Source organism: Cupriavidus yeoncheonensis, assembly GCF_905397275.1.
Classification (GTDB): domain Bacteria; phylum Pseudomonadota; class Gammaproteobacteria; order Burkholderiales; family Burkholderiaceae; genus Cupriavidus; species Cupriavidus yeoncheonensis.
Genome location: NZ_CAJPUY010000029.1, coordinates 1 through 57,208, shown reverse-complemented (window position 1 = coordinate 57,208; position 57,208 = coordinate 1). Strand labels below are relative to the sequence as shown.

The 57,208-nt window shown below is 66.1% G+C and carries 55 protein-coding genes (1 of these 55 cut by a window edge); 46 read left to right on the top strand and 9 right to left on the bottom strand.

Annotation, left to right across the window (positions count from 1 at the left end; genetic code table 11):
- From KHO22_RS28655 to KHO22_RS28630, 6 genes are all read left to right on the top strand, one after another.
- Positions 1-1,996, top strand: the 3' portion of a protein-coding gene (locus KHO22_RS28655; protein ID WP_211950562.1) for an AAA family ATPase. 1,067 nt of this gene lie to the left of the window's left edge; only the last 1,996 of its 3,063 coding nucleotides appear in the window; the start codon falls outside the window, past its left edge; the stop codon is at positions 1,994-1,996.
- Positions 1,997-2,768: 772 nt separating this feature from the next.
- Complete coding sequence (locus tag KHO22_RS28650) at positions 2,769-3,428, top strand: 3-oxoacid CoA-transferase subunit A (RefSeq protein ID WP_211950561.1); 660 nt, start codon at positions 2,769-2,771, stop codon at positions 3,426-3,428.
- An 18-nt stretch (positions 3,429-3,446) separates the two neighbouring features.
- Positions 3,447-4,085, top strand: coding sequence for a 3-oxoacid CoA-transferase subunit B (locus tag KHO22_RS28645; protein ID WP_211950560.1), 639 nt, complete (start codon positions 3,447-3,449; stop codon positions 4,083-4,085).
- A 28-nt stretch (positions 4,086-4,113) separates the two neighbouring features.
- On the top strand, positions 4,114-5,316 hold the full coding sequence (gene pcaF / locus KHO22_RS28640; RefSeq protein ID WP_211950559.1) for a 3-oxoadipyl-CoA thiolase: 1,203 nt from the start codon (positions 4,114-4,116) through the stop codon (positions 5,314-5,316).
- A gap of 142 nt (positions 5,317-5,458) precedes the next feature.
- Entirely contained in the window at positions 5,459-6,190 is a 732-nt protein-coding gene (locus tag KHO22_RS28635) for an SDR family NAD(P)-dependent oxidoreductase (RefSeq protein WP_211950558.1), read from the top strand.
- Positions 6,191-6,387: 197 nt separating this feature from the next.
- A complete protein-coding gene (locus KHO22_RS28630; RefSeq protein WP_211950557.1) occupies positions 6,388-7,395 on the top strand; it encodes a Bug family tripartite tricarboxylate transporter substrate binding protein in 1,008 nt (335 codons plus the stop codon).
- Positions 7,396-7,579: 184 nt separating this feature from the next.
- On the opposite strand, the gene KHO22_RS28625 is transcribed toward KHO22_RS28630, so the two are convergent.
- Complete coding sequence (locus tag KHO22_RS28625; protein ID WP_211950556.1) at positions 7,580-7,804, bottom strand: hypothetical protein; 225 nt, start codon at positions 7,802-7,804, stop codon at positions 7,580-7,582.
- 305 nt (positions 7,805-8,109) lie between these two features.
- Between KHO22_RS28625 and KHO22_RS28620 the strand changes: the two genes are divergently transcribed.
- Positions 8,110-8,700: a PadR family transcriptional regulator gene (locus tag KHO22_RS28620; RefSeq protein ID WP_211950555.1), complete on the top strand. Its 591-nt coding sequence runs from the start codon at positions 8,110-8,112 to the stop codon at positions 8,698-8,700.
- A 31-nt stretch (positions 8,701-8,731) separates the two neighbouring features.
- On the opposite strand, the gene KHO22_RS28615 is transcribed toward KHO22_RS28620, so the two are convergent.
- A complete protein-coding gene (locus KHO22_RS28615) occupies positions 8,732-9,730 on the bottom strand; it encodes an NAD(P)H-dependent flavin oxidoreductase (protein ID WP_211950554.1) in 999 nt (332 codons plus the stop codon).
- A 65-nt stretch (positions 9,731-9,795) separates the two neighbouring features.
- Positions 9,796-10,230 carry a nuclear transport factor 2 family protein gene (locus KHO22_RS28610; RefSeq protein WP_211950553.1) on the bottom strand — a complete coding sequence of 145 codons (435 nt, stop codon included), beginning with the start codon at positions 10,228-10,230 and terminating at the stop codon, positions 9,796-9,798.
- 199 nt (positions 10,231-10,429) lie between these two features.
- On the opposite strand from KHO22_RS28610, the gene KHO22_RS28605 reads away from it, so the two are divergent.
- Positions 10,430-11,452, top strand: a complete 1,023-nt coding sequence (locus KHO22_RS28605) for a tyrosine-type recombinase/integrase (RefSeq protein ID WP_211950552.1) — start codon at positions 10,430-10,432, stop codon at positions 11,450-11,452.
- Positions 11,453-11,588: 136 nt separating this feature from the next.
- Positions 11,589-12,608 (top strand): UDP-glucose 4-epimerase GalE, encoded by a 1,020-nt coding sequence (galE, locus tag KHO22_RS28600; RefSeq protein WP_211950551.1) that lies wholly within the window; start codon positions 11,589-11,591, stop codon positions 12,606-12,608.
- Positions 12,609-12,719: 111 nt separating this feature from the next.
- On the opposite strand, the gene KHO22_RS28595 is transcribed toward galE, so the two are convergent.
- Positions 12,720-13,028, bottom strand: a complete 309-nt coding sequence (locus KHO22_RS28595) for an H-NS histone family protein (protein ID WP_211950550.1) — start codon at positions 13,026-13,028, stop codon at positions 12,720-12,722.
- Positions 13,029-13,137: 109 nt separating this feature from the next.
- Positions 13,138-13,269 (bottom strand): hypothetical protein, encoded by a 132-nt coding sequence (locus tag KHO22_RS32755; protein ID WP_268914548.1) that lies wholly within the window; start codon positions 13,267-13,269, stop codon positions 13,138-13,140.
- Between the two features lie 284 nt (positions 13,270-13,553).
- Here KHO22_RS32755 and KHO22_RS28590 point away from each other — a divergent pair, with 284 nt between their 5' ends.
- The 25 genes from KHO22_RS28590 (at position 13,554) to KHO22_RS28470 (ending at position 42,357) form a co-directional block, all read left to right on the top strand.
- Positions 13,554-15,254: a methyl-accepting chemotaxis protein gene (locus tag KHO22_RS28590; protein WP_211950549.1), complete on the top strand. Its 1,701-nt coding sequence runs from the start codon at positions 13,554-13,556 to the stop codon at positions 15,252-15,254.
- A gap of 110 nt (positions 15,255-15,364) precedes the next feature.
- Positions 15,365-17,347: a putative bifunctional diguanylate cyclase/phosphodiesterase gene (locus KHO22_RS28585; protein ID WP_211950548.1), complete on the top strand. Its 1,983-nt coding sequence runs from the start codon at positions 15,365-15,367 to the stop codon at positions 17,345-17,347.
- 216 nt (positions 17,348-17,563) lie between these two features.
- Positions 17,564-17,932 (top strand): response regulator, encoded by a 369-nt coding sequence (locus tag KHO22_RS28580; RefSeq protein ID WP_211950547.1) that lies wholly within the window; start codon positions 17,564-17,566, stop codon positions 17,930-17,932.
- Positions 17,933-18,099: 167 nt separating this feature from the next.
- Complete coding sequence (locus KHO22_RS28575; protein WP_211950546.1) at positions 18,100-18,576, top strand: chemotaxis protein CheW; 477 nt, start codon at positions 18,100-18,102, stop codon at positions 18,574-18,576.
- Positions 18,577-18,731: 155 nt separating this feature from the next.
- Entirely contained in the window at positions 18,732-20,378 is a 1,647-nt protein-coding gene (locus KHO22_RS28570) for a methyl-accepting chemotaxis protein (protein ID WP_211950576.1), read from the top strand.
- A gap of 48 nt (positions 20,379-20,426) precedes the next feature.
- Positions 20,427-22,244, top strand: a complete 1,818-nt coding sequence (locus KHO22_RS28565) for a methyl-accepting chemotaxis protein (protein ID WP_211950545.1) — start codon at positions 20,427-20,429, stop codon at positions 22,242-22,244.
- A 59-nt stretch (positions 22,245-22,303) separates the two neighbouring features.
- Positions 22,304-23,071: a DUF4088 family protein gene (locus tag KHO22_RS28560; protein WP_211950544.1), complete on the top strand. Its 768-nt coding sequence runs from the start codon at positions 22,304-22,306 to the stop codon at positions 23,069-23,071.
- Between the two features lie 370 nt (positions 23,072-23,441).
- Positions 23,442-23,759, top strand: a complete 318-nt coding sequence (gene flhD, locus KHO22_RS28555) for a flagellar transcriptional regulator FlhD (RefSeq protein WP_211950543.1) — start codon at positions 23,442-23,444, stop codon at positions 23,757-23,759.
- Positions 23,756-24,361 carry a flagellar transcriptional regulator FlhC gene (flhC, locus tag KHO22_RS28550; RefSeq protein ID WP_211950542.1) on the top strand — a complete coding sequence of 202 codons (606 nt, stop codon included), beginning with the start codon at positions 23,756-23,758 and terminating at the stop codon, positions 24,359-24,361. Before flhD ends, flhC begins: the two co-directional genes overlap by 4 nt.
- A gap of 121 nt (positions 24,362-24,482) precedes the next feature.
- Positions 24,483-25,346 (top strand): flagellar motor stator protein MotA, encoded by an 864-nt coding sequence (gene motA / locus KHO22_RS28545; protein ID WP_211950541.1) that lies wholly within the window; start codon positions 24,483-24,485, stop codon positions 25,344-25,346.
- 18 nt (positions 25,347-25,364) lie between these two features.
- Complete coding sequence (motB, locus tag KHO22_RS28540; RefSeq protein WP_211950540.1) at positions 25,365-26,324, top strand: flagellar motor protein MotB; 960 nt, start codon at positions 25,365-25,367, stop codon at positions 26,322-26,324.
- A gap of 61 nt (positions 26,325-26,385) precedes the next feature.
- Positions 26,386-28,410 carry a chemotaxis protein CheA gene (cheA, locus tag KHO22_RS28535; RefSeq protein ID WP_211950539.1) on the top strand — a complete coding sequence of 675 codons (2,025 nt, stop codon included), beginning with the start codon at positions 26,386-26,388 and terminating at the stop codon, positions 28,408-28,410.
- 28 nt (positions 28,411-28,438) lie between these two features.
- Positions 28,439-28,933 carry a chemotaxis protein CheW gene (locus KHO22_RS28530; RefSeq protein WP_211950538.1) on the top strand — a complete coding sequence of 165 codons (495 nt, stop codon included), beginning with the start codon at positions 28,439-28,441 and terminating at the stop codon, positions 28,931-28,933.
- Between the two features lie 72 nt (positions 28,934-29,005).
- Positions 29,006-29,914 (top strand): CheR family methyltransferase, encoded by a 909-nt coding sequence (locus KHO22_RS28525; protein ID WP_211950537.1) that lies wholly within the window; start codon positions 29,006-29,008, stop codon positions 29,912-29,914.
- The gene (gene cheD / locus KHO22_RS28520; protein ID WP_211950536.1) at positions 29,914-30,567 is read left to right on the top strand and encodes a chemoreceptor glutamine deamidase CheD; all 654 of its coding nucleotides are present in this window, start codon (positions 29,914-29,916) and stop codon (positions 30,565-30,567) included. Before KHO22_RS28525 ends, cheD begins: the two co-directional genes overlap by 1 nt.
- Before the next feature lie 22 nt (positions 30,568-30,589).
- Positions 30,590-31,663 (top strand): protein-glutamate methylesterase/protein-glutamine glutaminase, encoded by a 1,074-nt coding sequence (locus tag KHO22_RS28515; protein ID WP_211950535.1) that lies wholly within the window; start codon positions 30,590-30,592, stop codon positions 31,661-31,663.
- A gap of 70 nt (positions 31,664-31,733) precedes the next feature.
- Positions 31,734-32,120 (top strand): chemotaxis response regulator CheY, encoded by a 387-nt coding sequence (gene cheY, locus KHO22_RS28510; RefSeq protein ID WP_211950534.1) that lies wholly within the window; start codon positions 31,734-31,736, stop codon positions 32,118-32,120.
- 16 nt (positions 32,121-32,136) lie between these two features.
- Positions 32,137-32,769, top strand: coding sequence for a protein phosphatase CheZ (gene cheZ / locus KHO22_RS28505; protein ID WP_211950533.1), 633 nt, complete (start codon positions 32,137-32,139; stop codon positions 32,767-32,769).
- A gap of 317 nt (positions 32,770-33,086) precedes the next feature.
- Positions 33,087-34,229: a flagellar biosynthesis protein FlhB gene (flhB, locus tag KHO22_RS28500; RefSeq protein WP_211950532.1), complete on the top strand. Its 1,143-nt coding sequence runs from the start codon at positions 33,087-33,089 to the stop codon at positions 34,227-34,229.
- Positions 34,226-36,307, top strand: a complete 2,082-nt coding sequence (flhA, locus tag KHO22_RS28495; protein ID WP_211950531.1) for a flagellar biosynthesis protein FlhA — start codon at positions 34,226-34,228, stop codon at positions 36,305-36,307. Before flhB ends, flhA begins: the two co-directional genes overlap by 4 nt.
- 10 nt (positions 36,308-36,317) lie before the next feature.
- Positions 36,318-38,753 carry a flagellar biosynthesis GTPase FlhF gene (gene flhF, locus KHO22_RS28490; RefSeq protein ID WP_211950530.1) on the top strand — a complete coding sequence of 812 codons (2,436 nt, stop codon included), beginning with the start codon at positions 36,318-36,320 and terminating at the stop codon, positions 38,751-38,753.
- A complete protein-coding gene (locus tag KHO22_RS28485) occupies positions 38,750-39,559 on the top strand; it encodes a MinD/ParA family ATP-binding protein (RefSeq protein ID WP_230427075.1) in 810 nt (269 codons plus the stop codon). Before flhF ends, KHO22_RS28485 begins: the two co-directional genes overlap by 4 nt.
- Before the next feature lie 91 nt (positions 39,560-39,650).
- Complete coding sequence (locus tag KHO22_RS28480; RefSeq protein WP_211950529.1) at positions 39,651-40,367, top strand: RNA polymerase sigma factor FliA; 717 nt, start codon at positions 39,651-39,653, stop codon at positions 40,365-40,367.
- Positions 40,368-40,408: 41 nt separating this feature from the next.
- Positions 40,409-40,816, top strand: a complete 408-nt coding sequence (locus tag KHO22_RS28475) for a flagellar protein FlhE (protein WP_211950528.1) — start codon at positions 40,409-40,411, stop codon at positions 40,814-40,816.
- Positions 40,817-41,127: 311 nt separating this feature from the next.
- The gene (locus tag KHO22_RS28470) at positions 41,128-42,357 is read left to right on the top strand and encodes an NAD(P)/FAD-dependent oxidoreductase (RefSeq protein ID WP_211950527.1); all 1,230 of its coding nucleotides are present in this window, start codon (positions 41,128-41,130) and stop codon (positions 42,355-42,357) included.
- 11 nt (positions 42,358-42,368) lie between these two features.
- Here the strand turns inward: KHO22_RS28470 and KHO22_RS28465 are convergent, their stop codons facing one another.
- The 3 genes from KHO22_RS28465 to flgA all read right to left on the bottom strand — a co-directional run bounded on the left by KHO22_RS28465 (position 42,369) and on the right by flgA (position 44,058).
- Positions 42,369-42,830, bottom strand: a complete 462-nt coding sequence (locus tag KHO22_RS28465; RefSeq protein WP_211950526.1) for a flagella synthesis protein FlgN — start codon at positions 42,828-42,830, stop codon at positions 42,369-42,371.
- 12 nt (positions 42,831-42,842) lie between these two features.
- Positions 42,843-43,151, bottom strand: a complete 309-nt coding sequence (gene flgM / locus KHO22_RS28460; RefSeq protein ID WP_211950525.1) for a flagellar biosynthesis anti-sigma factor FlgM — start codon at positions 43,149-43,151, stop codon at positions 42,843-42,845.
- Positions 43,152-43,296: 145 nt separating this feature from the next.
- Entirely contained in the window at positions 43,297-44,058 is a 762-nt protein-coding gene (gene flgA, locus KHO22_RS28455) for a flagellar basal body P-ring formation chaperone FlgA (RefSeq protein WP_211950524.1), read from the bottom strand.
- 240 nt (positions 44,059-44,298) lie between these two features.
- Between flgA and flgB the strand changes: the two genes are divergently transcribed.
- The 11 genes from flgB to flgL all read left to right on the top strand — a co-directional run bounded on the left by flgB (position 44,299) and on the right by flgL (position 54,987).
- Positions 44,299-44,706 (top strand): flagellar basal body rod protein FlgB, encoded by a 408-nt coding sequence (gene flgB, locus KHO22_RS28450; RefSeq protein WP_211950523.1) that lies wholly within the window; start codon positions 44,299-44,301, stop codon positions 44,704-44,706.
- Between the two features lie 15 nt (positions 44,707-44,721).
- Positions 44,722-45,129 (top strand): flagellar basal body rod protein FlgC, encoded by a 408-nt coding sequence (flgC, locus tag KHO22_RS28445; protein ID WP_211950522.1) that lies wholly within the window; start codon positions 44,722-44,724, stop codon positions 45,127-45,129.
- Positions 45,130-45,154: 25 nt separating this feature from the next.
- Positions 45,155-45,826: a flagellar hook assembly protein FlgD gene (gene flgD, locus KHO22_RS28440; RefSeq protein ID WP_211950521.1), complete on the top strand. Its 672-nt coding sequence runs from the start codon at positions 45,155-45,157 to the stop codon at positions 45,824-45,826.
- A 64-nt stretch (positions 45,827-45,890) separates the two neighbouring features.
- Entirely contained in the window at positions 45,891-47,156 is a 1,266-nt protein-coding gene (gene flgE / locus KHO22_RS28435) for a flagellar hook protein FlgE (RefSeq protein WP_211950520.1), read from the top strand.
- A gap of 28 nt (positions 47,157-47,184) precedes the next feature.
- A complete protein-coding gene (gene flgF, locus KHO22_RS28430; RefSeq protein WP_211950519.1) occupies positions 47,185-47,928 on the top strand; it encodes a flagellar basal-body rod protein FlgF in 744 nt (247 codons plus the stop codon).
- Between the two features lie 75 nt (positions 47,929-48,003).
- Positions 48,004-48,789 (top strand): flagellar basal-body rod protein FlgG, encoded by a 786-nt coding sequence (gene flgG, locus KHO22_RS28425; protein ID WP_211950518.1) that lies wholly within the window; start codon positions 48,004-48,006, stop codon positions 48,787-48,789.
- Positions 48,790-48,799: 10 nt separating this feature from the next.
- Entirely contained in the window at positions 48,800-49,498 is a 699-nt protein-coding gene (gene flgH / locus KHO22_RS28420) for a flagellar basal body L-ring protein FlgH (protein ID WP_211950517.1), read from the top strand.
- A complete protein-coding gene (locus KHO22_RS28415; protein WP_230427074.1) occupies positions 49,482-50,651 on the top strand; it encodes a flagellar basal body P-ring protein FlgI in 1,170 nt (389 codons plus the stop codon). The genes flgH and KHO22_RS28415 overlap by 17 nt, the downstream gene beginning before the upstream one ends.
- Positions 50,651-51,694, top strand: coding sequence for a flagellar assembly peptidoglycan hydrolase FlgJ (gene flgJ, locus KHO22_RS28410; RefSeq protein ID WP_211950516.1), 1,044 nt, complete (start codon positions 50,651-50,653; stop codon positions 51,692-51,694). Before KHO22_RS28415 ends, flgJ begins: the two co-directional genes overlap by 1 nt.
- 147 nt (positions 51,695-51,841) lie before the next feature.
- Positions 51,842-53,737, top strand: a complete 1,896-nt coding sequence (gene flgK, locus KHO22_RS28405; protein WP_211950515.1) for a flagellar hook-associated protein FlgK — start codon at positions 51,842-51,844, stop codon at positions 53,735-53,737.
- 35 nt (positions 53,738-53,772) lie between these two features.
- Entirely contained in the window at positions 53,773-54,987 is a 1,215-nt protein-coding gene (flgL, locus tag KHO22_RS28400) for a flagellar hook-associated protein FlgL (RefSeq protein ID WP_211950514.1), read from the top strand.
- A 548-nt stretch (positions 54,988-55,535) separates the two neighbouring features.
- Here the strand turns inward: flgL and KHO22_RS28395 are convergent.
- Complete coding sequence (locus KHO22_RS28395; protein WP_230427073.1) at positions 55,536-56,324, bottom strand: LysR family transcriptional regulator; 789 nt, start codon at positions 56,322-56,324, stop codon at positions 55,536-55,538.
- 236 nt (positions 56,325-56,560) lie between these two features.
- On the opposite strand from KHO22_RS28395, the gene KHO22_RS28390 reads away from it, so the two are divergent.
- Positions 56,561-57,130 (top strand): hypothetical protein, encoded by a 570-nt coding sequence (locus KHO22_RS28390; RefSeq protein WP_211950512.1) that lies wholly within the window; start codon positions 56,561-56,563, stop codon positions 57,128-57,130.
- Positions 57,131-57,208 lie beyond the last annotated feature (78 nt).

The following is a 57,208-nucleotide window of genomic DNA, read 5'->3' as shown; positions in this document are numbered from 1 at the left end:
GGCGGCGCAACGCCGCGTGATGGAGTTCGAGGCGCTGCTGCCCCGCGCGCGTCAGCTTGGCAACCTGCGCCAGTCGCTGGAGGCGGCCGTGCGACAACAGGCCGACGCCGTCGCCGCGCGCGATCGGGCCGCACAAGTGCTGGCACAGAGGCAGGTGGAACTGGCCACTGCGGAAGCCGACCAGCGCCAGGCACAGGTGCTGGCCGCACAGCTTCAGACCCTCGGCCTGCAGCTGCAGGCGGCCCAGACGCGGGCGAAGCAGATTGCGCGGTACCGGCAGACCGGACAGGCTGCGGCGACGGCGCGCGACGCACTGGCGCGCTGCGACGCGGCCGCTGCCCGTGCGGCCACGCACCGGGACACGCAGCGCGCGGCTCTGTCCATGACGGAGTCGGCCTGGCGGGCAGGGCAGGCCGCGCGCCTTGCCGCCGTGCTGGCGACGGGCGAGGCGTGTCCGGTCTGCGGCGGCACCGATCATCCGGCGCCGGCGCAACACAGCGCGGAACTCGTCTTGGACGATGCGCTCGAGCAGGCGCGTGCCGCCTCGCGCGAGGCCGATGACGCCGCGCTGCGCGCCGCCAACGCCCGGCATGCCGCGCATGCGGAAGTGCAGCGGCTGGCCGCACAGCTTGCGGAGGTCGCAGCGGATATCGGCGACGCCGCGCCGCAGGCGGTGGATGTCACGGCACAGCAACTGACCGTAGAGACCGCTGCGCTGGAGCGGGAGCTTGCTGCCGCGCAGGCATCGGCTGCCCGGCTGGAGCGCATGCCGGCAGCCATTGACAAGCGGCGGGCCGTGCTCGCGGCCGCCGATGATGCCCACCGCAAGGCGTGCGCCTCGGTGGAATCCACGGCCCAATCGCTTGCGCAGTTGCAGGGGGAATGGCGCGCGGCATGCGCGCAACTGCCCGACGACGCGCGCGATCCCGCAGCCATCGAGGCGGGCCTGCACCAGGCGCGCGCGCAGTTCACCGCGCTCGGCGGCGCGCTGGAGGTGGCGCAAGCGGCCGACAAGCAGGCTGGCGCAGCGCTGGCCGGGGCCGAAGCGGCCAGCCAGTCGGCACTGGCCGTGCTGGCCCGCGCAGGCGAGCGCCTGCTGGAAGCCCGGAACGCGGCGGACGCGATGCTGGCCGCTTCGGGCTTTGCGGATATGGCGGCCTTCGGCACGGCCCGGCTGGACGCCGCGGCCATCGACGCGCTGGATGATGCGGTCCGTACGTACGATGAGGCCCTCGCGGTGTCCGCGCACGGCCTGTCGCGCGCCATCGTGGCTGCCGAGGGACTGGCGGCGCCGGATCTGGATGGCCTGCGCGTGGCGGCGTCGGCCGCCGCCACTGCCGTGGAAGGCATGGTCCGGCAGCAGGCCGACCGCGCACGCATGCGCGACAGCCTGCTGCAATGCCAAAGGCAGCTCGATGCACTGGCTGCGGCAAACAGCGAGATCGAAGCGCGCTACGCCATCCTCGGACGGCTCGCGGAAGTCGCGAACGGGAATAATCCGCGCCGCATGACCTTCCAGCGCTTCGTGCTCGCCACGCTGCTGGACGAGGTGCTGGAAGCCGCCTCTGTGCGCCTGCTGGCAATGAGCCGTGGCCGCTACACCCTGCAGCGCGTGCGCGAGCAGGCCGACCAGCGCTCGGCGGGCGGACTCGACCTGGAGGTGTTTGACTATGACACCGGCGCGGCGCGCCCGGCCAATACGCTGTCAGGCGGCGAAGGGTTCCTGGCCTCGCTGTCGCTGGCGCTAGGGCTGGCCGATGTGGTCCAGTCGCGCGCAGGCGGCATCCAGCTCGACACGTTGTTCGTCGACGAGGGCTTCGGCACGCTCGATCCGGAAAGCCTGGACTTTGCCATCCGCACCTTGCTGGACTTGCAGCAGGCGGGACGGCTGGTGGGGATCATCTCGCATGTCGCGGAACTGCGCGAACGCATCGACGTGCGGCTGGAAATCCGGCCTGGCACGGCGGGCAGCCGCGCGGTGCTGCAACTGCCCTGAGCGGGAGCCGGTTCAGCCGCGAGCACCTCAGGCCGCGAACACCTGCTGGCAGCGGATGGCCATGATCTGCGCCTCGAAGGCCCGGCTGCAAGGCACGGCAGGCGCACGCGCGGGCGTGCGGGAGGCGCTTGCAGGGCCGGCCCGGAAGGCAGAATATCCAGCATCCAGTCTTGCCGCGTGGTGCGCAGGATCCGGTCGAGTGCGACCTGATAATCCTTGTGAGTCCGGGAAGGGTTGGGGCTGGCGAAGGCGCGTGCCATGATGTCCGACTCCTCTTTTGTTCTGGTCCGGCCGCGTTGGGCCGGACTGGTTCTGGTGCAGACTTGCCGTGGCGTGCCGGGTGGTCCGGTGGCGGTCGTCTTGTGGCTGGTCTTGATGGAAGCATAGGCTGGAGCGCGCGGCGGCCGTATCGCCACCGGGCCGATTGTGACGTCGGCTCAGTCCTACAGAGAGGTCGTGGACAGGAGAGGGAGTCCCGCCGCGTGCGACTCACGGCATGCTGCGACATGGGCGGCCGATTACCGGACAAGCTCTTTGCAGTCGCCTTGACCCGTGTTTGCCGCGGGGTGTACTCTGTTCAGAGTGCGAATTCAAGTTCGTAATAAGAACAAATTCAAACACTTCTGTTGGAACCCGTCATGGCTAGCGCGCTGTCATCGGTGCTTGCGCCAGACGCCTGTCCGGCAGGGATTGCCCGGAGACAGTTTTTGCGCGCCGCGCCTTGCGGCCGGTCCCGGCACCTGCCAGACCCTCATCCCGGACTGGAACGCAAGTGATCAACAAGATATACGACTCGGTGGAAGCGGCAGTGGCCGGCATCCACGACGGCGCCACCATCCTCATCGGCGGCTTCGGCATGGCTGGCATGCCGGCGGAACTGATCGACGCGTTGATCGCCCAGGGCGCGCGCGACCTCACCATCGTCAACAACAACGCCGGCAACGGCGACACCGGCCTGGCGGCGCTGCTCAAGACCAAGCGCGTGCGCAAGATCATCTGCTCGTTCCCGCGCCAGACGGACTCCTATGTGTTCGATGCGCTGTACCACGCCGGCGAGATCGAACTGGAACTGGTGCCGCAGGGCAACCTGGCCGAGCGCATCCGCGCCGCCGGTGCCGGCATCGGCGGTTTCTTCACGCGCACGGCCTACGGCACGCCGCTGGCCGAAGGCAAGGAAACCCGCATCATCGATGGCCAGGGCTATGTGTTCGAAAAGCCCATCCACGCCGACTTTGCCCTGATCAAGGCCGACACGGCCGACCGCTGGGGCAACCTGACCTACCGCAAGACCGCTCGCAACTTCGGCCCGATCATGGCCATGGCTGCCAAGTGCCCCATCGTGCAGGTGAGCCACCTGGCGGAGCTGGGCGAGTTGGATCCGGAGCACATCGTGACGCCGGGCCTGTTCGTCAAGCGCGTGGTGAAGGTCTGAGCGAGAAGGAGAGCGAACATGCAAAAACTGACCCGCGACCAGATGGCCGCACGTGTGGCCAAGGACATCCCGGAAGGTGCCGTGGTGAACCTCGGCATCGGCCTGCCCACGCTGGTGGGCAACCACCTGCCGGCAGACAAGGAAATCCTGCTGCACAGTGAAAACGGCCTGCTCGGCATGGGCCCCGCGCCCGCACCGGGCGAGGAAGACGGCGACCTGATCAATGCCGGCAAGCAGCCCGTGACGGTCAAGGCCGGCGGCTCGTACTTCCACCATGCCGACTCGTTCGCCATGATGCGCGGCGGCCACCTCGACTTCTGCGTGCTGGGCGCGTTCCAGGTTTCCGAGAAGGGCGACCTGGCCAACTGGCACACCGGCGCACCGGGCGCCATCCCCGCCGTGGGCGGTGCGATGGACCTCGCCATCGGCGCCAAGCAGGTGTTCGTGATGATGGAGCACCTCACCAAGCAGGGCGAAAGCAAGATCGTGCCGCAGTGCACCTATCCGCTGACCGGCATCGGTTGCGTGACGCGCATCTACACTGATCTGGCCACCATCGACGTGACCGCCGACGGGCTGGTCGCGCGCGACCTGGTGGAGGGGCTGGGCTTTGACGAGCTGCAGCGCCTGACCGGCGTTACCCTGATCCAGGGCTGACCACTGACATCAAGACCGAGAGAGAGACATGACCGAAGCCTTTATCTGCGACGCCATCCGTACCCCCATCGGCCGCTACGGCGGCAGCCTGTCCGCCGTGCGCGCGGACGACCTGGGCGCGGTGCCCCTCAAGGCGCTGATGGCGCGCAACCCGAACCTGGACTGGTCCGCCATCGATGACGTGATCTACGGCAACGCCAACCAGGCCGGTGAAGACAACCGCAACGTGGCACGCATGTCGGCGCTGCTGGCGGGCCTGCCGCAGGACGTGCCGGGCGCGACGCTGAACCGCCTGTGCGGTTCGGGCATGGACGCCACCGGTACCGCCGCGCGCGCCATCAAGGCCGGCGAAGCCACGCTGATGATCGCCGGCGGCGTGGAAAGCATGAGCCGCGCCCCGTTCGTGATGGGCAAGGCCAGCAGCGCGTTCTCGCGCGATGCGCAGATCTTCGATACCACCATCGGCTGGCGCTTCATCAACCCGGCGATGCGCGCGGCGTACGGCGTGGACTCGATGCCCGAGACCGCCGAGAACGTCGCCACCGATTACAAGATCGGCCGCGAAGACCAGGACCTGATGGCGCTGCGCAGCCAGGAAAAGGCCTCGCGCGCGCAGGCCGACGGCACGCTGGCGCAGGAAATCACGCCGGTCACCATCGCGCAGAAGAAGGGCGACCCGATCGTGGTCGAACGCGACGAGCACCCGCGCGCCACCAGCATGGAAGCGCTGGGCAAGCTGCGCGGCGTGGTCCGTCCTGACGGCACCGTGACCGCCGGCAATGCCTCGGGCGTGAACGATGGCGCCTGCGCACTGCTGCTGGCGAGCGAAGCCGGCCTCAAGCAACACGGCCTGACCCCGCGTGCGCGCATCGTCGGCATGGCAACCGCCGGCGTGGCACCGCGCGTGATGGGCATCGGCCCGGCACCGGCCACGCAGAAGCTGATGAAGCAGCTGGGCATGACGCTGGACCAGATCGACGTGATCGAACTGAACGAAGCGTTCGCCGCGCAAGGCCTGGCCGTGCTGCGTGAACTGGGCATCGCCGACGACGACAAGCGCGTCAACCCGAACGGCGGTGCGATCGCACTGGGCCACCCGCTCGGCATGAGCGGCGCGCGCCTGGTGACCACCGCGATGTACCAGCTGCACCGCACGGGCGGGCGCTTCGCGCTGTGCACGATGTGCATCGGCGTGGGGCAGGGCATCGCCATGGTGATCGAACGCGTCTGACGCGTCGGTGTCGCGCATGCGCCGCGGCCCGGTACCGGTCGCGGCGCATCGTCGTCTCCCTCCCGGGGAAGGCGGCATGCGATGAGTGAAGCAGCGGTTGTTAGCAAGACCCGGTCCGCGAGCGGCCGGAGCGGAGTTGAAGATGTCTCTTCCGAACGCCACGATCGTCACCGGCGCCAGTTCCGGTATCGGGCGCGCCATCAGCGAAATGCTGCTGGCAGACGGCACCACCCGGGTGGTCAATATCGACTACACGGAGCCGGGCTGGTCCCACCCCAACCTGTCGTTTTTCCAGGCTGACCTGACCAACGCCGAGGCGACAAGCGCCGTGGCGCGGCAGGTCACCTCGCAGTTCGCGGTCACGCGGCTGGTGAACAATGCGGGCGCGACGCGCCCCGGCACCGCCGACACGGCCACCGTGGCAGACCTCGACTATGTCGTCGGCCTGCACCTGCAGGCGGCGATGCTGCTCACGCAGGCCTGCCTGCCGGCCATGCGCGCCGCCGGGTTTGGCCGTGTGGTCAACATGGCTTCGCGCGCGGCGCTGGGCAAGCCCGAGCGCGTGGTCTACTCGGCCACCAAGGCCGGGCTGATCGGCATGACGCGCACGCTGGCCATGGAGCTCGGCGGCGACGGCATTACCGTGAATGCGGTGGCGCCGGGCCCGATCGCCACCGAGCTGTTCCGCAAGAGCAACCCCGAGGGCAGCGAGCAGACCCGCCGCATCCTGGCGAGCATCGCCGTGAAGCGCATGGGTACGCCGGAAGATGTGGCGCGTGCCGCGCTGTTCTTCCTGTCGCCCGACAATGGCTTTGTCACGGGCCAGGTCCTCTATGTGTGCGGCGGGACCACGCTTGGCGTGGCGCCGGTCTGATCCCCGGGGCTTCAGGCATTCACAAGAAAAGACGTTAATAAAACGTCATATCAGGATGTGATCCTTCCGGTCACAGCCTGCACGAAGGCAGCGCCACCGCGCTGCCTTCTTCCAGGGCAGCAATCACGCTATCCAGCATAAGCCCGCGACCGGCGCCATGCGCGCGCACGGGCAACAAGGACAACCGGAGCAAACCGATGAGACCCGATTCCCAGACCTCCACGACCCGCCGCCGCCTGCTGGCCGCAGGCATTGCGCTGGCCACCACCATTGCCGGCTTTGCCGGCGCCGCGCATGCGCAGGGCGGCTACCCGGCCAAGCCGATCACGATGATCGTGCCGTTCTCGGCCGGGGGCACCACCGACATCCTGGCCCGCATCGTCGGTCTGCAGCTGGGCAAGGCGCTCGGCCAGCCCGTGGTGATCGACAACCGTCCGGGCGCGGGCGGCAATATCGGCGCTTCGCTGGCCGCCAAGGCACCGGGCGACGGCTATACGCTGTTCATGGGCACCATCGGCACCCACGCCATCAACCAGTCGCTGTACTCCAAGCTGCCGTATGACCCGGTCAAGGACTTCGCGCCGATCAGCCGCGTGGCGATGGTGCCGAACCTGGTGGTGGTGAACCCCAAGGTGCCGGTGAACAACATCAAGGAACTGATTGCCTATGTGAAGGCCAATCCGGACAAGCTGTCCTACGGTTCGTCGGGCAGCGGCTCGTCGATGCACCTGTCGGGCGAGCTGTTCAACTCGATGACCGGCCTGCACATCCAGCACATCCCGTACAAGGGCAGCGCGCCTGCCGTGAACGACCTGCTGGGCAACCAGATCGGCCTGATGTTCGACAACATGCCGTCGTCGTATCCGCACGTGAAGGCGGGCAAGCTGCGCGCCATCGCCGTGACCTCGGCCAAGCGCTCGCCGGCGCTGCCGAACGTGCCGACCGTGGCGGAATCGGGCGTGCCCGGCTATGAAGCCACGTCGTGGTTCGCGCTGTATGCCACCGCCGGCACGCCGCAAGCCATCGTCGACCGCCTGAACGCCGAAGTGGTGAAGATCCTCGCCATGCCGGAAGTGAAGAAGCAGATGGCCGACCAGGGCGCCGAGCCGTTCCCGGAAAAGCCGGCCCAGCTCGCCGCGTTCATGAAGACCGAGACCGCGAAGTGGGCGAAGGTGGTGAAGTCCTCGGGCGCGACCGTGGACTGATCCTGGCGATGGTCATGCCTTGAAGAGAGCCGGCCCTGGGCCGGCTCTTTGCTTTGGTGCCGCGGAACCGCTTCATGGCGCGTCAGGTGGGCAGGCAAAAAAAACCCGCGGAATCGGCGGGTTCAATCCGTGCCCACTGGAGGGCCGGAGGAGACAACCGGCGGTTATCCCGGAGCAGGCTTGGCTATCCCAGGCAGTACTTCACCACCTGCTCTTCGACGCCCACGAAGCGCACGAGCTGGCGCAGGCCGCTGGCGTATTCCTTGATGTGGTGGCCGTCGGGCGTATCCGGCAGCCGGTAGTAGACCGGTGCGCGGGCCGGCAGCACCGCGATTTCGCTCGCCGGCTCCTGCCTGGCATCTGCCTCCCAGGCGACGTCACGGTCTTCTGCAAGATCGTGTCCTCTCATTTGAATTGGCTCCGGTGACAAGGCGCGAGCAGGGTGGGGGCGATGCCAGCTTCGCGCAGACGGGTGGCAATGTTCGCAATGTATGCCATGCTTCGCAAAAATGCCATTTAGCATTTTTTAATTCTCTGAGGCATGTGTTTTCAGAATTGTCAGTCTTGTCGGTTCTCTGGCCATTGTCGTCTTGCGATACATCGGCGCCCGGCTATCACGCAAAGCCTTGCGCTACCATAGCGCGGTTCCCCGAGGAGGCTGCGCTCGCATGCTTTCCGGCCTTCAATCGCCAGCATGGCTACCTTTCCAGCCGAATGTCGACCCAGCACGCCCTGTTGATTTCCCTGATCGAGAAACCGTCGTCCGGTTATGACCTGGCGCGCCGGTTCGATCGTTCCATCGGCTATTTCTGGCACGCCACGCACCAGCAGATCTATCGCGAACTTGGACGCATGGCCGAGCACGGCTGGATTGCCGCCGAGGAGACCGACCAGGGCGGCGACGCCAACGGCAATGCCGCGCCCAATGGCGAAGAGAAGAAGAACCGCAAGAAGGTGTATCACGTGCTGCCAGCCGGGCGCGACGAACTGGTGCGGTGGGTGCTGGAGCCCGGCGCGGGGCTGGACCAGCGCGAGGAGATCCTGGTCAAGCTGCGCGCGGATGCGGCGATCGGCCCGCTGGGCCTGGCCGATGAAATGCGCCGGCTGATCGCGCTGCACCAGGCCCGGCTGGAAACCTACCAGGCCATCGAGCGCCGGGACTTTTCCGATGCGCGCCAGGACCGCGGGCAGCAACTGCGCTTCGCGCTGCTGCGCCGGGGCATTCGTTTCGAACAGGACTGGGTGGCCTGGGGCAACGAGTTGATGCCGCTGCTGGCGATGCCTGCGGGCGATCGCCAGGACTGAGTCCGGTTTCCCTGAGGCCGGTTCCGCTTGGTCAGGCGACGTCCGCGGTTTGCGCCTGCGACGCGCCGGCGCCATCGGGCAAGCCGAGGCGGCGGCGGGCCAGTGCATACTCTTCGGCGAAGCGGCGCACCAGTTCGGCGGCCGGCACCACGCGCTTGATGGCGCCCACACCCTGGCCGGCACCCCAGATGTCCTTCCATGCCTTGGCGCTGGCCGAGCCGAAATTCATCTTCGACGGATCCGATTGCGGCAGGGCCGCCGGGTCCAGCCCCGCACGCTCGATGCTGCCGCGCAGGTAGTTGCCGTGCACGCCGGTGAACAGGTTCGAATAGACGATGTCGTTCGCGCTGCTGTCCACGATCATCTGCTTGTAGCCGTCCTGGGCGTTGGCTTCCTGCGTGGCGATGAAGGCCGAGCCAATATAGGCCAGGTCCGCGCCCGCGGCCTGCGCTGCCAGGATGGCGTCGCCGCTGGCAATGGCGCCTGACAGCAGCAGCGGGCCGTCGAACCACTCGCGGATTTCATGCAGCAGTGCAAAGGGTGACAGCGTGCCGGCATGGCCGCCCGCCCCTGCCGCCACGGCCACCAGCCCGTCGGCACCCTTCTCGATCGCCTTGCGCGCAAAGGCGTTGTTGATGACGTCGTGCAGGACGATGCCGCCGTACGAATGCACCGCCTCATTGACCTCGGCGCGCGCGCCCAGCGAGGTGATGACGATGGGCACCTTGTAGCGCACGCACAGCTCCAGGTCATGCTCGAGCCGGTCGTTGGACTTGTGCACGATCTGGTTGACGGCGAACGGCGCGGCCGGGCGGTCCGGGTTCCTGGCGTCGTGTTCCGCCAGTTCGGTCGTGATGCGGTCCAGCCATTCTTCGAGCTTCGGCGCCGGCCGCGCGTTGAGCGCGGGGAAGGAGCCGACCACGCCGGCCTTGCACTGGGCAATGACAAGGTCCGGGTTGGAGATGATGAACAGCGGCGAGCACACGACCGGCAGCGAAAGCCGGTTCTTCAACTGGGCGGGAAGGGACATGCGGAAAGCTCCTCGGTGGAATCGGGCGGGTAGGGCGGCGAGGGGGCGGCGCGGGCGCGGCGGCTTCAGGCCGCCCCGGTAAGTACTTGCTTCTGGCTGGCCAGGCGTGCGCCCATGGCGGCGCCGAGTGCCTGCAGGCCGCTCAGCGGACGGATCATGACTTCGAATTCGGCGATCTTGCCGGCGGCGTCGAAACGGATCATGTCGATGCCCTTGAGCTGCTTGCCGTCCACGTTGGCGCTGAATTCGAGCACCACGCTGTGTCCGTCTTCGCTGACGAAGCTGCGGTGGTAGCGGAAGTCCTGGAAGACCTGGTTGACGGTGATCAGCACCAGCACGATGGCGGCGCGGCCCGGGTACGGCGTGTGGGCCACGGGCGAACGGAACACCACGTCGTCGGCCATGATGTCTCCGAGCCGTTCGAAGGCATGCGTGGCAAGCATCTCGTGCCAGGCGGCCAATGTGGTACGGGCGTTCGGAATCAGCGCAGCGGCATTCATGGGTGGTGGTCTCCTCGTTCTACGTGGTCAGCAGGCAACTGAGAATTGGCACTATGCAACCAGTTGCATTGATGAGCAAAAGGTAGCACGAGGAGGACGCTCCCGCAAGCTCGGCCTGCATGGCGATCGGTCCGACCGCCCGGCCAGTGACGCCTTGTCTACAATAAGCGCGTTACCGTTACCTTTTGCCGGAGAGTCAGTGACCACTCAGCGCAGCGAGTTCAGCGCGGACGGACCGCAGGCAGCCCTGTTCGATGCCGACCTGGCAAGCTGGCGCAGCCATCCCGAGCGCGCCTTCGATGGCTGGCTGGCGCGCAACGGCTTCCGCCACGGCACCAGCGTGGTCTATCGCGCCATGTGGGGAAAGCTGTTGCGCTGGTCCGCGGAACGCGGCCTGGCGCCGCTGTCCTGGTCGGCCGGCCAGATCGGCGAATTCCTGGACGAGCAGGATCTCCACAAGTCGCACCGCTATCGCTATACCCGGCTGATCGAGCGGATCTATAACTATCTCGCCCGTCTTGAGGAAGGTCTGCACAACCCGGCCAGCCAGGCGGTGCGCGCGCATCTGGCCGAAGGCGAGAACGATCCGACCGCATTCCTGCTGCCCGGCGAGCGCGACCTGTTGATCGCGCGTGTGCTGGGGCCGGCCGGCGAAGCTGCGCCGGATGGGGCCGGGGCTTCGCCTACGGCATGGAAGCGTGCGCGCGATGCCGCGATGGTGGCAGTACTGCTGGGTGCGGGGCTGAAGGTGGGGGAAATCCGCGGATTGCGCACCAGGGCCATCGATACCGGCCATGCCGGACGCGTGGTGCTGCGCATGGCCAAGCCCGAGACCGGCCGCACCTATGAAGCGCCGCTGTTTGCCTTCGCCCACCGGGCGTTGGCCGCATGGCTGTCGCTGCGCGCGGCGTCCGGCACGCTGGGCGAACTGGTGTTCCCGGCCATGCCGAGCGGGCGCCCGATGCATGCCGCATCCGTTTACCGACGCGTAGAGTTGCTGCTCGACCAGGCCGGCGTGCTGTCGGCGCGCAGCGAACGGGCATCTCCACAGACGCTGCGCAATACCTGCGGCGCCATGCATTTCGAAGCCGGCGCATCGCCGGCTTCGGTAGCGCAGTGGCTCGGCATGCGCGACTTCGAATCCGGCTGGAGGCTGCGCGCCGCACATGAGGCGTGGGTTGCCCGGGCGGGGATGCTTCCGGTTGGTGGCGCGGACGACTGAACCTGGCGCCAGCCAGAGTCCCGGGTAGGCGATAATGGTCGTTGTTCCGGCCTATGCGTCGCATCTTGCACCGGCTTGGGTGTGCCCGCCGTGGCCGATGTTCGCCCATCTTTTCTCGATGAGTTACCGAATCCCCATGTCCCAGACTTTGCTTCTTACCGGCGCCACTGGCTATATCGCTTCACATACCTGGGTGGCATTGCTCAATGCCGGCTACAAAGTGATCGGCCTCGATAATCTGTGCAATAGCAGCCGTGTGGTGGTGGACCGGATCGCAACGATTACCGGGCAGACACCAAATTTTGTCGAAGGCGATGTCCGCGACCGCGCGCTGCTGGAGCGCCTGTTCGCGGAGCATCGTATCTCCGGTGCCATCCATTTCGCGGCACTCAAGGCGGTCGGCGAATCCGTCGGCCAGCCGCTCGAGTATTACAGCAACAACCTGGACGGCCTGGTTACGCTGTGTGCCGCCATGCGCGATGCCGGGGTAAAGCAACTGGTGTTCAGTTCGTCGGCCACGGTGTATGGCAATCCCCATACCGTGCCGATTCTCGAGGATTTCCCGCTTTCGGCGACCAATCCCTATGGGCAGACCAAGCTGATGGGCGAGCAAATCCTGCGTGACCTGGAAAAATCAGATCCGGAGTGGCGCATTGCCTACCTGCGGTATTTCAACCCGGTCGGGGCGCATGAAAGCGGCCTGATCGGGGAAGATCCGCGCGGCATCCCGAATAACCTCATGCCCTATGTCGCCCAGGTGGCCGGCGGCCGGCGGGAAAAGCTCATGGTATTCGGTGGCGACTATCCGACGCCGGATGGCACCGGCGTACGCGATTACATCCACGTCTGCGATCTCGCGGACGGACACCTGGCCGCACTGATCTGCCTGCGTGATCGCGGCCAGAGCATGACGGTCAACCTGGGCACGGGCCGCGGCTACAGCGTGCTCGAGGTTGCGGCCGCCTACGAGCGGGCCAGCGGGCGCCCCGTGCCCCACGAGATCGTGGCACGCCGGCCGGGCGATATTGCATCGTGCTATGCCGACCCGACGCTGGCGCACCAGTTGCTGGGCTGGCAGGCGCGCCATGATCTCGATCGCATGTGCGAGGATTCGTGGCGCTGGCAGTCCACCAATCCCAACGGGTTTGACGCCTGAGAATCTTGCGCGTACCCGTTTCTGCGTTGCCGCGATGAGCGGCAGCCGCCGCAAGCAAAAACGCCACGGAGTTTTCCGTGGCGTTTTTGTTGCGACTACAGCGGTCGAATCTCAGCGGATGAGGAAATCGTCCACCGATTTGCCGGCTGCCAGAGCCTGGGTCAACCAGCCCGGGCGCTTGCCGCGGCCAGTCCAGGTGTTGCCGGCGCTGTCACGATAACGCACGGGCACCTTGCGGTTGACGGCCTTCTTGCCGGCTACAGCCTTCACGCCAAAACCGAGATCTTCCGCCGTCAAGCCATATTGGTCGATTTTTTCGCGAATATCGGCAATCACTGCAGCCTGCTCACGGGCCTTGATTTCTTCGGCCTGCTTTTGCAGTTCGTTGATTTTCTGAACGATTTCCTGATAAGTCGCCATTTGGTCCTCGGGTATCGGGTGGGTGCGGAATGTCGAAAGGCATTATATCGGGCTAACGCGCGGCTGCAAATCTTTCATGCGCGATTGACCAGCAAGATTAGGAAGATTCTCAAGCAATATTGCCCTGAACTTTTGCCATCGCACCTTGTCGCGCTGCGGTTAGCGGCGCGCCAGTGCTGACACAGGTTGCCAGCCGTGCGCCGAAATCTGCCAAATCGGTCATTTGTTTTTCATCACGCATGGCGGGGCGTGCCGATGGACTTTGCCGGTGCGAAAAAACACATAATCCTTAACTGGCAGGAAGAATTGGCGGAAATGCTATTTTTTCGGAGTGTCCCGATGACACGAAATGATGAGTCACGTGGCGCATGTCCGACATTTTGGATGTTGCACTGCAAATATTGGAGCTGGCTCAAGAACCGAGTGGGCAGGCCGTTATCCGGGCAGGGCGGATCGTCGGGTGTGTCGGTTCGCCGTACCGGGACGTGGGGGGTGTCCCGTGGATTGCCTACCGTCGCATTCATCATGTCATTCGAAAATAACATTCAGATCAAGACCCTGGTCAGGGGCGCCATGGCCGCGCTGTCGCTGCTGCTGATTCTTATGGGCGGCGTCGGGCTGCACGGGATTTCGCAAAGCAATGACGCGCTGAAGGAGACCTACTCAAACCAGCTCGCTTCGACGGTGGCGCTGAGCGACGCCATGCTGGCCACCACGCGCATGCGCCTGGCGCTCGACCGCAATGTGATACAGGGCGAGCTGGATGACCCGAAAGTCAACGTCGACCGCTCCAAGGTGTTTGTCGAGGCGGGGGCTTCCGCGTGGAAGCGGTATATGAGCCTGCCGCAGGACGAGCAGGAAAAGGCGCTCGCCGGCGAACTCGAACGCAAGCGCGCCGACTTTATGACAAAGGGGATCGAACCGATGCAGCAGGCGGCCCTGGCCGGAAACAGGGAAGAGGCGGCGCGTCTGGCCAGCAAGGTCATGCCCGAACTGCAGCGCACCATGTCCGCGGCGCACGAGACCCTGCAAAAGTTCCAGATGACGGTCGGCCAGGCCAATTTCGAAGACTCGCAGGCGCGCTTCGCGCGCATCCGCACGCTTTCGATCGTAGTGATCGTCGTCGGACTCGTGCTTGCGGGGCTGTGCACGGCAACGCTGAACCGCGCCATCGTCCGCCCGGTGGAGGAGGCGCTGAAGGTGATGGAGCGGATCGCGCGCGGTGACCTGACCTCCCGCATCACCGCGGTGTCCCGCAACGAGATCGGCCGCATGATGCAAGCGCTGGCCGCCATGCAGGACAGCCTGCACAAGATCGTGTCCGACGTGCGCGTGGGCGCGGATTCCATGGCCTCGGCAACCGAGCAGATCTCCAGCGGCAACCTGGATTTGTCCCAGCGCACCGAGGAACAGGCGTCGTCGCTCGAACAGACCGCGGCGAGCATGGAGGAACTGACCACGGTGGTGCGCCAGAATGCCGACAATGCCCGTCAGGCCGGGGTGCTGGCCGGCGAGGCTTCGCAGATTGCCCTCAAGGGCGGCGATGTGGTGGGCCGCGTGGTCGACACCATGAACGAGATCAATGGGGCGTCACGCAAGGTGGTCGAGATCATCAGCGTGATCGAGGGCATTGCGTTCCAGACGAACATCCTCGCGCTCAATGCCGCCGTCGAAGCGGCCCGCGCGGGCGAGCAGGGCCGAGGGTTCGCGGTGGTGGCCGGCGAGGTGCGCAGCCTGGCGCAGCGCTCGGCGTCGGCAGCCAAGGAGATCGAGGCGCTGATCAGCGAATCCGGCCAGCGCGTCGAAAGCGGTACGCGGCTGGTGGCCGAGGCGGGCCAGACCATGGGCGAGATCGTGCAGGCCGTGCGCCGGGTCACTGACATCATGAACGAGATCGGCGCAGCCTCGCAGGAGCAGACCAGCGGCATCGAGCAGGTGAACCAGGCCGTTACGCAGATGGACCAGGTGACGCAGCAGAATGCCGCGCTGGTGGAAGAGGCCGCGGCGGCGGCCGGCTCGCTCGATGAGCAGGCGCGCAAGCTGAAAAGCGTGGTCTCGGTCTTCAATCTGGGCGGCGCAGCCGGTACAGTCTCGCATCCCGCCGCGCGCGCGCTGCCGGCAGTCCCGCCCAGGCCACGTGCGGCGGCGGCCGTGGCACGGCCGGCCCGGGTGGCCCCTGCGGTTGCCGCAGCGCGTGGATCGGACGACGACTGGAGCGCTTTCTAGCAAGGATGCCGTATCGCCTTGTTCACATCGCGACCGCAAAGTGCCATGATGCGGGGTTTGCCCCGCATCGTCCCGACGTTCGCGCATTCTTCTAATCACAGCGCAATCGCATGATCGCCTTGAGTACCGCCCTTTTGCTGCTGGCCGCCCTGCTCGGCGTGGCCGCCGTTCTCGGCGGTCGCCAGGCACGGCCAGAGGCCGGCGGCGACCGCCGCGTGCGCGCGCTGTCCTGGTCCGCCACGTTGTTGTCGCAGCTGACGGTGGGCTTGCCTTTCGTGGTGGTGCTCAGCTCTGGCGGCGTGCCGGCAGCCAACGAGACGGCGCGGATGGCGGGAGCTTTCGCCGTCGCGGCGGCGGCTACGTCGGCAGGCAAGTTGCTGTTCGGTTGGCTCAGGCAGGGCGCCCGGCTCTGGCGCGGCGCGGCGATCGCCTCGGCGCTGGCAGGCGCGGGGCTGGTGGCCGTAGCCGGCACGCGGCTTGGCAGGGTCTGCGGCGCGGGCTCCATGACCGCGCGGGCCTGCATCGATGCGGCGGGGCTGCCGCATCCGGCCTGGCTGGCAGGTGGGCTGACCGCGCTGTGCCTGTTGATCTTTGTCTTCCATCAGGCGCAGTCACGCGGCTGGATGGCCGGGCCCAGGCGCAATGGGGCCGGCGTTGCCGATGACCTGTCGGACGATGCGGCAGGCGCGCTGCGCGTGGTCGAGTCGCGACAGATCCGGTGTAGCGGCCGCATACCCGGGCGCCTTGTCGTGCGGCCGGGCGCGCGCGGCCAGGGCACCGTGGCCGAGTACAGCGTTGCCACCGCCATGCCGGACCGCGTTGCCTTCGGCCGCTGGCTGGACCAGGCTGTCGCGCAGGCGCGGCTGGCCGAAAGCAGCTGCGCTGTCCTGCTGATCCATGTTGCGGACTTCCGCGAAGTCGATGAAGTCTTCGAAGTGCGCGCCGACGATATCCTGGCGCAGGACGCCGGCGCACTCGCACAGGCCGCGCTGGAGCCGCACGATTTCCTGGCGAGGCTGGCGCGGGACGAATTCGCGGTCGGCGTGCCCGAAATGGTCCACCACGGCCGCGCCCAGGAACTGGGCTCGCGCGTCCTTGGCTCGCTGGCCGAGTTCGTGGCGGCACGCGGCCTGCAGATGCAGATCGGGGTGAACATCGGCATCGCCGTCTATCCGCGCGACGCGCAGACTTCCGAGTCCCTGATGCAGGCGGCCCGCGTGAGCCTGACCGAGGCCAGAGAAAGCGGCTCCAACCAGGTACGGCTGTTCAACAGCGCGGCCGGCGAGCGGGCACGCCGCACCCGCGTGATCCGGCGCGACCTCTGGACAGCGATCCAGGACGACGCGCTGTCGCTGCAGTTCCAGCCCAAGTTCGACGCGCGGCGGCGCATCCTGGTCGGTGCCGAGGCGCTTTGCCGCTGGCGCCACCCGGCGCTTGGCCAGGTCAGCCCGGCCGAGTTCATTGCCGTGGCCGAGCAGTCGAGCCAGATCGACAAGCTGGATGACTGGGTCATCTCGAGCGTATGCCGGCATGTGCGGCAGTGGCAGGACGCCGGGCTGCCGCTGGTGCCGGTGGCCATCAACGTATCGGGCCTGCGCTTCGCCAGCCGCAATTTCCCGCAATACCTGCTCGAGCAGATCCACCAGCACGACATTCCTCCCTCGGCCATCACGCTCGAAATTACCGAGACCGCGGCCATGAAGGACATCGGCAAGTCGCTCGAAACGCTGGCCGAGCTGCAGTCGCTCGGCATCCAGGTGGCGCTGGACGACTTCGGCAGTGGCTATTCCAGCCTCGGCTACCTGAAGCGGCTGCGTGTGGGCACGCTGAAGATCGACCGGACGCTGATCGGCGGCCTCGATGCCGACGCGCAGGGTCGGGCCATTGTCGGCTCCATGGTGGCGCTGGCCCACGAGCTGCGCATGAAGGTAGTGGCCGAAGGCGTGGAATCCTCGTCTCAGCTCGAGATCCTCAACGAGATGGGCTGCGATGAAGTGCAGGGCTTCCTGTTGTCGCTGCCGCTGGACGCGGCGGGATTTGCCGAGGCGCTCGGGCAAAAGGCCGCCGCCAGGGAAGTGCAGGCAGTGCGCTGAGGCGCGGCAGCGCACCGGCCATCCGTGCGGGACACTGCCTTCCTCGTTCTGAAATGGGTTCTAAAGCCCCCGCATCAGCCTGCCGATAATCACTTCGGCAGGCTGCCGGCGCCGAGATGGCGATCCACGCAGTCCGCGCCGGCCTGTCCGCCGCCGGTAGCGCCATGCCCCTGTCGGATCCAGCCGCCATGCGCTTTCGGAGCCCCAATGCCTCCCATGTCAGTCCCCAGCATCCTCGTCGTCGACGATTCGCCGTCCCTGCGCCGCATGATTGCCGCGTGCCTGCGGGCCGGCGGCTACGCGGTGACCGAGGCCGCCGATGGCGACCAGGCGCGCGCGCTGGCCATGGAGACCAGCTTCGACATGCTGCTGACGGACCAGGTCATGCCAGGCATGGACGGATTGACGCTGATCCGCAACCTGCGCGCCACCGAGCGCTATGCGGGCATTCCCATCCTGATGCTGACCACCGAAGCCGACGAGCGCATCCGCGAGCAGGCGCGCGAGGCCGGGGCTTCCGGCTTCCTGCCCAAGCCGTTCGACCCTGACCAACTGATGGCTGCGGTGGCCGCGCTGGGCAACTGAAAGGAAATCCCCCTCTAAGGAAGGGGGTGGATTATCGCGAGTCGCCCTTCAGGCACTCGCCGCACTGCCGTAAATATCAGGGGACAAAGTGAAAGTCCCCGTGCCGCTGCCGCCTGCATGCTGCCGGCGGGCACCAGTAATCAGAAGCCAACCGGGGGCAAGCAACGATGAAGCATATCGACAAGGTGGAAGGCGCCGGCGAAGAATTCCTGACCTTTACGCTCGGCCGCGAGGAATACGGCGTTGACATCCTGAAGGTCCAGGAGATCCGCGGCTACGAGTCCGTGACGCAGCTTGCCAATGCGCCGGACTACATCAAGGGCGTGATCAACCTGCGCGGCAAGATCGTCCCGATCATCGACCTGCGCATCAAGTTCCGCCAGGACAAAGTCAGCTACGACCAGTACACCGTCGTGATCATCGTCGACCTGAGCGACCGCACCACCGGCATCGTCGTCGATGGCGTGTCCGACGTGCTGACGCTCGCGCCCGGCCAGATCAGGCCCACGCCGCATTTCACCAGCGAGCTTGCGACCGACTATATCCGTGGTCTGGGCTCGGTCGACACGCGCATGCTGATCCTGGTGAACATCGAGAAGCTCCTCAACACCGAAGAGCTCGCCGCGCTCGAAGCGCTGTCCTGAGCCCGCCGAGGCCCTGATTACTGCGGCCGCGGGCCCCAAGCCCGCCCGGCCCGGCCAGTGCAACCGGCACGTACCACGTGCCGACGCCCCCAAACCGCTTTGAGTTGTGCCGCTGTCGTAGCCGCAGTGCCCGAAGCAAGCCGTCAATGTCATACATGCGAAACAACCAACCGGTCACGCAAAACGAATACACGCTTTCTCCTGACGACTATCTGATCTCGCGCACGGACCTGAAGGGCCGCATCACCTTTGCCAACCGCACATTCGTCGAGGCGAGTGGCTTCAGCGCGCAGGAATTGCTGGGCGCGCCGCACAATCTCGTGCGTCATCCCGATATGCCGCCGGAGGCGTTTGCCGACCTCTGGCAGAACATCGAGGCCGGGCGCTCGTGGGCGGGCGTGGTCAAGAACCGGCGCAAGAATGGCGACTACTACTGGGTCAGCGCGACGGTCACGCCGACCCATATCGATGGCCGGCTGGCGGGCTACACCTCGGTGCGTTCGATGGCGACGCGCGAGCAGATCGAGGCCGCCAGCGCCGCCTATGCACGCTTTCGCGAAGGGCGCGCGAACGGCCTTGCCATTCGAGAAGGCGCCGTGGTGCGCACCGGCCTGGCCGGTTTCATCGGCCGCGCCACGCGCCTGAACCTGCGGCGGCGCATCCTGTGGTCGCAAGCCGGCGGCCTGGTCTGGTTCCTGGCCGCGTTGCTGGCCGCCGAAACCTTCGGCGGCGCCGTCGTCGCCTCCGTACGCCCGTGGTTGTGGGGTGGCTTCGCGCTGGCCGTGGCTACTGCCTTTGTCACCGGCACGATGCTGCTGTCGCGCGTGCATCGTCCGGTGAGCGAGATGCTCGACTTTGCGTTGCGCATGGGCGCGGGCGATCTCACGACCAGTTTCGAACACCGCGCGGGCGATGAAGTCGGCGCGCTCGCGCAGGCCATGCAGACCATGCAGCGCAGCCTGCTGTCGGTCGTGCATGAGATCCAGGACGGCATGGCCAGCATTTCGTCGGCAACGCATCAGGTGGCCGCGGGCAACAACGACCTGTCGCAGCGCACGGAGCAGCAGGCGGCGTCGCTGGAAGAGACGGCATCGAGCATGGAGGAACTGACCAGCACGGTGCGCCAGAACGCGGACAACGCGCGGCAGGCGAGCGGCCTGGCGGCGAATGCGTCGGAGACCGCGGTGCGCGGCGGCGAGGTGGTCGGGCGCGTGGTGAACACGATGGAAGAGATCAACGAAGCGTCGCGCAAGATCGTCGACATCATCGGCGTGATCGAAGGCATTGCGTTCCAGACCAATATCCTGGCGCTGAACGCGGCGGTGGAAGCCGCGCGAGCCGGCGAGCAGGGCCGTGGCTTCGCGGTGGTGGCGGGCGAGGTGCGCAGCCTGGCGCAGCGCAGCGCGAACGCGGCCAAGGAGATCAAGGGCCTGATCGGCGACACGGTGGCGCGCGTGGACAACGGCACGGCGCTGGTGGGCCAGGCGGGCACGACGATGGACGAGATCGTGCAGGCAGTCAGGCGCGTGACCGACATCATGGGCGAGATCAGCGCGGCGTCGGCGGAACAGAGTTCGGGCATCGAGCAGGTGAACCAGGCCGTGGCGCAGATGGACGAGGTGACGCAGCAGAACGCGGCACTGGTGGAGCAGGCCGCGGCCGCAGCCGGTGCGCTCGAAGAGCAGGCCGGGCGCATGCGCGACGCGGTCGCTACATTCCGCGTCAGCATGCAGGCGGAGGTGCGTCCGCAACGGCCGCGCCGCGCTGACATGGCGCAGGCACCAGCCCTGGCGCAGACCTGAGACTGGCAGCCGGGCGTACCGGATCATTTGTTTTAAGGGGGAGTTTCTATGCATTGGTTCAATCAACTGCGGGTCACGACCAGGCTGGTTGGCGGGTTCCTGGTGGTCGCCGTGATCGGCGCCTTCATGGGGCTGCTTGGCGTCGTCAACATGGGGAGCATGGCCGACTGGACAGGCAAGATCTATCACAACGACTTGCAGGCGCTGAAGGCCGTGCAGGACGCCAATATCAACCTTGTCTATGCCAGCCGCGCGCAGATCGCGCTGCTGTCGGCATCGACCATGGGCGAACGCACCATAGAGAAAGAGCAGATCGCCAAGTCGCTCGCGACCATGGAGGAGCGCATCAAGCAGGTGGCCGGCATGTTCGAGCAACCGGAGGACCAGGCGCTAGTCAAGCAATACCAGGCCCTCGCGCCGGCGTTTCGCGAACGCGTGAGCAAGTACACCGAGCTGGTCAGCAAGCAGCCGCTCGATACCTCGCAGTTCGAAAGCACCGTCTTCAGCGAAAGCGCCGACCTGCTCAAGGACAGCCACGCGCTCGAAGAGGTCATGGCCAAGATGGTGAAGCGCCGCGATGACCGCGCGCGCAACAACATGGAAGAGGCGCGCAGCGTGTACACCAGCACCCGCCTGTGGATGCTCGGCCTCGTGCTTGGCGGCCTGGCGCTGTCGGTGCTGCTCGGCGCATTCCTGGCCCGCGCACTGTCGCGCCAGCTCGGCGGCGAGCCCGGCTATGCCGTGGCCATTGCCTCGCGCATTGCCGAAGGCGATTTCTCCGCCGAGGTGAAGACGCGCGCCGGTGACCGCGACAGCCTGGTCCACGCGATGAAGCAGATGCAGCAGCAGCTCTCCGGCATGGTGCGCGACTTCAAGGAGTCGGCGGAATCCATCGCCACGGCGTCGCGCGAGATCGCCGCGGGCAACAACGACCTGTCGCAGCGCACGGAGCAGCAGGCGGCGTCGCTGGAAGAGACGGCATCGAGCATGGAGGAACTGACCAGCACGGTGCGCCAGAACGCGGACAACGCGCGGCAGGCGAGCGGCCTGGCGGCGAATGCGTCGGAGACCGCGGTGCGCGGCGGCGAGGTGGTCGGGCGCGTGGTGAACACGATGGAAGAGATCAACGAAGCGTCGCGCAAGATCGTCGACATCATCGGCGTGATCGAAGGCATTGCGTTCCAGACCAATATCCTGGCGCTGAACGCGGCGGTGGAAGCCGCGCGAGCCGGCGAGCAGGGCCGTGGCTTCGCGGTGGTGGCGGGCGAGGTGCGCAGCCTGGCGCAGCGCAGCGCGAACGCGGCCAAGGAGATCAAGGGCCTGATCGGCGACACGGTGGCGCGCGTGGACAACGGCACGGCGCTGGTGGGCCAGGCGGGCACGACGATGGACGAGATCGTGCAGGCAGTCAGGCGCGTGACCGACATCATGGGCGAGATCAGCGCGGCGTCGGCGGAACAGAGTTCGGGCATCGAGCAGGTGAACCAGGCGGTGGCGCAGATGGACGAGGTGACGCAGCAGAACGCGGCACTGGTGGAGCAGGCCGCGGCCGCAGCAGGCTCGCTCCAGGACCAGGCCGGCCGCCTGCAGACGGTGGTTGCCACATTCCGCCTGGCGGCGGACGGCACGCCTGCGGCGGCCCGCTTCGAGCCTACCCCTTCTGTCCGGACTGCCGTGCGGCCGTCCGGCAAGGCCAGGCCGCAACCTGCGCGCAAGCTTGCCAGGACCGGCAAGGTGGCGCCGGAAGCCGCTCCGGTGCCCGATGCCGCCAGTGAACCGGTGACCCAGCCGGCCACGACCGTCCGCGCGGCGCCGCGCCCGGCCGCGCTTGCCGCTGCGGATAACGGGGACTGGAGCGCGTTCTGAGCCCCGGCGGGCGGCAACCTGTTCCATTGGGTTGCCGCCCGCCCTTTGCCTTCGATGCCATGAATACCAATATCACCCTGGCCTTGTCGCCAGATGACGTGGCGAGGCTGCGCCGGGAGTTCGTCGATTTCGTCAGCCTGTCGACGGACTTCGACAAGGACTTCCTGCCGCCCGAGTTCAATGACTTCCTGCGGGCCCGGCTGCTCCAGCACGATGGTCCGTTGACCGAACGCGCGGTCATGCGGCTGCTGGCCAGCGGCGAATATGGCTGGGCGCGCAAGGTGTTCGACAAGCAGCTGCCCAATGCCCTCTCGTCGCTCATGCGAGATGCGCGGCGATTCGGCTTCGGGCTGGCCGTACAGTCGGACTGGACCCCGCAACAGCGCTTCGAACATGCACGTGAATGGGCGGCGCAGGTGCTGGCCGAATGCGGTGCCGATGCCGCGTTCACCGATGCGCTCGCTTCCCAGGTTGCCGCCTCGGCGGAAGATGTCAGGGTGCTGGAAGAGCGCATGCGCACGCCGGCATGGGTGCTGGCGGAAAGCCTGCGGCAGCGCGCCTATGACCTGATGTATGCCTTGCAGACCGAGGAAAACGAGACCCTGGGGCGCTCGCGCGTCGGAGAGTTGCGGGCCACGCTGACGCTGGCGCTGCAGTACGGATCGGTCCAGCTCGAAGAAGCCAACCGCGTACTCGAGCAGGCCGCGCGGGCGCGACCCCACCTGTTCCAGGAAGCGCCCGATGACGTCTTCGCCCGACTGGCCGCGTGGCTGAGGCGACTGTTCAGTTCGTCAAATTCGGGTTCGTCAATAGTGGAATCCCGGTAGGCGGTTCGAAGTCGGCGATTGCAATGACTTAAGCGTTGCAGTGTTGTGTTACATCAAATGTTGCACGCCCGATTTGTTACAAAATTCGGCCAGCCATGTATCTTTCGTACGACATTGGGGTTTCCCCCGCGTAAGTGGGGATTGGCATTGCGGGCAGATTGCCGATATAAACGTAACAGTTTCACTTACACTCTGTAACACTTGTAACGAGTCGGTACGAAGTTGTAGATGGGACCGGGCTGAAGTTCCTTTTGTCGTACGTAGTACCCGTCTGATACGCATGTAAACGATCTGGTCGCCGACAGCCCTCTACTGGGATGCCGGTAAGCGCCGGACAAGCGCGAGGCGGGTTTTTGGTAGCGGGGAAAAATTGGAAAGCAGTGAAGTTCTCCAGGAGATCAGGGAGGTTAACCTCGCCTATCTGCTGCTCGCGCAACGCTTGGTGCGGGAAAACCAGGTGGAAGCCATGTTCAGGCTTGGTGTCAGCAAGGAAATCGCCGACATTCTCGCCAAGCTGACGTCGGCGCAACTCGTGAAGCTCGCGGCATCGAACATGGTGCTGTGCAGGTTCCGCTTTGACGACCACGCGCTTCTGTCCACCCTTACCCATACGGCCAAGAGCCACGACATGCAGCAGATGCACGCTGCGATCCTTCTTGCCCGTCAGCCTGTGGAGTCGCTCAATTGACCGCGCTCCTGCAGGCCCCTTCGGCGCGCAGCGTTGCCTCCGCGTCGGTTCCCAGCCGCAAGAGCGTACTCCAGGATGCCAACCAGACCCAGCTCGCGATCGAGCTGATCGGGCTGGGTGCGCGCCTGCAGGTGCTTGAGGCCGAGACCACCCTCTCGCGCGACCGGTTGATCCGCCTCTACAAGGAGCTGCGGGGCGTTTCACCGCCCAAGGGCATGCTCCCGTTCTCGACCGACTGGTTCACGACCTGGCTGCCGAATATCCATTCGTCGGTGTTCTTCTCCGCGTACCAGTTCATGGTGCAGGAAGGCGAGACCGTGGGCATCCGTGCCGTGGTTGCTGCATACCGGCTGTATCTCGAGCATGTTTCGCTGCTCGGCGGCGAAATTGTCTTAAGTTTCACCCGTGCCTGGACGTTAGTACGGTTCTTCGAGAGCAATATGCTGCAGCTTTCCGGTTGCACGTGTTGCGGTGGAAAGTTCGTCACGCACGCCTATGAGCCGCACGCGAATTTCGTGTGCAGCCTGTGCCGTCCGCCATCGCGTGCCGGGAAGGTGAAGAAGCCCTCGAAGAACGCCGCCGCCTTGCAGACCGAAGCCTGATCCTGGTTGAGGTCCGCCTGGCTGGCAAGCTGCGCAGCACTGGCGGACCGGATGTCCCAGTCCGCCCTGTGCAACGGGCAATCGTGCGTGAAAGACGCGCTTTTTTGACGGGGATCCGATCGTGCTAGTAGTTCTTGGCTATATCGTCGTGGTAGCGGCGGTGCTTGGCGGTTATGCCATGACCGGCGGCCACATGGGCGCGCTATATCAACCGGCGGAGCTTGTGATCATCGGTGGCGCTGCCGCCGGTGCCTTCATCGCCACCAATACCACCAAGGCCCTCAAGGCAACGATGAAAGCGTTGCCGGGTCTGTTCAAGAGTTCCAAGTACAAGAAGGAACTGTACCTGGACGTCATGTCGCTGCTGTACGTGCTGCTGTCCAAGGCGCGCCGCGAAGGCATCCTGTTCCTCGAAAAGGAAATTGCCGATCCGGCCGCGAGCAGCGTGTTCAGCCAGTATCCGCGCATCCTGACCGACCCCGTCGTGATGGAGTTCCTGACGGACTACCTGCGCATGATGGTCAACGGCAATATGAATGCGTTCGAGATCGAGGCCCTGATGGACCACGAGATCGAAACCTTCCGCCACGAGGCCGAGATTCCCGCTCATGCACTGTCGCGCGTCGGCGACGCGCTGCCGGCCTTCGGCATCGTGGCCGCGGTGATGGGCGTGGTGCACGCGCTGGCTTCGGCTGACCTGCCGCCGGCCGAACTCGGCGCCCTGATTGCCCACGCCATGGTCGGTACGTTCCTGGGCATCCTGCTGGCCTACGGCTTTGTTTCGCCGCTGGCATCGCGCATCGAGCTGCAGGTGTCGGAGAACGTCAAGGTCTACGAATGCATCAAGGTGGTCCTGCTGGCCTCGCTCAACGGTTACGCGCCGCTGGTGGCCGTGGAGTTCGGCCGCAAGGTGCTCTACTCCACGGTGCGGCCGTCGTTCCTGGAGCTGGACGACCACGTCCGCGAAGTCAAAAGCCTGAGCTGATCCTGCGGAGCCACCGTCATGAGCAGCGCAAACGATATGCGTCCGATCATCGTCCGCAGGGCGAAGTCGCACGCCAGGCCGCACGGCAACCATAGCTGGAAGATCGCCTACGCCGACTTCATGACGGCGATGATGGCGCTTTTCCTGGTGCTGTGGCTGCTGTCCAGCGCCAACAAGAAGACCCTCGAAGGGATTGCCGAGTACTTCCGCATGCCGCTGAAGGTGGCTGTTGTCGGCGGTGAGAAAAGCAGCCAGTCGCCCAGCGTGATTCCGGGCGGCGGCCTCGACGTGATGCGCAAGGACGGCGAAGTCGCGCGCGCGCACGACAACGACCCGTCCGCCGAACAGCGCCGCAACGAATACCAGGAGGCGCAGCGCCTGCGCGCGTTGAAGAACCGGCTTGAGGAGATCATCGAGAACAACCCGATGCTCAAGCAGTTCCGCCCGCAACTGCTGCTCGACATCACCAGCGAAGGCCTGCGCATCCAGATCCTCGATACGCAGAACCGTCCGATGTTCCGTACCGGCCGCGCAGAGGTCGAGACGTATATGCGCGCCATCCTGCGCGAGATCGGCCCGGTGCTCAACGAACTGCCCAACAAGGTCAGCCTGTCCGGCCATACGGACGCCGCCAACTATTCCAACGGCGAGCGCACCTACAGCAACTGGGAACTGTCCAGCGACCGTGCCAACGCCTCGCGCCGCGAGCTGATTGCCGGTGGCATGCAGGAAGGCAAGGTGCTGCGCGTGCTGGGGCTGGCGGCCACCATGCCGCTGGACAAGGGCGACCTGCTGGCACCGGTGAACCGGCGCATCAGCATCGTGGTGCTGAACCACAAGGCCCAGGCCAGGTTCGAGGCGGAGAACGCCAGCGCAGCGGAAGTCACGGTGCAGGCGCAGGCCGGCAAGGCTGCGGGCGCGATGCAGGAAGGCTTGGCCGCATCCGCGCCGGCGGCGCCGAAGGCAAGGACAGAATGATGCATGGCCGCCGTGCGCGGCGGCCGTGCTTAGCGCAGTAACTTAGTGAGTCAGGACGCCAATGTCTGTCGATATCGATATCACACAGTTTTACCAGACCTTCTTTGAAGAAGCGGAAGAGCTGCTCGTTGAAATGGAGCAGCTGCTGCTTGGCCTGGACATCGAGTCGCCCGACCCGGAAGACCTCAACGCGATCTTCCGTGCCGCGCACTCCATCAAGGGCGGCGCGGCGACCTTCGGGTTCGCGGCACTGACCGAAACCACGCACATCTTCGAGAACCTGCTGGACCGTACGCGCCGCCAGGAACTGGCATTGTCCAGGACCATCATCGACACCTTTCTGGAAACCAAGGACGTGTTGCAAGATCAGCTCAACGCCTACCGAAACGGCACCGAACCCGATCCGGAAACGCTGGCGCGCATCTGCGCCGTGCTGCAGCAGCTTGCCCAGGAGGCGAACGGCGCGGCCGCACCGGCTTCTGCGCCGGCAGCCGCGCCGGCACCCGCGGCAGCCCCTGCTCCGGGCGGTGGCCTGAAGGTCCGGCTGATCAAGGTGTCCGCCGCCGACCAGGCGCTGCTGCGCGAAGAGCTTGCCAACCTGGGCGAGATCACCGGCCAGCAGGAAGAGAACGGCGAACTGGTGATCTGGCTGAACAGCCAGTGCGACGCTGACGACATCATCGCCGTCTGCTGTTTCGTGATCGATACCGACCAGATCGTGGTCGAGGCAGCCGGCGCCTCCGCCCCGGCCCCTGAGCCGGCAGCAGTAGCGCCTGCCGCAGCACCGGCACCGGCACCGGCTCCCGCACAAGCTCCAGCCGTGCCGGCAGCACCCGCGCCGGCCGCACCCGCGGCCAGGGAAAAGGCCAAGCCGGCAGCAGCGGCCGCGCACAGCCAGGAATCCGGGTCGATCCGCGTGCCGACCGAAAAGGTCGACCAGATCATCAACCTGGTGGGCGAACTGGTGATTACCCAGTCGATGCTGGCGCAGACTGCGTCCTCGCTCGACCCGGTGCTGTTCGACCGCCTGTTCTCCGGCATGGGCCAGCTCGAGCGCAATGCACGCGACCTGCAGGAGTCCGTGATGTCCATCCGCATGATGCCGATGGACTATGTGTTCTCGCGCTTCCCGCGCCTGGTGCGCGACCTCGCTGGCAAGCTCGGCAAGCAGATCGACCTGGTGACGTTCGGCAAGGCGACCGAGCTGGACAAGAGCCTGATCGAACGCATCATCGACCCGCTGACCCACCTGGTGCGCAACAGCCTGGACCACGGCATCGAGACGCCGGACAAGCGCGTGGCCGCGGGCAAGGACCCGACCGGCCAGCTGATCCTGTCCGCGCAGCACCACGGCGGCAACATCGTGATCGAGGTGAGTGACGACGGCGGCGGCCTGAACCGCGAGCGCATCCTGGCCAAGGCGATCCAGAACGGCCTGCCCGTGTCCGAGAACATCAGCGACGAAGAGGTCTGGCAACTGATCTTCGCGCCGGGCTTCTCGACGGCCGAAGTGGTCACCGACGTATCGGGCCGCGGCGTCGGCATGGACGTGGTCAAGCGCAACATCCAGGAAATGGGCGGCCACGTGGAGATCAGCTGCCGTCCGGGCCTGGGCACCACCATCCGCATCGTGCTGCCGCTGACGCTGGCGATCCTCGACGGCATGTCGGTCAAGGTCGGCGAGGAAACCTTCATCCTGCCGCTGAACTGCGTGATGGAGTCGCTGCAGCCGAAGTCCGAGGACATCCATACCGCGGCCAACGCGGACCGCGTCATGCACGTGCGCGGCGAGTACCTGCCGCTGCTGGAGATGCACCGCGTCTTCAACGTGGCCGACGCGCTGCAGGAGCCGACCCAGGGCATCGCCGTGATCCTGCAGGCCGAAGGCAAGCGCTTCGCGCTGCTGGTGGACCAGCTCATCGGCCAGCACCAGGTCGTGCTGAAGAACCTGGAAACCAACTACCGCAAGGTGCCATGCATTTCCGCCGCCACCATCCTCGGCGACGGCAGCGTGGCGCTGATCGTCGATGTCGGCGCGCTGCAGCGCACCGGCGTGCGCCGGCAGGAACCGGCGCTGGCGCAGTAATCGTCCAACCAAAGGAGAACTAGACATCATGGCCGGCATCGGACAGATCGATACCCCCGGAAGCGAAGCTTCGGGCCAGGAGTTCCTGGTCTTCACGCTGGGGACGGAAGAATATGGCATCGACATCCTCAAGGTGCAGGAGATCCGCAGCTATGAGACTGTGACGCGCATTTCCAGCGCCCCGGACTTCATGAAGGGCGTGACCAACCTGCGCGGCGTGATCGTGCCCATCGTCGACCTGCGGCTGAAGTTCCGCCTGGGCAACGTGCGCTACGACCACCAGACCGTGGTGATCATCCTGAACGTGGCGGGCCGCGTGGTGGGCATCGTCGTGGACGGCGTGTCCGACGTGCTCACGCTGACCGGCGATGCCATCAAGCCGGCGCCGGAGTTCGGCGTGTCGGTGTCCACCGAGCACCTGACGGGGCTGGCCACGGTCGAGGGCCGCATGCTGGTGCTGATCGATATCGAGCGCCTGATCACCAGCCCGGAGATGGAACTGATCGAAGCCGAGGCGGCCTGACCGGCGCCCCTGGCGCAGCGATCCGCAGCCTCCAGCATTACCAAGCATCACCAAGCATTGCCACGCGAACCCATGACGCCCAACCGTACCGCCGCCAGCCGTGCCCAAGGCGCGACCGCCGCCACTGCGGCGGCAGCCGCCCTGCGCGACGAGTCGCGCGATTTCCTGTTGACGGAGCGCGACTTCGAGAAGATCCGCGCACTGATTCATCGGCGTGCGGGCATTTCGCTGGGCAGCCACAAGCGTGAAATGGTGTACTCGCGCCTCGCGCGGCGCCTGCGCGCGCTGCAACTGGCCGACTTCGCCAGCTATCTTGCCATCCTGGACGCGGACGACGCGTCGCCGGAGTGGGAGTACTTCACCAACTCGCTCACCACCAACCTGACGTCGTTCTTCCGCGAGGCCCATCACTTCCCCTTGCTGGCCGAGCACGCCAAGAAGACCGGCAGGCCATACCACGTCTGGTGCTGCGCGGCCTCGACGGGGGAGGAACCATACTCGATCGCGATCACGCTGGCCGAGGCGCTCGGCGACCGCGCGGCGACGGTGCTGGCCACCGATATCGACACGCAGGTACTGGCCAAGGCGCGTGCCGGCGTGTATTCGGAAGAGCAGGTCGCGCGCCTCTCGCAAGAGCGGCTCAAGCGCTTCTTCCTGAAAGGCACCGGCCAGCGCGCCGGCTCGGTCAAGGTCAAGCCGGACCTGGCATCCGCCATCACGTTCGAGCCGCTCAACCTGCTCGCGCCCGATTGGGGCATCCGCGAACGCTTCGACGTGATCTTCTGCCGCAACGTGATGATCTACTTCGACAAGCCGACGCAGGGCCGCATCCTGGAACGCTTCGCGCCCTTGCTCAAGCCGGGCGGCCTGCTGTTTGCCGGCCACTCGGAGAATTTCTCGTACGTCACGCGCGCGTTCCAGTTGCGCGGCCAGACCGTTTACGAACTGGCGTCGGACGCCGCCCGCGCAGGAAGGCCCTGATGCGTACGCCCCACCTTCCTGAAGCCATTGCCACGCGCAAGTACTTCGACCGCGAGTTCGATCGCCAGGCGATCAAGCTGCTGCCGAACGAGTACTACGTGACCGGCGAGGACGTGGTGCTGACCACCGTGCTCGGCTCGTGCGTGGCCGCGTGCATTCGCGACGAGAAGGCCGGCGTGGGTGGCATGAACCATTTCATGCTGCCCGATGACGAGGGCGGTAACGCGGACCGCATGCTGTCCGCGTCGATGCGCTATGGCTGCTACGCGCTGGAAGTGCTGATCAACGAACTGCTCAAGATGGGCGCACGGCGCGAGCGGCTGGAGGCCAAGGTCTTCGGCGGTGGCGCAGTGCTTGCCAACATGACGACGCTGAACATCGGCGACCGCAACGCGGATTTCGTGTTGCGCTACCTGAAGACGGAAGAAATCCGCGTGGCCGCGCAGGACCTGCGCGGCCCGCATGCGCGGCGCGTGAGCTATTTCCCGGTCACCGGCCTCGCGCTGGTACGCCGCCTGACGCGCCAGGACGACCAGGTGTCGGTCGAACGCGACGAGCGCGCGCTGGCGCGTGCCATCGCCACGTCCGGCACGGCACCGGCACGCGGCGGAGAGCTCTTTGCGCGCGCCCTGGCGACGCGTGCATCCTCCTGAACGAACAGAAAGCAGAACGACTATGACTGCCGCCAAGATCAAGGTGCTGTGCGTGGATGATTCCGCGCTGATCCGCAGCCTGATGACGGAGATCATCAACAGCCAGCCCGACATGGAAGTGGTCGGGACGGCGCCGGATCCGCTCGTGGCGCGTGAGATGATCAAGCGCCTGAACCCCGACGTGCTCACGCTCGACGTGGAAATGCCGCGCATGGACGGGCTGGACTTCCTGGAGCGGCTGATGCGGCTGCGCCCGATGCCGGTGCTGATGGTCTCATCGCTGACCGAGCGTGGTTCCGAGATCACCATGCGCGCGCTGGAGCTGGGCGCGGTGGACTTCGTCACCAAGCCGAAGCTGGGCATCCGCGACGGCCTGATGGATTACACCGACACCATCGCGGACAAGATCCGCGCCGCGTCGCGCGCACGCGTGCGCCAGGCACATGTGCCCGAGACCGGCACGGCCGCCGCCGCGCCGATCCTGCGCAGCCCGCTGCTGTCGACCGAGAAGCTGATCATCCTGGGTGCGTCCACGGGCGGCACCGAGGCGATCAAGGATTTCCTGATGCCACTGCCGCCGGACAGCCCGGCCGTGCTGATCGTGCAGCATATGCCGGCCGGCTTTACGCGTTCGTTCGCGCAGCGCCTTGACGGTCTGTGCCGCATTACGGTGAAGGAAGCCGTGCACGGCGAACGCGTGCTGCCTGGCTATGCCTACATCGCGCCTGGCGATTCGCACCTGCGCCTGGCACGCAGCGGAGCCAACTACGTGGCCCACCTGTCGCAGGAAGCGCCGGTCAACCGCCATCGCCCCTCCGTGGACGTGCTGTTCGACTCGGCCGCCGAACACGGCGGCAAGAACGTGATCGGGGTGATCCTGACCGGCATGGGCAAGGATGGCGCCAAGGGCATGCTGCGGATGCGCGAAGCCGGCGCCTACAACCTGGCGCAGGATGAGAGTACCTGCATCGTGTTTGGCATGCCGAAGGAGGCGATCGCCGCCGGCGGCGTGCATGAAGTGGTGCCCTTGCACGCAATGACCCAGCGCGTGATGGCGCGGCTGGCCACCTACGGGACCCGCGCGCAACGGGTCTGAGAGAACGGGTCCGAGGCCGGGCCCGGCAAACGAACGACATTCCACAACTGCATCTACCGGAGCCTTAAAAGTGGACAAGAGCATCAAGATCCTCGTGGTCGACGACTTCCCGACCATGCGTCGGATCATCCGCAACCTGCTCAAGGAGCTGGGCTTCAACAACGTCGAGGAAGCCGAGGACGGCGCCGCCGGACTGGAGAAGGCCAAGGACGGCAGCTTCCAGTTCGTGATCTCCGACTGGAACATGCCCAATATGGACGGCCTGAGCATGCTGCAGGCGATCCGCGCCGACGCGAGTATCGGCAAGACGCCCGTGCTGATGGTGACGGCCGAGGCCAAGAAGGAAAACATCATTGCCGCGGCCCAGGCCGGCGCCAACGGCTATGTGGTCAAGCCGTTCACCGCCGCTACGCTGGACGAGAAGATCACCAAGATCTTCGAGAAGCTGGGCGGCTGAAACCAGGGAACGTCCCATGACCCCGACTATTCCGAACGATTCCGCCGAGCAGCTGATCCTCCGCATCGGCAACCTGACGCGGATGCTGCGCGACAATATGCGCGAGCTCGGCCTCGACAAGGAAATCGAGCGCGCCGCCCAGGCCATACCCGATGCACGCGACCGCCTGAAATACGTCGCGGCCATGACCGAGCAGGCGGCGGAACGCACGCTTAACGCCGTGGAGCTGGCACAGCCGATCCAGGCCGACATCGAGCAACAGGCCGAAGCCCTCGACAAGCGCTGGGACGCCTGGTTCGAAACCCCGGTGGAGCTGGGCGATGCCCGCACGCTGGTGCTCGACACGCGCGCTTTCCTGACCGAGGTGCCGAAGCAGGCCCGTGCCACCGGCAGCCATCTGCTGGACATCATGATGGCGCAGGACTTCCAGGACCTGACCGGCCAGGTCATCAAGAAGATGATGGACATGATCCGCACGCTCGAGCATGAACTGCTCCAGGTGCTGATCGAGAACGTGCCGAGCGAGCGCCGCACGGAGGTGCAGGCCGCTACGCTGCTCAACGGTCCGCAGATCAGTCCGGAGGGCAAGGCGGACGTGGTGTCCGACCAGTCCCAGGTTGACGACCTGCTGGCCAGCCTCGGCTTCTGATCGGCGCCGGGCCTGGCACGCTGCTAATTTTCCCCCCTCTCCCACGCGTGGGAGAGGGGGGCGGCGCGGTCACCCCGCGGCATTCTCCACCGCCACACGTGCCGCGCGGCGCCGTTCCTCCGGTGCCGCCCGCTCCATTTCCGGACTAAAGTCGGCGCCGCCGGGTGCCGTTAACTCCCTGCCGGTGCTCATTTTCCAAACAGCAGCGAAATCCCCCGCCTTTTCTTCTGAATGCCCGCTCGGGCACGCTTCGATAATCCTCGCTGACCCATGGCGGCTATTGCGTGCCGCCCTGGCCGTCCTGTCACGGAGCGTGGATGTCCGAAGAAAGCGATCTCGAGAAGACCGAACCCGCCTCACCCCGGCGCCTGGAAAAGGCGCGCGAGGAGGGGCAGGTCGTTCGCTCGCGCGAGCTCGCCACGTTCATCATGCTGATGACCGGCGTCGCCGGCCTGTGGTCGCTCGGCAGCGTGCTGGGCCGCACGCTGGATACCGTCATGCGGCAGTCACTGCGCTTCGAGCCCGCCACCGCGTTCGATACCTCGCGCATGCTGTCGCGCTTCGCGAGCGTCGTCTGGGAAAGCCTGCTCGCATTCCTGCCGTTGCTGCTGCTGTTCGGCGTAGCCGCCCTGGCGGCGCCGCTGCTGACCGGAGGCTGGACCTTCTCCACCAAGGTACTGGCGCCTGACTTTGGCCGCATGTCGCCGCTCTCGGGCCTGGGCCGGATGTTTTCCGTGCACTCGCTGGCGGAGCTGTTCAAGGCCATCGCCAAGTCCTTGCTGGTCGGCAGTGTCGGTGCCTGGGTCGTGTGGCACCGGCTGCCCGATGCCATCGCGCTGATGAACGCGCCGGTCCAGGAGGCACTGCTGCACATGCTGGACATGGTCCTGCACTGCTGCCTGGCGGTGGTGCTGTCGCTGCTGGTCGTGGCCGCCATCGACGTGCCGTGGCAGTTCTGGGAGCACTTCAAGAAGCTGCGCATGAGCAAGGAAGAGGTCAAGCAGGAATTCAAGGAAAGCGAAGGCGACCCCCAGATCAAGGGCCGTATCCGCCAGCAGCAGCGTGCCATGGCGCGGCGCCGGATGATGGCGGAAGTGCCCAAGGCCGACGTGGTGGTGACCAACCCCACGCACTTTGCCGTGGCGCTGCGCTACGAGGAAGGCCGCATGGGCGCGCCGCGCGTGGTGGCCAAGGGTACCGACGAAGTCGCCGCGCGCATCCGCGCACTGGCGGCCGAACACCGCATTCCGCTGATGTCCGCGCCGCCGCTGGCGCGCGCGCTGCACCGCCACGTGGAACTGAACCAGGAAATCCCGGCCGGCCTCTATACCGCCGTCGCTGAAGTCCTGGCCTGGGTCTATCAACTGAAACACTGGCACTACTCGCAGGGTCCGCAGCCGTCGGCGCCTGTCGATCTCATGGTGCCGGATGAACTTGCCGTTCCGGAAAGCCGCGCATGAACGCTTTGAACTCGCTGTTGAAACTGCCGGGCCTGCGCCATGCCGCCCAGGTGAAGGCAATGACCGGGCCGCTGCTGATCATCATGATCCTCGGCATGATGGTCCTGCCGCTGCCGGCGTTCGTGCTGGACCTGCTGTTCACGTTCAATATCGCGCTGGCCATCATGGTGCTCATGGTCAGCATGTATACGCAGAAGCCGCTCGATTTCGCGGCGTTTCCGGCGGTGCTGCTGTTCACCACGCTGCTGCGCCTGTCGCTCAATGTGGCGTCGACGCGAGTCGTGCTGATGGAAGGCCATACCGGTCCGGACGCCGCCGGCAAGGTCATCGAGGCGTTCGGCCACTTCCTGGTCGGTGGCAACTTCGCTGTCGGCATCGTGGTGTTCGCGATCCTGGTGGTGATCAACTTCATGGTGATCACCAAGGGCGCGGGCCGGATTGCAGAGGTGGGCGCGCGCTTCATGCTGGATTCCATGCCCGGCAAGCAGATGTCGATCGACGCCGACCTGAACGCCGGCCTGATCAATGAAGAGCAGGCCAAGAAGCGCCGCGCCGAAGTCGCGCAGGAGTCGGACTTCTACGGCGCCATGGACGGTGCCAGCAAGTTCGTGCGCGGCGATGCCGTGGCGGGCCTGCTGATCATGTTCATCAATGTCGCCGCCGGCATGGTGGTGGGCATGGTCCAGCACGACCTGGACTTCGGCACCGCCGTGCACAACTACACGCTGCTGACCATCGGCGACGGCCTGGTCGCGCAGATTCCGGCACTGGTGATCTCGACCGCCGCCGGCGTGATCGTATCGCGCGTGTCGAACGAGCAGGACGTGGGCGAGCAGCTCACCGGCCAGCTCTTTGCCAACCCGCGCGTGCTGTACCTGACCGCCGGCATCATCGGCATGATGGGCATCATCCCCGGCATGCCGCACATCGCCTTCCTGCTGCTGGCCGGCGGCATGTTCTGGCTCGGGCGCCATCTGGCGCGCCGGGCGGTCACTGCGGAGCAGACCAAGCAGCGCGAAGAGCGCGCGCCCGCGGCTGCCCAGGAATCGACCGAAGCGAGCTGGGACGACGTCACGCTGGTGGATCCGCTCGGCATGGAAGTGGGCTATCGCCTGATCACGCTGGTGGACCGCGCGCAGGATGGCGAACTGCTCGGCCGCATCAAGAGCATCCGCAAGAAAGTGGCGCAGGAGATCGGCTTCCTGGTGCCGGTCGTACATATCCGCGACAACCTGGAGCTCAAGCCCAATGCGTACCGCATTACGCTCAAGGGCGTCGAGATCGGGCGTGGCGAAGCCATGCCGGGCCAGTGGATGGCGATCAACCCGGGGCAGGTCAGTGGCACGCTGCCGGGCGCGGTGACGAAGGATCCCGCGTTCGGCTTGCAGGCCGTCTGGATCGACGCAGGCATGAAGGAGCAGGCGCAGGCCTATGGCTACACCGTGGTGGACGCCAGCACCGTGGTCGCCACGCACCTGAACCACCTGATCCATATGCACGCCGCCGAGCTGCTCGGCCGCCAGGAAGTGCAGTTGCTGCTCGATCGCATCGCCAAGGAAGCGCCGAAGCTGACCGAAGATCTGGTGCCCAAGGCGATCTCGCTCACGGCGCTGCAGAAGATCCTGCAGAACCTGCTGGACGAAGGCGTGCCCATCCGCGACATGCGCACCATCCTCGACGTGATCGCCGAGCACGCCCCGAAGATCAGCGATCCGAACGAGCTGACCTCGCTGGTGCGCCAGTCGCTGGGCCGGGCCATCACGCAGCAGCTGTTCCCCAATGGCGCGGACCTGCAGGTGATCGGGCTCGATGCCGGCCTGGAACGCGTGCTGTCGCAGGCGCTGACTAATGGCGGCGGCATCGAGCCGGGACTGGCCGATGCACTGTTGCAGCAGACCCAGGGTGCGGTCGGCCGGCAGGAGCAGATGGGCCTGGATCCGGTGCTGCTGGTGCCGTCGCAGCTGCGCCCGCTGATGGCGCGCTTCCTGCGGCGGACCATGCCGCAGCTGAGGGTGTTGTCCCATGCCGAAGTGCCGGACAACCGCAATATCCGTATTACCGCAATGATCGGTGCGTGAGGAACGCAAGATGAGCGTAGCGAAATTCGTCGCGGCCAACGGCCGTGAAGCCATGCGCAAGGTGCGCGAAGCCATGGGTCCCGACGCCGTGGTGCTGTCCAACCGCACCATCGATGGCGGCGTGGAGATCGTCGCCATGCGCGATACCGATCTCAGCGCCACATCGGCCGGCGCGCAGGTCTACGTGGCGCCGCAGCCCGTCGTGGCGGCGCCCGAGCCGGCTGCCATCGGCGACCTGCGCGGCGAGTTGCAGTCCATGCGTGCGCTGCTTGAACGCCAGCTGGCGGGGCTGGCTCCGGCCGCGGCCACTGGCGCGGTGGCCGCGGGCGACCCGCTGCGCGAATCGCTGTTCGGATGGATGGTCGGGGCCGGCTTCTCGGCGCAGCTCGCGCGCACGCTGCTGGCGAGGCTGCCGGTAGGCTGCGATCGCCCGGCCGCCATGACGTGGATTCGCGCCGAGCTCGCCAGCAAGGTGCCCGTGCTCGGCAACGAAGACGCGCTGTTCGACCAGGGGGGCGTGCTCGCGCTGATCGGACCCACCGGCGTGGGCAAGACCACCACGACGGCCAAGCTTGCGGCGCGCTACGTGCTGCGCCACGGCCCCGAGCGCCTGGCGCTGCTGACCACCGACAGCTTCCGTATCGGTGCGCATGAGCAGTTGCGCATCTACGGCGACATCCTGGGCGTACCCGTGCACGCGGTGAAGGATGCCGCCGACCTGCGCTTCGCGCTGGCGGCGATGAAGGACAAGCACCTGGTGATCATCGATACCGTTGGCATGAGCCAGCGCGACCGCAACCTGTCCGAGCAGATCGCCATGCTGGCGGGCGTGCAGGCGCCGGTACAGCGCGTGCTGCTGCTCAACGGCGCCAGCCACGGCGACACCCTCAACGAAGTGGTGCATGCCTACCGCCATGACGCCGTCCCGGAAGGCGGCGGCGTCGATGGCTGCATCATCAGCAAGCTGGATGAAGCCACGCACCTGGGCTCCGTGCTGGACGTGGTGATCCGCCACCGCCTGCCCGTGTTCTACGTGTCCACCGGACAACGTGTGCCGGAGCACCTCGAACTCGCGCATGGCGCCGCGATGGTCGAGCGCGCCTTCCTCACGCCGCGCCGCGGTTCGGTGTTTGCCGATGCCGACGCTGCGCGCAGGCAGGCCGGAAGTCTGGAGGACGCGCCGGCCCGCCAGGGCGGCGCCGACGATGTGCTGCGTTCGCTGACCGACAGCGCGGACGCGCTCGGCCAGTGCGTGAGCGAGCTCAATGCCGCGCAGCATGGTTTTGACCTGGCACGCCAGCTTTGGCAGCAGCGCGCCGCCGATGCGCCCACGCTGCGGCCGATGGCGCAGCAGGTGCGCGAGGCCGCCTGCCGCGACCTGAACCGCGAATGCGACCAGTTCGTGCTGTCGCTGGCCGCCACGCTGCAGGTGCCGGTGCCCGGCCGCCGTGCGCCACAGTCGATGCTGCATACGCTCTGGCTTGGCGATCGCACCGGCATGCCGCTGGCCGCCACGGTCACCCCGGCCGGTCGTGCCGGCCAGGCCATGGGCGAAGCCGACGCCGAAGCCGCCACGCTGCGCGCGACGCTTGGCGCGGCCCGGCCTGTCGTCCATCTGGTCGATGCGCTGCCAGCGGGCGCTACGCTGGCGCGCTGGCAGCAGTCCGGCGAACGCTGGGTGGCTGCCGCGCGCAAGACGGTGCGCGTGATCTGCGGTGGCGCGGCCTGGAAGCTGGATGCCCTGGCGGAGACGCTGACCTTTCACGCCGTGGGCGAGGTCCCGGTGCGCGGCCGCGAAGCCGTACAGTGGCTCGCAACGACCGATGTACGCGTGCCGGAAGGTCCCGTTCGCGGCCGCGGCGCGCCCGAGGGCGGCATCGACGCCCACCTCGTGATCGCAAGGACGGTCGACTACGCCTCGGGCGAACTGCTCGATACGAGATACCTGTTGTGCGATCCGCAACTGTCCGGCCACGCCGCGCAGGCCGCGCGCTGGTCGTTGTGGGCTGACGGCGCGGAAGTCCAGTTCCGCACGCTGCGCCATGCGCTGGACCATTTCGCACAGGACGGCGAAGGCGCCAGCGCCGCGGGCGGCGGCCTTGCCGCACTCCAGCTTGGGCTGACCGCGCTGCGCCTGGAACATTCGCCGACGGCTACTGCGCCGGCCTTCCTGGCTCGCCTGGCAGGCCGGGCCGGTACGCGCCAGCCGGGTAGTGCCGCGGTGGCCGGTCCGGTGCTGAATGAAGGCATGGGCCGGCTGCTGGCCCTGCTGGACGTGCTGGAAAACTATCCGGGCCGCCAGTCGGACGACACGCCCGATAGCGCAGATGCCGTCGAAGGCAACGATACCGCCGTTGCCGCCGGTGCCGCGCAATCCGCCGAGGCTGCACCGGCCGGTTCGTTGGCTGGCCTGCCCCAGCTCATGGCGCCGGGAGTCACGCTGTGAGCACGCTGGCGGTGGACCAGGCCGAGAGCCTGCGACGCATGCTGGCGCCGCGCGTCACGCGCCGGATCGCCGTGGTGGCCAGTGAACCGGGGGCCGGGGCGACCACCATTGCCTCAGGCCTGGCGCATGCCTTGTCCATGCAAGGCGAACGCGTGCTGCTCGTCGACGAGGACACGGCAGGCCATGCCGTGCGGCTGTCCGGCGCGGAACCCGCAGGCACGCTTGCCGACGTGCAGGCAGGCCGCCTGACGCTGGAGGCGGCGCTCGGCGCGCGCCCGGCCGGTGCCGTAGCGGTATTGCCGGCTGGCCCGGCACGGCCGCGCGGCGCGCAATCCCCGGATTCGCTGTCCGGCTTTCGCAGCGTGCTGCTGGATGCCGTGACGGACGCCGACGGCGCGCTCTCCGCGCTGGCCGGCGCCGCACACAACGTGCTGGTCGTGATGCGCCCGGAACCGGCCTCGATCACCGCGGCCTATGCCTGCATCAAGCGCCTGCACCATCTGTACGCCTGCAGGCATTTCCACCTGTTGGTCAACATGGCGGCCAGCGAGGCCGCGGTGCTGGCCATTGCCGGAAACCTGGCGCGCACCGCGCGGCAGTACCTGGGCGTCGAGATCAGCAGCGCTGGCTGGCTGCCCGCCGATCCGCTGGTTGCCCGCAGCGTGCAGCTCGGGCGCTGTGTGGTGGAGGCCTACCCGGCTGCGCCAGCCACGATTGCCTTGCGCCAGGCCGCCAGTGGCATTGGCGCATGGCCGCTGCGCGCGGAGCCGGCCGCACCGGCTGCGCAGGCCGCCGTGGCAGCGTGAGCCCATGACCGTTCGCAACCGACAACGACCCTGACCCGCCGGCCCGCCATGCGGGCAGGCTTTGCAAGCAAGCATTCACGAGAATTCCACCATGTACACGATCCAGGGAAAGCTCGAACAGGCCGACGTGGTCAAGAGCCACGCGCAGCTGGTGCGCCGCATCGCGCTGCAGCTGGCCGCAAAGCTGCCGGCCAGCGTGCAGATCGATGACCTGATCCAGGCTGGCATGATCGGCCTGCTCGACGCGGCCAAGCGCTATGAGGACACGCATGGCGCGCGTTTCGAGACCTACGCCAGCCAGCGTATTCGCGGCGCCATGCTCGACGAGGTGCGCGCCAACGACTGGCAGTCGCGCAGCCTGCGCCAGTTCACGCGCCGCATCGAACGCACGCAGCGCGGCCTGGAACAGAAGCTGGGCCGCGCGCCGCTCGACTCGGAAGTCGCGCAGGAACTGGAGATGCCGCTGGACGAGTATCAGGTCTTGCTCAATGAGGTCTATGGCTGCCAGCTCCTTCACTATGAAGACTTCGAGCGCTCCGGCGAAGAAGACTTCCTCGACCGCCATCTTGGCGTCAGCGAAGACGGCAATCCGCTCACGCAGCTGATGGAAAACGGCATGCGCGAAGCGCTGATCCGCGCCATCGATCGGCTGCCCGAGCGCGAAAAGCTCGTGCTGTCGCTGTGCTATGACCAGGAACTCAACCTGCGCGAGATCGGCGCGGTGCTCGACGTGACCGAATCGCGCGTCTGCCAGATCCGCGGTCAGGCCATCACGCGCCTGCGCAACCAGTTGCGCGGGCTGCTCTGATGCGCAGCTGGCCCGGCGTCGGGCTGCTTGTCCTGCATGCCATGGCGGCCGCGCTGGCTGCGATCGCCACCGATGCGCGGGCAGCGCCCGAGGCCGGCACGCGGCATAGCTGGAGTGCATCGGTTAACGGACCGGCGCTGTATGGCCGCGGCCAGCGCACCGTTTCTCCTCCCATGCTGCCGAGCGGCAACCTGCCGCAATCGGAGGGCGTCATCACCTCGGTGCGCTGGCGCTACAGCTTTGCCGCGACACCTCCCACGTACCTGCAGGCTTATCTCTGCAATGCCCAACGCTGCGTGATGCTGCCGCAGTCGGAAGGCAAGACCGATGCCTTCGAAGGCGACGACGCGACGCAGGGCTTTGTGTTTGCTTTCCGGCTGCCAGGGCAGGGCGCGGTTGCACCTGTGCTGCAGGGCAAGAGCAATCAGGTGATCGTCGGCTTCCGGTAAGCATTGCTGCCATCCAACCGCACCGCGGGTGCGGCGGTGTCGGAGACCATGCCAGCGCCGGTGTGACGCCCAGGCCGACATCGCGATAGCCTCCTCGCCCAACCGGGAATGTCCTGTTTCCACGCTTCCGATCATTCGGTAGCATGTGGCCCCATACTGTCTTGTGGCAGTGTTCGCGGCACCCCCGTAGCCAATTCTTCCGTAACGATCCCATCGGATCCTGCAGGACATGTTCTCCCCTGCAGGCGGGCTTATCGCTGGCAGCGGTCGGCAATGTGCCGCGGACACGGCTGAATGCATTGGAGCGTGAAATGGAAAATCAGGTTGCAGACGTGCTGATCATCGGCGCCGGGCCCGCGGGCTCCGTGGCGGCGGGGCTGCTGCGTCGTCAGGGTATTGGCGTGCTGGTGCTCGAGAAGGAGACCTTCCCGCGGTTTTCCATCGGCGAAAGCCTGCTGCCGCAGAGCATGGAATACATTGAGGCGGCCGGCATGCTGCAGGCCGTGGTGGAAGCCGGCTTCCAGTACAAGAACGGTGCCGCGTTCGCGCGTGGCGACCGTTATGTCGATTTCGATTTTCGCGACAAGTTCTCGTCCGGCTGGGGCACCACCTACCAGGTGCAGCGGGCCGACTTCGATCACGTGCTGATCCGCGAGGCGGCGAAGCAGGGTGCCGAAGTCCGCTTCCGGCACCAGGTGACCGACGTGGACGTGTCGGGTGCGCAGCCGGTGGTGACCGTGCGCGATCCCGACGGCAACAGCTACCGTGTGACCAGCCGCTTCCTGCTAGATGCCTCCGGCTTCGGGCGCATCCTGCCGCGGCTGCTGCAGCTTGAATCGCCATCCGGCTTCCCGGTGCGCAGTGCCATCTTCACGCATGTGGAAGACCGCGTGATGCCGGGCACCTTCGACCGCAACAAGATCCGCGTCGGCATTCATCCACGGCATGTGGATGTCTGGTACTGGACCATTCCGTTCTCGAACGGCCGCTGTTCACTGGGCGTCGTGGCCGAGAAGGCTTTCCTGGATGGTTATGCCGGCAGCGACACGGAGCGGCTGCAGGCTCTGGTGAACGAGGATCCCGCCCTGTCGGGCCTGCTGGCCAATGCAGTCTGGGATACCCCTGCACGCCATATCGCGGGTTATGCCGCGAACGTGAAATCGCTGTGGGGCAATGGCTACGCGTTGCTTGGCAACGCGGGTGAATTCCTGGATCCGGTCTTTTCGTCAGGGGTGACCATCGCGTTCAAGTCTGCAAGCCTGGCTGCGGCATGCATCGCGCGCGAATTCGCCGGCGAGACGGTGGACTGGGAGGCTGACTATGCGCGGATACTGAAGTCAGGCGTCGATTGCTTCCGTACCTTCGTCGATGCCTGGTATGCCGGGAGTTTCCAGAAACTCGTCTTTCATCCCAATGCCACGCCGGATATCCGCCGCATGATCTCCGCCGTGCTGGCCGGTTATGCGTGGGACCGCTCGAATCCGTTCGTCAGGGACCCCCAGCGGGGTCTCAGCGTGCTCGGGCAGTATTGCGACGATTGAACGCTGCGGCTTCAGCCGCTGGCCAGGCTCACGCCGCCGACGCCGGCGGCAGCCTTGCCATTCTTGCCGTACAGCCCGGAATCGCCACCGCTGTGCTGGCGCAGCACCTGGATCGCTTCGCGCGTGTGGTCCAGGTGGGCGGAAACGATCGCGCCATTGAGCTGGTTCTTGTCGCGCGCGCCGCGCGCGGCGAAGATGAGCTTGCGCCAGGCATCGGCCACGGCCGGGTCGATATTGCGGCCGAGCAGCTGGCCCTGCGGGCCGGCGCGCAGGCCTAGCGCGCCCATCTGGGCTTCGCGTGCGGCAACCTGGCGCGAGAGCGCCCGACCCAGCTCCACCTTGCGCGTGAGCAGCCCGCTCAGGGACTGGAAGTCACCGCCCTTGAGGGCTTCGCGCTCTTCGGTGAGCAGTTGGCCGAACGCCGTGACGGCTTCGGCTTCTTTCTGCAGGCTCTGGATCAGGGGCTGGCTCATGGCTGGCTGGTATCAGTGGACGTCGTCCTGGCCCAGTTCGCGCAAGGTGGCGAGCAGGCCATCGGCGATCTTGCCCGGGTCGATCTTGATCCGGCCTTCGGCGATAGCCTGGCGGATCTCTTCGACCTTGGCGGTGTCGATGTCGTCGTCGGTTTCGTTGGCCAGGCGGCTGCCGATTTCACGGACCTGCGCGGCCAGCGGGCTCACGCTCACGCCGCTCGCGGTGGCGACGGGAGCACTCTGTCCGGCCTGCGGCCGCACAGTGCTGTCCGCAGCCGGGGCGTCGGCCGGCCTGGACGAGGTGGAATGGTTGATCTTCACGGGCGTTCCTTGCTGGGTTCCTTTGTCATTACGGACGCCTTGGCGAAATCTTTAGAGGAATCTCGCCCCGACGGCAGGATTGGCACGCATTGTCGCACGCTGGCCAGCCCTGCATTCCAGTGTCCCATGATGCACTTTCAGCGGGTCATTGCAGCACGACGGTGTCGCCGCTGCGCACCAGGCCGCTCACCACTTGCCCGTTGCGCAGGCGGATCTGCACGGTGTTGCCGATGGCCGCGTCGGCGAGGACCTTGCCTTCGCTGCTGATCTGGAACGCGTCGCCTTCCACCGCGACGGTGACGGTCTGCCCGGACTTCACGGCGATCGACTTCTTCAGCAGGTCGCTGCGCATCGGCGAGCCGGCCGCGATGCGGTTGGCCGTGACGGCGCCCACGACCTGGGCCGGGTCGGTGATGACCGCCTTGGGCAGGGTGGACAGGTCACCCTGGCGCACCTCCAGGTCGGCAGGCGTCACCGGCTCGCCGGGGCCGAGCGCGCGCATCGCGACATAGTAGTCGGACAGGACCGACACGCGTGCCTGCATATAGCGGATCCAGGGCCGCTCGCCGCCGCAACGCACCCCTACCGAGACGCGGCCCCAGGGGGAAGCGCCCGGCGGCAGGAACGGATCGGGCGACACGCACTCCGGCGCGCGGCCGCCTGACGGGGGCTGCACCTGGACGCTGGCCTTGCCCGGCAGGCCAGCGATCTGGCGCAGCAGGAACTGCTCGACCGACGCGCGCACCGGATCTTCCGGGAACGGGTTGGGTGCCTGCGCGGGTGCCTGCGCGGCGACCGGGGCGGCCTGTGCCGGCGCGGCCATGGGCGCGCCGGCCATGGCCGACAGGACGCCTCCCGCCAGCAGGGCCAGCGCCGGCCTGATGGCGGCGCGATCAATCTTCTTCATGTCTTCATCCCAGCAAGGACGATGTGGCGGCCACGGGGACGATTCAGCCAATCCCGCGGCCGCACGCAAGGAAACGGGTCCCATTGTAGGGAGGTGATGCCAGGCAAGCCCTCCGAATTGCACGGATTTCCCGTCCTTATTCATCCGATTGGCGTGACAGGGGTGAACCTAAGATGCGATCCCTGAAGAAGGTCGCCCTTCGTCGTTTGCCTGAAGGTTGCTCCAAACGGAGATGCTTACATGATTGACAGACTCGACGCGGCATTTCGCTTCCAGCAGGAAGCGCTGAGCCTGCGGACCCAGCGGCAGTCGGTGATTGCCTCCAACATCGCGCATGCGGATACCCCCGGCTACAAGGCCCGCGATTTCGATTTCTCGAGCACGCTGGCGCAGACCATGGATCGCGGCCACCGTCCTGAAGGCGTGTCGCTGTCGACCACGTCCGTGCGCCACCTGCCGGCGCAGGCCCCGACCCGCGATGACGCCGACCTGGCCTACCGCATTCCGCTGCAGTCGAGCGTCGACGGCAACACGGTCGAAATGGATACCGAGCGCGTGGCCTTCGCCGACAACTCGGTGCACTTCGAGTCCAACCTGACCGTGGTGAGTTCCAAGATCAAGACCATGCTGGCGGCAATCCAGCAGTAAGGGCCGGAGAGACGCATGCCAGCAATGAACATCTTCGACGTCGCGGGTTCGGCCATGGCTGCGCAGTCGCAGCGCATGAACGTGACCGCGTCCAACCTGGCCAACGCCGACAGCGTGGTCAGCCCCGACGGGCAGGCCTACCGCGCCAAGCAGGTCATCTTCGGCATGGCGCCGACGCCCGGCCAGAGCGACGTGGGCGGCGTACAGGTGCGGGGCGTGATGGAAGACCCGTCCCCGCCGCGCATGGTGCACAACCCCACGCACCCCATGGCCAACGCCGAAGGCTACGTGGTGATGCCCAACGTCAACCCGGTGGAGGAGATGGTCAACATGATCTCGGCCTCGCGTTCCTACCAGGCGAACGTCGAGGTGCTGAACAGCGCCAAGAACATGATGCTCAAGACGCTGACCATCGGCCAGTAACGACAACGGAACACTTCAACGCGACATGACTACTACCTCCTCGGTCAACAGTAACAGCGGGACATCGGGCATCAACGACGCCCTCAAGAGCGGCAGCGCCAGCGCGGCGGATCTGCAGAACAACTTCCTCACGATGCTCGTGACGCAGATGAACAACCAGGACCCGCTCAACCCGATGGACAACTCGCAGCTCACCTCGCAGCTGGCGCAGATTTCCACGGTGAGCAGCATGCAGACCATGAATGCGACGCTGAACCAGCTGCTTGGCCAGGTCAGCGCCAGCCGCGCCATGGACTCCGCCGCCCTGATCGGCCACACGGTGATGGTGCCGGGCTCGCAGGTGTCGGTGAAGGATGGCGTGCCCGGCAAGATCGGCGTCGACCTGCCTTCCACCGCCGATGCCGTCACGGTCAACGTGATCGACAAGGACGGCAACGTGGTGCGCACCATCGACATGAAGGGGCAGACCGCCGGCGTGCACGACATCGCGTGGGACGGCAAGAACGACGCCGGCACGGCGGTTGCCGACGGCGACTACAGCTTCAAGGTCAATGCCACGGCCAACGGCAACTCGGTGCAGCCGGTTGCGCTGGTCTTCGGCAAGGTCCAGAGCATCAGCGGTGATTCGACCGGCGTGCTGGTCGACATCGGCAATGGCCAGACCGCGGGCGTGGACGACGTCCGCCGCATTCTCTAACTTCCGGCGGCCTGCGCGAGTGCGCGGCCAGCGTAACGACACCTAGTCATACAAAGGATCTACCATGGGTTTCGGTCAAGGGGTAAGCGGCCTTAACGCCGCCGCATCCAATCTGGACGTGATTGGCAACAACATCGCCAACGCCAACACGGTCGGCTACAAGCAGTCCGCCGCGCAGTTCGCCGATGTCTACGCCGGTACCAAGATCGGCCTGGGCACGCGCGTGAATTCGGTGGTGCAGTCGTTCAACCAGGGCAATATCGAGGCCACGGGCCGTTCACTGGACGTGGCGATCACGAGCGGCAGCGGCTTCTTCCGCCTGACCAACACCGACGGCTCGGTCTACTACTCGCGCAATGGCCAGTTCCAGCGCCAGGACGACGGACGCCTGACCAATATGCAGGGCCTGCAGGTCACCGGCTACCCGGCGGGCGTGACCCCGGGCGGCGGCGTGCAGCCGCAGCCGCTGGTGATCAGCAATGCGCAGATGACCCCGCGTGCGACTTCCAGCATCACGTCGCAGTTCCAGCTGGACTCGCGTCTGACACCGCCCGCCACGGCATTTGCCTCGACGCCCGCGAACCCTGCCGCGGTGCCTCCCACGGCAGCCGTGATGCCGACCAGCGACATGTTCAACTACAGCACGGCGATCAACGTCTACGACTCGCTGGGGAACAAGCAGCAGGTCATGGCCTACTTCGCCAAAGTGGACGGCACCGTCACGCCGCCCACCACCGCGGGCGGCACGGACTGGAAGATGTACATGGTCGACACGAGCGGCAACGTTCTGGCCGGCTCGCCGGCCACCCTGTCGTTCGACAGCGCCGGCGCGCTGAAATCGCCGGCTGCCGGTGCCACCACCATCACCATCCCGGCGGCCAATGGCGCCAATGCGCTGAACATGGCCATGAACTTCACCGGCACCACCCAGTACGGCGCCGACAATGACGTCAAGCAGCTGAACCAGAATGGCTATACCTCGGGCAGCCTGCTGGGCTACTCGGTGAACGCCGATGGCAGCATCACGGGCAACTACTCCAACGAGCAGACCCAGTCGCTGGGCACCATCGCGCTGGCCGCCTTTGGCAACGTGGAGGGGCTCAAGCCCGAGGGCGACAACGTGTGGTCGGCCACCAATGCATCCGGCCAGGCCCTGCTGGGTGCCGCCGGCGGCAGCCTGGGCACGCTGCGTTCCAACGCCGTGGAAGCCTCCAACGTGGACCTGTCGGGCCAGCTGGTCAACCTGATCGTGGCGCAGCGCAACTACCAGGCCAACGCGCAGACCATCAAGGCGCAGGACACGATCATGCAGACCCTGGTCAACCTGTAACACCGACTGCCTGAGCTGAAACGCCGCCATGGACCGCATGATCTACACCGCCCTGTCGGGCGCCAAGCAGATTCTCGACCAGCAAGCCGCTGTGTCGAACAATCTGGCCAACGTCTCGACGCCGGCATTCCGCGCGCAAATCAATATGTACCGCGCGGTGCCGGTCGTGGGGCAGGAATCGCCCACGCGCGCCTTCACGCTGACATCGACGCCGGGCGCCGACATGCGCGCCGGCCCGCTGACCTACACCGGCCGGCCGCTCGACGTTGCCCTGCAGGGCAACGGCTGGCTGGTGGTGCAGGCGCGCGACGGCAGCGAAGCCTATACCCGCGCGGGCTCGCTGCAAGTCGCGCAGGACGGGCAGGTGCAGACCAGCAACGGCCTGCCGGTCATGGGCGACGGCGGCCCGCTGTCGGTGCCGCCGGGCTCGCAGGTGACCATCGGCAGCGATGGCACCATCACCGCGCGGGGTCCGGGCGAGGCTTCGGCGGGCCTGGCGCAAGTCGGCAAGCTGCGCGTGGTGAATCCGCCGGCAGAGGCGATTGCGCGGGGCGATGACGGCTTGTTCCGCCTGCGTCCCGGCGCGCAGCCGCTGGAGGCCGATCCGACCGTGCGCGTGGTGTCGGGCGCGCTGGAAGGCAGCAACGTCAATCCGACCGAAGCCATGGTCGACATGATTGCCAATGCGCGCCGCTTCGAGATGCAGATGAAGATGATCACCGGCGCCGACGCCAACGACCAGCGCGCCAACCAGCTGCTCTCGACCAACTGAAGCGGCCGCGCCGCCAACCCGTGAACACATGACGCGCCGCTGCCAGCGGCGCGACGCAGGACACCAAGGAACAACATGATCCGCTCTCTCTGGATTGCCAAGACCGGCCTTGATGCGCAGCAGACGCAGATGGACGTGATCTCGAACAACCTCGCCAACGTCTCCACCAACGGCTTCAAGCGTGGCCGGGCGGTGTTCGAGGACCTGATGTACCAGAACATCCGCCAGCCCGGCGCGCTGTCGTCGGACCAGACCACGCTGCCTTCCGGCCTGCAACTGGGCACCGGCGTGCGCCCGGTTGCCACCGAGCGCATCCACACCCAGGGCAACCCGCAACAGACCGGCAATTCGAAGGACGTGGCCATCATCGGCCAGGGCTTCTTCCAGGTGGCGATGCCCGACGGCACCACGGCCTACACGCGCGACGGCTCGTTCCAGGTCGACCAGAACGGCCAGATGGTGACGTCCAGCGGCTTCGTGGTCCAGCCGGCCATCACCATTCCGGCCAACACGACGTCGCTGACCATCGCCCGTGACGGTACGGTGTCGGTGACCCAGCCGGGTTCGAGCAACAACGTGCAGGTCGGTCAGCTCCAGCTCGCCACCTTCATGAACCCGGCCGGCCTGGAAAGCATGGGCGAGAACCTGTACGTGCAGACCGATGCCTCGGGCGCGCCCAACACCACCGTGCCGGGCCTGAATGGCGCGGGCACGCTGCAGCAGAACTACGTGGAAGCTTCCAACGTCAACGTCGTGGAAGAGCTGGTCAGCATGATCCAGACCCAGCGCGCCTACGAGATCAACAGCAAGGCCGTGCAGACATCCGACCAGATGCTGCAGCGCCTGACGCAGATGGGCTGACGGAGGCACCATGGCCAACATGCTTTCCCGCCTGGGCGCGCGCGTTCTGTATTGCCTGGCCGGCCTGGCATTGCTGGCCAGCGGCGGCTGCGCGCTCATGCCGCGCGAGCCGCTCGTGCAGTTGCCGACCACCGCGCGCGCCGAACCGCGCCCGATGGGCCCGGCAACCGGCTCGATCTTTGCATCGTCCTACGCCGGCAATCCGCTGTTCGAGGATCGCCGTCCGCGCAACGTGGGTGACATCCTGACGATCGTCATCACCGAGAACGTCAACGCCACCAAGAACTCGGGCAGCAACGCCAGCCGTACCGGCAGTACCTCGCTGGCATTCGATGCCGTGCCCAAGGCACTGGCTGGCTTGTTCAGCAGCAGCTCGAACGCCAGCATCAATGGCGCCAACGCGCTGAAGGCCAGCGGCGGCGCCAGCGCGGCCAACACCTTCAACGGCACCATTACGGTGACCGTGCTGGAGGTGCTGGCAAACGGCAACCTGGTGGTTTCCGGCGAAAAGCAGCTCGCCATCAACCAGGGCGCGGAATTCATCCGCTTCTCGGGCGTGGTCAACCCACGCACCATCACCGGCGACAACGGTGTGCTGTCTACCCAGGTGGCCGATGCCCGCATCGAATACACCGCCAAGGGCTACATCGACGAAGCACAGAACATGGGCTGGCTGCAGCGCTTCTTCCTCAATGTCTCTCCGTTCTGATCCGTCCATGTCCGCTCCGATGCTTGCCCGTTTCCTGTCGAGCCTGCTCAAGGCCAGCGTCACCGCGCTGGCCGTGGTGGTGGCGTTCAGCTTTGCCGCCAACTTTGCCCATGCGGAGCGCCTGAAGAACCTGGCAACATTCCAGGGCGTGCGTGACAACCCGCTGGTGGGCTACGGCCTGGTGGTCGGCCTGGACAATACCGGCGACCAGACCATGCAGACGCCGTTCACCACGCAGAGCCTGACCAACATGCTCTCGCAGCTCGGCATTACGCTGCCGGCCGGCAAGAACATGCAGCTCAAGAACGTTGCGGCGGTGATGGTGACGGCCACGCTGCCGGCGTTTGCCCAGCCGGGCAGCCAGCTTGACATCGTGGTGTCGTCGATGGGCAATGCCAAGAGCCTGCGCGGCGGCACTTTGCTGATGACGCCGCTCAAGGGCGCGGACGGACAGGTCTACGCCATTGCGCAAGGCAATATGCTCGTCGGCGGCGCCGGCGCGTCGGCCAACGGCAGCAAGGTACAGGTCAACCAGCTGGCAGTCGGCCGCATTGCCAATGGCGCCATTGTCGAGCGTGCGGTTGCGGCGTTCCAGCCTGACGGCGGCATCATCAACCTGGAGCTGAAGGGCACGGATTTCGGCACGGCCGAGCGCGTGGTGGAGGCCATCAACCGTTCCATGGGCGGTGGCGTTGCCGCCGCGCTGGACGGGCGCGTCGTACAGGTGCGCGCACCGGCGTCGCCCGCGGCACGCGTGGGCTTCCTGGCCCGCATAGAAAGCATCGACGTCACGCCGGCCAAGGCCGCGGCCAAGGTGATCCTGAACGCCCGCACGGGGTCCATCGTGATGAACCAGGCCGTGACCGTGGAGGACTGCGCCGTAGCGCACGGCAATCTCTCGGTGGTGATCAACACGCAGCCCGTCATCAGCCAGCCCGCGCCGTTCAGCGGCGGGCAGACCGTGGTGGCGCCGGTGTCGCAGATCGACATGAAGCAGCAGGGCGGATCGCTGCAGATCGTGAAGGCCGGCGCTTCGCTGGCAGCCGTGGTCAAGGGCCTGAACGCGCTGGGCGCGACGCCCGCGGATCTGCAGACCATCCTGGAGGCAATGCGTGCCGCCGGAGCGCTGCGCGCCGAGCTGGAGATCATCTGATGGACAGCGGCATCTCCGCACAGGCCGATCTTTCGCAGCGCTTCGCGCTCGACACGCAGGGCTTCGAGGGGCTCAAGCGGAACGCGCGCAATGGCTCCGACACGGGCACGCTGCGCGCGGCGGCAAAGCAGTTCGAGGCGGTGTTCACGCAGATGGTGCTCAAGAGCATGCGCGACGCCACGCCGCAGGACGGTGTGTTCGACAGCGAGCAAGGCAAGCTCTACATGTCGATGCTGGATCAGCAACTGGCGCAACAGATGTCCTCACGCGGCATCGGCCTGGCGGAGGTGATGGTCCGACAGCTGGCGCGGGCCAACGGCGCGCAGGTCCCGCAGGGCATGATCGGCGCCAACGCAGCAGCCGGTGCAACGGGCACTGCCGCGGCCGACGCCGAGATGGCGCAGTTGCTGGACAGTCGCGGCGCAGGCGCCGCCGCAGCCGATGGCGATGTGCCCGCCATCGGCACCGTGGTGCCGGGCGCAAGCTGGAATCCCATGGCGGGCCTGCGTCAATACCGCTCGCAGGACTATGACGGGCAGGGCCAGGGGCAGGGCGAAAACAGCCTCGGGCCCTTGCCTGACGATGCTCCGGCCCACGTCACCGCCTTTGTCTCGCGCATGTCGGGCCCCGCCGAAGCGGCCTCTCGCGCCAGTGGCGTGCCGGCGCGGCTGATCGTCGGCCAGGCTGCGCTGGAATCCGGCTGGGGCCGGCGCGAGATCGCGCACCCGGACGGCAGCACGACGTTCAACGTGTTTGGCATCAAGGCCGGGGCGAACTGGAAGGGCCGCGTGGCCGAGGTCACGACCACCGAGTATGTCGACGGCCAGCCGCAGAAGGTGCGTGCGCGCTTCCGCGCCTATGGCTCGTATGAGGAAGCCTGCGCCGACTACGCGCGGCTGCTGACCAACAATCCGCGCTACTCGGCGGTGGTATCGGCAGGCTCCGCCGACGAAGCGGCTCACGGCCTGCAGCGGGCGGGATACGCCACTGACCCGGCCTACGGGCACAAGCTGGTGCAGATTATGAAGAAGGTGTCGGTGTAAGCCCGTCACGGGAACGTCTGGCCGCTTCCCGCCTGGCGTCCGGATGGCCCTAAAGTCTCCCGCCTGGATTGCCGATAACTAGCACATTCCCTGCCTCCGCGCGCCGATGTGCCGGAGGTATCCAACAGCATCCGGGGTCAGCGCAACATGTCTCTCTTCAACATTGGTCTTTCCGGTCTGAACACTGCGCAGAACGCGCTGACGACGACCGGCCACAACTTTGCCAACGCGGCCACCGAAGGTTACACGCGGCAGAACACCATCGTGGCATCGTCGGGCGGCCAGTACACCAGCCAGGGCTTTTTTGGCATGGGGTCGAACACCACCACGGTGACGCGCGTCTATGACCAGTTCCTGACCGGCCAGTTGCGCGGCGCGCAGTCGACCAGTTCGTCGCTGGCGACCTACTCCGACCAGATCAGCCAGATCGACAACCTGCTGGCAGACCAGAAGGGTGGCCTGGCGCCGCTGATGCAGAAATATTTCGCCGCCGTGCAGGCCGTGGCCGACACCCCTGCGGACCCGGCGGCACGCCAGGGCATGCTGTCGGCCGGCCAGGCACTGGTGGGCCAGATGCGCGCGGCCAGCAACTACTTCGATCAACTGCAGTCGGGCGTGAACACGCAGGTCGGCACCGCCGTCGATCAGATCAACTCCTATACCAAGCAGATCGCCAACATCAACGGGGAGATCACCAAGCTCAAGGCCGCATCCGGCGGCCAGCCGCCCAACGACCTGCTGGATCAGCGCGACCAGGCCGTGGCCGAGCTGACCAAGCTGGTCGGCGCCAAGGTGGTGGTGCAGGATGGTGGCACCTACAACGTGTTCGTCGGCAATGGCCAGCCGCTGGTGATGGGCAACGATTCCTACGACCTGAAGGCAGTCGCCTCGGCGGCCGATCCGAACCGTACGGTGGTGGGCTACACCCTCCCCAACGGCGCAGTGTATGAAAGCGAAGCCGGTTCCATCACCGGTGGTTCGCTGGGCGGCCTGCTGCAGTTCCGGACCGAATCGCTGGACACAGCGCAGAACGCTATCGGACGCCTGTCGCTGGCGATCGGCCAGTCCTTCAATGACCAGCACAAGCTGGGCATGGACCTGAACGGCAACATCGGCACCGACATGTTCAAGCTGGGCACGGCGACCACGCTGCCCAACGCCAACAACACCGGTGGCGCCCAGGCGAAGGCCAGCATCACCGACGCCTCGGCGCTGACCACCAGCGACTACACGCTGAAGTTCGATGGTACCAACTACACCATCACCCGCCTGTCGGACAAGCAGGTCACGACGTCGGCAACCATGCCGGTCACCGTGGATGGCTTCACCGTGCAGATGACCGGGGCCATGGCCCCGAATGATTCGTTCGTGATCCAGCCGACCCGCCATGCGGCCGCCGGATTCGACATGGCGATTACCGATCCGGCCAAGATCGCGGCGGCATCGCCCGCGCGCGCCGACGCCGCGAACACCAATCTGGGCAGTGGCACAGCCACGCTGGGCAACGTCGCCCAGGGCTTCACGCCGCTGACGAGCCCGATCACCGCTACCTACAACGGCAGCGGCTACGACTTCACCGATGCCAGCGGCACTCTGCTGTCGCCCCAGCCCACCGGCGTGGCCAACGGTGCCAACACCGACTACGCAATCGGTGGCCTGACCTTCAGCTTTGGCGGCACCCCGCGGGCCGGCGATACGTTCACGCTGGGTTCCAATGCCGGCGCCGTGAAGAACAACGGCAACGCACTGGCGCTGGCCAAGCTGCAGAACGCCAAGACCATCGGCGGCGTGTCGAGCTTCAACGATGCCTACGCCCAGCTCGTCAATGACGTTGGGACGCGCGCCAAGTCCGTGCAGATCGCCTCCACGTCGCAGGACAGCATCACGACGCAGATCCGCACGGCACAGCAATCGGTGTCGGGCGTGAACATGGATGAAGAAACGGTTTCCATGCTCAAGTTCCAGCAGCTCTACCAGGCCAACGCTCGCGTGATCCAGACGGCCAGCACGCTGTTCGACACCATCATCGGCATTGGCCGGTAAGCGGACCAGATCAAGAATTCGAGAAGGAACAGACAATGCGCGTCGCAAGCTCCACGCTCTACCAGCAAGGCCTGGCCTCGATGAACCTGCAGCAATCGTCGCTGCTGCACATCCAGCAACAGCTCGGCACTGGCCGCAAGGTACTCACGCCCTCCGACGATCCGGTTGCCGCCACGCGCGCGCTGACCATTTCGCAGGCCAGTGCGGTCAACGGCCAGTACGCCACCTCGCGTGCCCAGGCCAATGTTGCGCTGGGCGCGGAAGAAAACACGCTCTCCACCGTGACCACGGTGACGCAGAACATCCAGACACTGCTGGTGCAGGCGGGCAACGGTACGCTGAGCGACGTGGACCGCGCCTCGCTGGCCACGGCACTCCAGGGGCAGTATGACCAGCTGCTTGGCCTGGCCAACGCCGATGATGGCAATGGCCAGTTCCTGTTCGGCGGTACGAACTCGGGTTCGGCGCCATTCGTGCAAGGTGGCGGCAACGTCCAGTACGTGGGCAATACCGAGCAGCAGCAGTTCCAGGTAGACGTGTCTCGCCAGATGGCGGCCGGCAGCAATGGCCGTGAAGTCTTCCAGAGCGTGCAAGGCTCGGCGGGCTACGTGCTCAAGGGCAACAGCGCAAACACCGGCACTGCGACCTACGGCCAGGTATCCACGACCGACCCGTCCAATCCGCTCTACGGAACCGCGCTGACGCTGACGTTCGACGATAGCAGCGGCAAGATGCAGTACACCATCAAGGACCCTTCCGGGACGGCGGTGGGCGGCACGCCGCTGGACTACAACGACCCCGGACAGATCTCAGCGGCTGGCGTTACCTTCACGGTCAAGGGGACGCCCAAGAACGGCGACACCATTTCCATCGAGCCGGCCAACCAGGCTGGCACCGACATGTTCGCCAACCTGAAGTCGGTGATCGACGCCCTGAACAAGCCGACGACGACCGATGCCGATACTGCCAACCTGTCGAATACCATCGCCACCAGCATCCGCCAGTTCTCCAATTCGCTGGACAATGTGCTGACCGTGCGTGCCTCGGTCGGGTCGCGCATGCAGGAGCTGGATGCGCTGGACACGATCGGCACCAACCGGGGCCTGTCGTACTCGGAGACCCTGTCGAGCGTCCAGGACCTGGATTACGCGTCGGCGATCACCGAGTACTACCAGCGCCAGACTGCGCTGCAGGGTGCGCAGCAGTCGTTTATGCAAATTCAGGGAATGAATTTGTTTAAGTATCTGTAAGACCTGGGTGGGGCAGGTGTGGACGTGTCCGTGTGAGTCCCGAGAGAATAGAGATTGGCAAACCGCCATCTAAGCATTTGTCAAATCCCGATCTATCGACCGGAAACCCTTATGGGATAAGGCGTTGACAAATGGTACCTACCATCTCGGTTGACGCGTCGGAAAGGGTGATGCTCACCCTTTTTCGATGGTTGCTTCGTCTTACCTGCTCTCGGCCTCACGCGAGTCTGGCCCGAACAGTTGCTTCAATATAGACCATTCGCGTGAAGTCCGCTTTCCATCAATCGTTTCGGCCGCGGTAACCGTACTCGCAGAACCGTACCCGCTCACTGGCCCGCACGTGCGGCAGATTGAAAGCATGAACATGCACCGCGAGCAATCCGCCTTCGCTTAGCCGGACCAGATGCCCGCTCGCAAACGACGAGGTCAGCGCCAGTTCGGCGGCACTCTAGAGGGGGCGGTCCATCAGCGCCGACAGCGTGGCCGCGCGCTCCCCGGGTCGCGTAGGAAGCCTGTTGGCGATTCGGGGATGACCGGGTTCGCGACGGCTACGTTGCCAGATTAAACTTGTTCGCAAACCGCTCCGTCGCCCACGCGATGAAAACGCGCAATCGCTGACTCATGTGCCTGTCTGGTGGATACATGAGGAAGAATGGGTATGGATCTGGTTGCCATGCGGACAAAATGGGCAGAAGCGCGCCACGCGCGATCGCGTCCCTCACAGCAAACGAGAAGGTCTGGAAAATTCCGAGGCCGGCCATCCCTGCGGCGACGTGTGCGCTGCTCTCGTTGACCCCAATGCCTGGCAAGCCGCCGACTTCGATTCGTTCGCTGCCGCTATGAAAACGCATGGGCGTGACGCGTCCGGTCCGTGCTGAAACGTAGCTCACGATACGGTGGCCGTTCTTCAACTGGTCGGGATGCGTCGGTTTGCCGTGCCGCTTCAGATATTCCGGCGTCGCACATGTCACCCATGATGCGCGACCCAGCTGACGCGCGATGAGCGAGAGCTCATCGGCGCTGCCGCCGCGGACGACACAATCCACGTTCTCGCCAACGAGATTGACTTGCCGGTCGCCCACGCCGAGATCGAGCCGTATGTCCGGATATCGTGCGATGAAGTCTGGCAGCGCGGGGATCAGCACGCAACTTGCGCTCGAGGAGCCGATGTCGATGCGCAGCCGGCCGCGCGGACGCTGATGTGCGCTGACGAAGCCCGAGTCGATGTCCTCGAGTTCCTTCAATACGCGTGCGGTGCGCTCGTAATACGCCGCCCCCTCTGGCGTGACAGTGACGCGTCGCGTGGTTCGCTGCAGCAGCGCTTTTCGAAGGAGCAATATCCACACCGAACGGCCCGTCGCACGTGTATGCGAATACCCATTGAAAGCCGCAGCTGGGAAAGTCGCCGATGACTGCCCATTACCGCGCATCGGACAGAGTCCGTCGCTTCGTGTCGATATGATGGCAAGAGAGTGCCCAGCCCAGACCCGGGGGTGCGCGCGGCAGTACACTGCATCCCAGAATCGGAGTTCGACTGTCACACCTGACACGCTAGCCTCGCGGGAGAACGGATATGCCAGCTATCGCTCCATCAGATACGCCTTCGAGGACACATTGGCACCGATTCACATCGCGCCCTCGCCGGACGGTTGTTCTGTGTTTTGCCGCCGTGTTCGTCGTCACGCTGGTCCTTTCAGGGCGCCAGTACTTCCTTGTCCGTGCGCGAGAACTCGACCTTCGATCCCATCGGCTGGAATTGCAGGCCGTCGCCCTTGACGCCGGTATTCGCAACACCGAGAAACAAATGAGTTTTCTCCGCAGCACGGCCGAGCGACTCCTCGCGGAACAATCAGCCGCGTTCGATTCCGCTTCGGACGCGCCTCTCCGAAGGGTGCTGGAAGAGCAGGACAATCCGCTGTGGAGTCTGCAGGTGCCGGAATCCGACGCACCGGTTCGTGGCATCGGCTCGCACGAACTGGGGAGCATTCCCGGCCTGCACCGAAATGACTCTATGCTCGTTGAGGACCTGAAGCTTTCCCGGCTGATGAGCCGATTGCTCAGTGTTCAACATCAGATGAGCGCGAACGTGGCATACACCATGTTCGTCTCTTCTGACCTTGCCCCTGTTCCACGAATCCCATAGCCGAGGGAATTAGGCAGCCCGGTGTTGCTGAGCTGCGGACCAGTTTTTCTCGAACGTCATGGGGCTGACGTAACCCAG

Coding starts and splice junctions, on each gene's coding strand:
- KHO22_RS28415 (WP_230427074.1), top strand. CDS start 49,482: ATGTCTCTCCGTTCTGATCCGTCCATGTCCGCTCCGATGCTTGCCCGT.
- KHO22_RS28595 (WP_211950550.1), bottom strand. CDS start 13,028: ATGGCGACTTATCAGGAAATCGTTCAGAAAATCAACGAACTGCAAAAG.
- pcaF (WP_211950559.1), top strand. CDS start 4,114: ATGACCGAAGCCTTTATCTGCGACGCCATCCGTACCCCCATCGGCCGC.
- KHO22_RS28645 (WP_211950560.1), top strand. CDS start 3,447: ATGCAAAAACTGACCCGCGACCAGATGGCCGCACGTGTGGCCAAGGAC.
- KHO22_RS28620 (WP_211950555.1), top strand. CDS start 8,110: ATGTCGACCCAGCACGCCCTGTTGATTTCCCTGATCGAGAAACCGTCG.
- flgH (WP_211950517.1), top strand. CDS start 48,800: ATGGCCAACATGCTTTCCCGCCTGGGCGCGCGCGTTCTGTATTGCCTG.
- KHO22_RS28635 (WP_211950558.1), top strand. CDS start 5,459: ATGTCTCTTCCGAACGCCACGATCGTCACCGGCGCCAGTTCCGGTATC.
- flhB (WP_211950532.1), top strand. CDS start 33,087: ATGTCCGAAGAAAGCGATCTCGAGAAGACCGAACCCGCCTCACCCCGG.
- KHO22_RS28560 (WP_211950544.1), top strand. CDS start 22,304: ATGAATACCAATATCACCCTGGCCTTGTCGCCAGATGACGTGGCGAGG.
- KHO22_RS28530 (WP_211950538.1), top strand. CDS start 28,439: ATGGCCGGCATCGGACAGATCGATACCCCCGGAAGCGAAGCTTCGGGC.
- KHO22_RS28470 (WP_211950527.1), top strand. CDS start 41,128: ATGGAAAATCAGGTTGCAGACGTGCTGATCATCGGCGCCGGGCCCGCG.
- KHO22_RS28465 (WP_211950526.1), bottom strand. CDS start 42,830: ATGAGCCAGCCCCTGATCCAGAGCCTGCAGAAAGAAGCCGAAGCCGTC.
- flgE (WP_211950520.1), top strand. CDS start 45,891: ATGGGTTTCGGTCAAGGGGTAAGCGGCCTTAACGCCGCCGCATCCAAT.
- KHO22_RS28630 (WP_211950557.1), top strand. CDS start 6,388: ATGAGACCCGATTCCCAGACCTCCACGACCCGCCGCCGCCTGCTGGCC.
- KHO22_RS28515 (WP_211950535.1), top strand. CDS start 30,590: ATGACTGCCGCCAAGATCAAGGTGCTGTGCGTGGATGATTCCGCGCTG.
- KHO22_RS32755 (WP_268914548.1), bottom strand. CDS start 13,269: ATGCGTGATGAAAAACAAATGACCGATTTGGCAGATTTCGGCGCACGG.
- KHO22_RS28570 (WP_211950576.1), top strand. CDS start 18,732: ATGCGAAACAACCAACCGGTCACGCAAAACGAATACACGCTTTCTCCT.
- cheD (WP_211950536.1), top strand. CDS start 29,914: ATGCGTACGCCCCACCTTCCTGAAGCCATTGCCACGCGCAAGTACTTC.
- flgG (WP_211950518.1), top strand. CDS start 48,004: ATGATCCGCTCTCTCTGGATTGCCAAGACCGGCCTTGATGCGCAGCAG.
- KHO22_RS28565 (WP_211950545.1), top strand. CDS start 20,427: ATGCATTGGTTCAATCAACTGCGGGTCACGACCAGGCTGGTTGGCGGG.
- KHO22_RS28625 (WP_211950556.1), bottom strand. CDS start 7,804: ATGAGAGGACACGATCTTGCAGAAGACCGTGACGTCGCCTGGGAGGCA.
- galE (WP_211950551.1), top strand. CDS start 11,589: ATGTCCCAGACTTTGCTTCTTACCGGCGCCACTGGCTATATCGCTTCA.
- KHO22_RS28615 (WP_211950554.1), bottom strand. CDS start 9,730: ATGTCCCTTCCCGCCCAGTTGAAGAACCGGCTTTCGCTGCCGGTCGTG.
- flhA (WP_211950531.1), top strand. CDS start 34,226: ATGAACGCTTTGAACTCGCTGTTGAAACTGCCGGGCCTGCGCCATGCC.
- KHO22_RS28525 (WP_211950537.1), top strand. CDS start 29,006: ATGACGCCCAACCGTACCGCCGCCAGCCGTGCCCAAGGCGCGACCGCC.
- flgD (WP_211950521.1), top strand. CDS start 45,155: ATGACTACTACCTCCTCGGTCAACAGTAACAGCGGGACATCGGGCATC.
- cheA (WP_211950539.1), top strand. CDS start 26,386: ATGTCTGTCGATATCGATATCACACAGTTTTACCAGACCTTCTTTGAA.
- flgB (WP_211950523.1), top strand. CDS start 44,299: ATGATTGACAGACTCGACGCGGCATTTCGCTTCCAGCAGGAAGCGCTG.
- KHO22_RS28580 (WP_211950547.1), top strand. CDS start 17,564: ATGTCAGTCCCCAGCATCCTCGTCGTCGACGATTCGCCGTCCCTGCGC.
- KHO22_RS28610 (WP_211950553.1), bottom strand. CDS start 10,230: ATGAATGCCGCTGCGCTGATTCCGAACGCCCGTACCACATTGGCCGCC.
- flgA (WP_211950524.1), bottom strand. CDS start 44,058: ATGAAGAAGATTGATCGCGCCGCCATCAGGCCGGCGCTGGCCCTGCTG.
- flgJ (WP_211950516.1), top strand. CDS start 50,651: ATGGACAGCGGCATCTCCGCACAGGCCGATCTTTCGCAGCGCTTCGCG.
- flgC (WP_211950522.1), top strand. CDS start 44,722: ATGCCAGCAATGAACATCTTCGACGTCGCGGGTTCGGCCATGGCTGCG.
- KHO22_RS28475 (WP_211950528.1), top strand. CDS start 40,409: ATGGCGGCCGCGCTGGCTGCGATCGCCACCGATGCGCGGGCAGCGCCC.
- KHO22_RS28390 (WP_211950512.1), top strand. CDS start 56,561: ATGCCAGCTATCGCTCCATCAGATACGCCTTCGAGGACACATTGGCAC.
- flgK (WP_211950515.1), top strand. CDS start 51,842: ATGTCTCTCTTCAACATTGGTCTTTCCGGTCTGAACACTGCGCAGAAC.
- KHO22_RS28590 (WP_211950549.1), top strand. CDS start 13,554: ATGTCATTCGAAAATAACATTCAGATCAAGACCCTGGTCAGGGGCGCC.
- flgL (WP_211950514.1), top strand. CDS start 53,773: ATGCGCGTCGCAAGCTCCACGCTCTACCAGCAAGGCCTGGCCTCGATG.
- KHO22_RS28575 (WP_211950546.1), top strand. CDS start 18,100: ATGAAGCATATCGACAAGGTGGAAGGCGCCGGCGAAGAATTCCTGACC.
- KHO22_RS28585 (WP_211950548.1), top strand. CDS start 15,365: ATGATCGCCTTGAGTACCGCCCTTTTGCTGCTGGCCGCCCTGCTCGGC.
- flgF (WP_211950519.1), top strand. CDS start 47,185: ATGGACCGCATGATCTACACCGCCCTGTCGGGCGCCAAGCAGATTCTC.
- flhF (WP_211950530.1), top strand. CDS start 36,318: ATGAGCGTAGCGAAATTCGTCGCGGCCAACGGCCGTGAAGCCATGCGC.
- KHO22_RS28480 (WP_211950529.1), top strand. CDS start 39,651: ATGTACACGATCCAGGGAAAGCTCGAACAGGCCGACGTGGTCAAGAGC.
- cheZ (WP_211950533.1), top strand. CDS start 32,137: ATGACCCCGACTATTCCGAACGATTCCGCCGAGCAGCTGATCCTCCGC.
- motB (WP_211950540.1), top strand. CDS start 25,365: ATGAGCAGCGCAAACGATATGCGTCCGATCATCGTCCGCAGGGCGAAG.